48 protein-coding genes, 1 pseudogene and 1 riboswitch (2 of these 50 only partly in view) are annotated in these 56,879 nt (G+C 73.0%); of the genes and pseudogenes, 22 read left to right on the forward strand and 27 right to left on the reverse strand.

Annotation, left to right across the window (positions count from 1 at the left end):
• The 3 genes in view from ACIHCX_RS09965 to ACIHCX_RS09975 are tightly spaced (at most 29 nt apart) and all read left to right on the forward strand, a layout consistent with a single transcriptional unit that may run on beyond the window.
• Positions 1-1,347, forward strand: partial view of an MmgE/PrpD family protein gene (locus ACIHCX_RS09965; RefSeq protein WP_400028363.1) — the 3' portion only. Its footprint begins 162 nt before the window's first position; the window shows 1,347 of its 1,509 coding nt (coding positions 163-1,509); the start codon falls outside the window, past its left edge; it ends in the stop codon at positions 1,345-1,347.
• Positions 1,348-1,358: 11 nt separating this feature from the next.
• Positions 1,359-2,264 carry a methylisocitrate lyase gene (gene prpB / locus ACIHCX_RS09970; RefSeq protein ID WP_400028675.1) on the forward strand — a complete coding sequence of 302 codons (906 nt, stop codon included), beginning with the start codon at positions 1,359-1,361 and terminating at the stop codon, positions 2,262-2,264.
• A gap of 29 nt (positions 2,265-2,293) precedes the next feature.
• A complete protein-coding gene (locus ACIHCX_RS09975) occupies positions 2,294-3,430 on the forward strand; it encodes a bifunctional 2-methylcitrate synthase/citrate synthase (protein ID WP_400028365.1) in 1,137 nt (378 codons plus the stop codon).
• A gap of 68 nt (positions 3,431-3,498) precedes the next feature.
• Here the strand turns inward: ACIHCX_RS09975 and metE are convergent, their stop codons facing one another.
• Positions 3,499-5,811: a 5-methyltetrahydropteroyltriglutamate--homocysteine S-methyltransferase gene (metE, locus tag ACIHCX_RS09980; RefSeq protein WP_400028367.1), complete on the reverse strand. Its 2,313-nt coding sequence runs from the start codon at positions 5,809-5,811 to the stop codon at positions 3,499-3,501.
• Positions 5,812-5,963: 152 nt separating this feature from the next.
• Positions 5,964-6,182: riboswitch (cobalamin riboswitch) on the reverse strand.
• A 203-nt stretch (positions 6,183-6,385) separates the two neighbouring features.
• Between metE and ACIHCX_RS09985 the strand changes: the two genes are divergently transcribed.
• Complete coding sequence (locus tag ACIHCX_RS09985; protein ID WP_400028370.1) at positions 6,386-8,449, forward strand: SpoIIE family protein phosphatase; 2,064 nt, start codon at positions 6,386-6,388, stop codon at positions 8,447-8,449.
• Positions 8,450-8,465: 16 nt separating this feature from the next.
• Here ACIHCX_RS09985 and ACIHCX_RS09990 read toward each other — a convergent pair whose 3' ends face one another.
• Entirely contained in the window at positions 8,466-9,446 is a 981-nt protein-coding gene (locus tag ACIHCX_RS09990) for an alpha/beta hydrolase (RefSeq protein WP_400028372.1), read from the reverse strand.
• A 343-nt stretch (positions 9,447-9,789) separates the two neighbouring features.
• On the opposite strand from ACIHCX_RS09990, the gene ACIHCX_RS09995 reads away from it, so the two are divergent.
• The 3 genes from ACIHCX_RS09995 (at position 9,790) to ACIHCX_RS10005 (ending at position 12,629) form a co-directional block, all read left to right on the forward strand.
• Positions 9,790-10,509 (forward strand): FAD binding domain-containing protein, encoded by a 720-nt coding sequence (locus ACIHCX_RS09995; protein WP_400028375.1) that lies wholly within the window; start codon positions 9,790-9,792, stop codon positions 10,507-10,509.
• 81 nt (positions 10,510-10,590) lie between these two features.
• Entirely contained in the window at positions 10,591-11,259 is a 669-nt protein-coding gene (locus ACIHCX_RS10000; RefSeq protein ID WP_400028377.1) for an ArsR/SmtB family transcription factor, read from the forward strand.
• A complete protein-coding gene (locus ACIHCX_RS10005; protein WP_400028379.1) occupies positions 11,256-12,629 on the forward strand; it encodes an MFS transporter in 1,374 nt (457 codons plus the stop codon). Before ACIHCX_RS10000 ends, ACIHCX_RS10005 begins: the two co-directional genes overlap by 4 nt.
• A gap of 96 nt (positions 12,630-12,725) precedes the next feature.
• Here ACIHCX_RS10005 and ACIHCX_RS10010 read toward each other — a convergent pair whose 3' ends face one another.
• The 9 genes from ACIHCX_RS10010 to ACIHCX_RS10050 all read right to left on the reverse strand — a co-directional run bounded on the left by ACIHCX_RS10010 (position 12,726) and on the right by ACIHCX_RS10050 (position 21,135).
• Positions 12,726-14,006: a MalY/PatB family protein gene (locus ACIHCX_RS10010; RefSeq protein ID WP_400028380.1), complete on the reverse strand. Its 1,281-nt coding sequence runs from the start codon at positions 14,004-14,006 to the stop codon at positions 12,726-12,728.
• Between the two features lie 110 nt (positions 14,007-14,116).
• On the reverse strand, positions 14,117-14,863 hold the full coding sequence (locus tag ACIHCX_RS10015) for an urease accessory protein UreD (RefSeq protein WP_400028382.1): 747 nt from the start codon (positions 14,861-14,863) through the stop codon (positions 14,117-14,119).
• Positions 14,860-15,588 carry an urease accessory protein UreG gene (ureG, locus tag ACIHCX_RS10020; protein WP_400028384.1) on the reverse strand — a complete coding sequence of 243 codons (729 nt, stop codon included), beginning with the start codon at positions 15,586-15,588 and terminating at the stop codon, positions 14,860-14,862. Before ureG ends, ACIHCX_RS10015 begins: the two co-directional genes overlap by 4 nt.
• On the reverse strand, positions 15,581-16,246 hold the full coding sequence (locus tag ACIHCX_RS10025) for an urease accessory protein UreF (protein WP_400028386.1): 666 nt from the start codon (positions 16,244-16,246) through the stop codon (positions 15,581-15,583). The genes ureG and ACIHCX_RS10025 overlap by 8 nt, the downstream gene beginning before the upstream one ends.
• Positions 16,246-17,949: an urease subunit alpha gene (locus tag ACIHCX_RS10030; RefSeq protein WP_400028388.1), complete on the reverse strand. Its 1,704-nt coding sequence runs from the start codon at positions 17,947-17,949 to the stop codon at positions 16,246-16,248. Before ACIHCX_RS10030 ends, ACIHCX_RS10025 begins: the two co-directional genes overlap by 1 nt.
• A 1-nt stretch (position 17,950) precedes the next feature.
• Complete coding sequence (gene ureB, locus ACIHCX_RS10035; RefSeq protein WP_400028390.1) at positions 17,951-18,271, reverse strand: urease subunit beta; 321 nt, start codon at positions 18,269-18,271, stop codon at positions 17,951-17,953.
• Complete coding sequence (locus ACIHCX_RS10040) at positions 18,268-18,570, reverse strand: urease subunit gamma (RefSeq protein WP_400028392.1); 303 nt, start codon at positions 18,568-18,570, stop codon at positions 18,268-18,270. The genes ureB and ACIHCX_RS10040 overlap by 4 nt, the downstream gene beginning before the upstream one ends.
• A gap of 193 nt (positions 18,571-18,763) precedes the next feature.
• On the reverse strand, positions 18,764-19,954 hold the full coding sequence (locus tag ACIHCX_RS10045) for an acyl-CoA dehydrogenase family protein (RefSeq protein WP_400028394.1): 1,191 nt from the start codon (positions 19,952-19,954) through the stop codon (positions 18,764-18,766).
• Positions 19,951-21,135 carry a CaiB/BaiF CoA transferase family protein gene (locus ACIHCX_RS10050; RefSeq protein WP_400028396.1) on the reverse strand — a complete coding sequence of 395 codons (1,185 nt, stop codon included), beginning with the start codon at positions 21,133-21,135 and terminating at the stop codon, positions 19,951-19,953. The genes ACIHCX_RS10045 and ACIHCX_RS10050 overlap by 4 nt, the downstream gene beginning before the upstream one ends.
• A gap of 140 nt (positions 21,136-21,275) precedes the next feature.
• Here ACIHCX_RS10050 and ACIHCX_RS10055 point away from each other — a divergent pair, with 140 nt between their 5' ends.
• The gene (locus ACIHCX_RS10055) at positions 21,276-22,739 is read left to right on the forward strand and encodes a PucR family transcriptional regulator (RefSeq protein ID WP_400028398.1); all 1,464 of its coding nucleotides are present in this window, start codon (positions 21,276-21,278) and stop codon (positions 22,737-22,739) included.
• Positions 22,740-22,902: 163 nt separating this feature from the next.
• A complete protein-coding gene (locus tag ACIHCX_RS10060; RefSeq protein WP_400028400.1) occupies positions 22,903-23,718 on the forward strand; it encodes an SAM-dependent methyltransferase in 816 nt (271 codons plus the stop codon).
• Positions 23,719-23,804: 86 nt separating this feature from the next.
• Here ACIHCX_RS10060 and polX read toward each other — a convergent pair whose 3' ends face one another.
• A complete protein-coding gene (polX, locus tag ACIHCX_RS10065) occupies positions 23,805-25,532 on the reverse strand; it encodes a DNA polymerase/3'-5' exonuclease PolX (protein ID WP_400028402.1) in 1,728 nt (575 codons plus the stop codon).
• 332 nt (positions 25,533-25,864) lie between these two features.
• Here polX and ACIHCX_RS10070 point away from each other — a divergent pair, with 332 nt between their 5' ends.
• Positions 25,865-26,509, forward strand: a complete 645-nt coding sequence (locus ACIHCX_RS10070; RefSeq protein WP_400028404.1) for a protein-L-isoaspartate(D-aspartate) O-methyltransferase — start codon at positions 25,865-25,867, stop codon at positions 26,507-26,509.
• A gap of 40 nt (positions 26,510-26,549) precedes the next feature.
• On the opposite strand, the gene ACIHCX_RS10075 is transcribed toward ACIHCX_RS10070, so the two are convergent.
• Positions 26,550-27,290: a PP2C family protein-serine/threonine phosphatase gene (locus tag ACIHCX_RS10075; protein WP_400028407.1), complete on the reverse strand. Its 741-nt coding sequence runs from the start codon at positions 27,288-27,290 to the stop codon at positions 26,550-26,552.
• Between the two features lie 251 nt (positions 27,291-27,541).
• Here ACIHCX_RS10075 and ACIHCX_RS10080 point away from each other — a divergent pair, with 251 nt between their 5' ends.
• On the forward strand, positions 27,542-28,660 hold the full coding sequence (locus ACIHCX_RS10080) for a hypothetical protein (RefSeq protein ID WP_400028409.1): 1,119 nt from the start codon (positions 27,542-27,544) through the stop codon (positions 28,658-28,660).
• A 53-nt stretch (positions 28,661-28,713) separates the two neighbouring features.
• Here ACIHCX_RS10080 and ACIHCX_RS10085 read toward each other — a convergent pair whose 3' ends face one another.
• Complete coding sequence (locus ACIHCX_RS10085) at positions 28,714-29,298, reverse strand: hypothetical protein (RefSeq protein ID WP_400028411.1); 585 nt, start codon at positions 29,296-29,298, stop codon at positions 28,714-28,716.
• Positions 29,299-29,580: 282 nt separating this feature from the next.
• Between ACIHCX_RS10085 and ACIHCX_RS10090 the strand changes: the two genes are divergently transcribed.
• Together ACIHCX_RS10090 and ACIHCX_RS10095 are read left to right on the forward strand one after the other, a co-directional pair.
• Positions 29,581-29,994, forward strand: a complete 414-nt coding sequence (locus ACIHCX_RS10090; RefSeq protein WP_400028413.1) for an Hsp20/alpha crystallin family protein — start codon at positions 29,581-29,583, stop codon at positions 29,992-29,994.
• 106 nt (positions 29,995-30,100) lie between these two features.
• The gene (locus ACIHCX_RS10095) at positions 30,101-30,997 is read left to right on the forward strand and encodes a universal stress protein (RefSeq protein WP_400028415.1); all 897 of its coding nucleotides are present in this window, start codon (positions 30,101-30,103) and stop codon (positions 30,995-30,997) included.
• Between the two features lie 49 nt (positions 30,998-31,046).
• Here the strand turns inward: ACIHCX_RS10095 and ACIHCX_RS10100 are convergent, their stop codons facing one another.
• The 6 genes and pseudogenes from ACIHCX_RS10100 to ACIHCX_RS10125 form a co-directional block, all read right to left on the reverse strand.
• Positions 31,047-31,436 (reverse strand): CBS domain-containing protein, encoded by a 390-nt coding sequence (locus ACIHCX_RS10100; protein ID WP_400028676.1) that lies wholly within the window; start codon positions 31,434-31,436, stop codon positions 31,047-31,049.
• Positions 31,437-31,547: 111 nt separating this feature from the next.
• Positions 31,548-31,679, reverse strand: a pseudogene (locus tag ACIHCX_RS10105) (CBS domain-containing protein); the annotation flags it as partial.
• Between the two features lie 73 nt (positions 31,680-31,752).
• Positions 31,753-32,208: a cyclic nucleotide-binding domain-containing protein gene (locus tag ACIHCX_RS10110; protein WP_400028417.1), complete on the reverse strand. Its 456-nt coding sequence runs from the start codon at positions 32,206-32,208 to the stop codon at positions 31,753-31,755.
• A 203-nt stretch (positions 32,209-32,411) separates the two neighbouring features.
• Positions 32,412-32,669, reverse strand: coding sequence for a DUF1876 domain-containing protein (locus ACIHCX_RS10115; protein ID WP_400028419.1), 258 nt, complete (start codon positions 32,667-32,669; stop codon positions 32,412-32,414).
• A gap of 201 nt (positions 32,670-32,870) precedes the next feature.
• Positions 32,871-35,180 carry a heavy metal translocating P-type ATPase gene (locus ACIHCX_RS10120; RefSeq protein ID WP_400028677.1) on the reverse strand — a complete coding sequence of 770 codons (2,310 nt, stop codon included), beginning with the start codon at positions 35,178-35,180 and terminating at the stop codon, positions 32,871-32,873.
• Positions 35,181-35,606: 426 nt separating this feature from the next.
• Positions 35,607-37,400, reverse strand: a complete 1,794-nt coding sequence (locus ACIHCX_RS10125; RefSeq protein WP_400028421.1) for a bifunctional metallophosphatase/5'-nucleotidase — start codon at positions 37,398-37,400, stop codon at positions 35,607-35,609.
• 488 nt (positions 37,401-37,888) lie between these two features.
• On the opposite strand from ACIHCX_RS10125, the gene ACIHCX_RS10130 reads away from it, so the two are divergent.
• Entirely contained in the window at positions 37,889-38,920 is a 1,032-nt protein-coding gene (locus ACIHCX_RS10130; RefSeq protein WP_400028423.1) for a cytochrome c oxidase assembly protein, read from the forward strand.
• Between the two features lie 54 nt (positions 38,921-38,974).
• On the opposite strand, the gene ACIHCX_RS10135 is transcribed toward ACIHCX_RS10130, so the two are convergent.
• The gene (locus tag ACIHCX_RS10135; protein WP_400028425.1) at positions 38,975-39,562 is read right to left on the reverse strand and encodes a TetR/AcrR family transcriptional regulator; all 588 of its coding nucleotides are present in this window, start codon (positions 39,560-39,562) and stop codon (positions 38,975-38,977) included.
• Positions 39,563-39,676: 114 nt separating this feature from the next.
• Between ACIHCX_RS10135 and ACIHCX_RS10140 the strand changes: the two genes are divergently transcribed.
• A complete protein-coding gene (locus ACIHCX_RS10140; RefSeq protein ID WP_400028678.1) occupies positions 39,677-40,795 on the forward strand; it encodes an FtsX-like permease family protein in 1,119 nt (372 codons plus the stop codon).
• Positions 40,792-41,472 (forward strand): ABC transporter ATP-binding protein, encoded by a 681-nt coding sequence (locus ACIHCX_RS10145; protein ID WP_400028427.1) that lies wholly within the window; start codon positions 40,792-40,794, stop codon positions 41,470-41,472. The genes ACIHCX_RS10140 and ACIHCX_RS10145 overlap by 4 nt, the downstream gene beginning before the upstream one ends.
• A gap of 168 nt (positions 41,473-41,640) precedes the next feature.
• Here ACIHCX_RS10145 and ACIHCX_RS10150 read toward each other — a convergent pair whose 3' ends face one another.
• From ACIHCX_RS10150 to rhaI, 6 genes are all read right to left on the reverse strand, one after another.
• Entirely contained in the window at positions 41,641-42,294 is a 654-nt protein-coding gene (locus tag ACIHCX_RS10150) for a lactate utilization protein C (RefSeq protein ID WP_400028429.1), read from the reverse strand.
• A complete protein-coding gene (locus ACIHCX_RS10155) occupies positions 42,291-43,793 on the reverse strand; it encodes a lactate utilization protein B (protein WP_400028431.1) in 1,503 nt (500 codons plus the stop codon). The genes ACIHCX_RS10150 and ACIHCX_RS10155 overlap by 4 nt, the downstream gene beginning before the upstream one ends.
• Positions 43,790-44,545, reverse strand: coding sequence for a (Fe-S)-binding protein (locus ACIHCX_RS10160; protein WP_400028433.1), 756 nt, complete (start codon positions 44,543-44,545; stop codon positions 43,790-43,792). The genes ACIHCX_RS10155 and ACIHCX_RS10160 overlap by 4 nt, the downstream gene beginning before the upstream one ends.
• Before the next feature lie 155 nt (positions 44,546-44,700).
• On the reverse strand, positions 44,701-46,155 hold the full coding sequence (locus ACIHCX_RS10165) for a rhamnulokinase family protein (protein WP_400028435.1): 1,455 nt from the start codon (positions 46,153-46,155) through the stop codon (positions 44,701-44,703).
• Positions 46,152-48,191, reverse strand: coding sequence for a bifunctional aldolase/short-chain dehydrogenase (locus tag ACIHCX_RS10170; RefSeq protein WP_400028438.1), 2,040 nt, complete (start codon positions 48,189-48,191; stop codon positions 46,152-46,154). Before ACIHCX_RS10170 ends, ACIHCX_RS10165 begins: the two co-directional genes overlap by 4 nt.
• A 325-nt stretch (positions 48,192-48,516) precedes the next feature.
• Positions 48,517-49,677, reverse strand: coding sequence for an L-rhamnose isomerase (gene rhaI / locus ACIHCX_RS10175; RefSeq protein WP_400028440.1), 1,161 nt, complete (start codon positions 49,675-49,677; stop codon positions 48,517-48,519).
• A gap of 291 nt (positions 49,678-49,968) precedes the next feature.
• Here rhaI and ACIHCX_RS10180 point away from each other — a divergent pair, with 291 nt between their 5' ends.
• From ACIHCX_RS10180 to ACIHCX_RS10205, 6 genes are all read left to right on the forward strand, one after another.
• A complete protein-coding gene (locus tag ACIHCX_RS10180; RefSeq protein ID WP_400028442.1) occupies positions 49,969-51,483 on the forward strand; it encodes a sugar ABC transporter ATP-binding protein in 1,515 nt (504 codons plus the stop codon).
• On the forward strand, positions 51,480-52,520 hold the full coding sequence (locus ACIHCX_RS10185) for an ABC transporter permease (protein WP_400028444.1): 1,041 nt from the start codon (positions 51,480-51,482) through the stop codon (positions 52,518-52,520). The genes ACIHCX_RS10180 and ACIHCX_RS10185 overlap by 4 nt, the downstream gene beginning before the upstream one ends.
• A complete protein-coding gene (locus ACIHCX_RS10190; RefSeq protein WP_400028446.1) occupies positions 52,513-53,556 on the forward strand; it encodes an ABC transporter permease in 1,044 nt (347 codons plus the stop codon). Before ACIHCX_RS10185 ends, ACIHCX_RS10190 begins: the two co-directional genes overlap by 8 nt.
• A gap of 12 nt (positions 53,557-53,568) precedes the next feature.
• Positions 53,569-54,654, forward strand: coding sequence for a rhamnose ABC transporter substrate-binding protein (rhaS, locus tag ACIHCX_RS10195; protein WP_400028448.1), 1,086 nt, complete (start codon positions 53,569-53,571; stop codon positions 54,652-54,654).
• Between the two features lie 147 nt (positions 54,655-54,801).
• Positions 54,802-55,842, forward strand: a complete 1,041-nt coding sequence (locus ACIHCX_RS10200) for a LacI family DNA-binding transcriptional regulator (protein ID WP_400028450.1) — start codon at positions 54,802-54,804, stop codon at positions 55,840-55,842.
• 108 nt (positions 55,843-55,950) lie between these two features.
• Positions 55,951-56,879: the 5' portion of an alpha/beta fold hydrolase gene (locus tag ACIHCX_RS10205; RefSeq protein WP_400028452.1), read on the forward strand. 373 nt of this gene lie beyond the right edge of the window; 929 of the gene's 1,302 nt are visible here — the first part of the coding sequence; its start codon is at positions 55,951-55,953; its stop codon lies off the right edge, out of view.

Here is a 56,879-nt window from a genome sequence, read left to right on the forward strand (position 1 = left end):
GTCGCGTCGCTGCTGCGCCGCCCGGTCGCCGTGGCGCGTGCCCAGGCGACCGCCCACCGCGCCACCACCCCCGGCGCCTCGGTCTTCGGCAGCCCTGCGCGGGTCTCCCCGGAATGGGCCGCCTGGGCCAACGGCACCGCCGTGCGCGAACTGGACTTCCACGACACCTATCTGGCCGCCGACTACTCCCACCCCGGCGACAACATTCCGCCGCTGCTCGCCGTCGCCCAGCACACCGGCCGCACCGGTGCCGACCTGCTGCGCGGCATCGTCGCCGCGTACGAGATCCACGTGGCCCTGGTCAAGGGCATCTGCCTGCACCAGCACCGCATCGACCACGTCGCCCACCTCAGCGCGGCCACCGCCTGCGGACTCGGCGCCCTGCTGCGACTGCCCACCGAGACGGTGTACCAGGCGGTCCAGCAGGCCGTGCACACCACCACCGCGACCCGCCAGTCCCGCAAGGGCGAGATCTCCAGCTGGAAGGCGTACGCACCCGCCTTCGCCGGCAAGGCGGCCATCGAGGCCGTCGACCGGGCGATGCGCGGCGAGACCTCCCCGTCCCCGATCTACGAGGGCGAGGACGGCTTCCTCGCCTGGATGCTCGACGGCCCGCAGGCCGACTACACCGTCCTGCTGCCCGAGCCCGGCGAGCCGCGCCGCGCGATCCTCGACACCTACACCAAGGAGCACTCCGCCGAGTACCAGGCCCAGGCGATCATCGACCTGGCGCGGCGGCTGCGTGAGAAGACCGGCCCGCTGGAGAAGGTGCGCTCCGTCGTCCTGCACACCAGCCACCACACCCACCACGTCATCGGCTCCGGCGCGAACGACCCGCAGAAGTACGACCCCGCGGCCAGCCGCGAGACCCTCGACCACTCGGTGCCGTACATCTTCGCCGTCGCCCTCCAGGACGGCACCTGGCACCACGAGCGCTCCTACGCCCCCGAACGGGCGCGCCACCCGGAGACCGTCGAGCTGTGGCGGAGGATCACCACGGTCGAGGACCCGGAGTGGACCCGCCGCTACCACGATCCCGACCCGGACCGCCGCGCCTTCGGCGGACGGGCGGTCATCACGCTGGAGGACGGTTCGGTCGTCGAGGACGAACTCGCGGTCGCCGACGCCCACCCGGCCGGGGCCCGCCCCTTCGACCGGCCCGCCTACGCGGAGAAGTTCCGCACGCTGTCCGAGGGCATCGTCACCGACGCCGGCCAGGACCGGTTCCTGGCCGCCGCCGATCACCTGCCCGAGCTGACCGCTCCCGACCTCGACGGGCTGTTCCCGGCCGTCGACACCGAGGCCGTCGCCGCCTGCGACGCCGCCCTGCCGAAGGGCCTGTTCTGATGTCCGGGCCGCTGCTGCACACCCGCACCACCCCCGCCGAGCGCCGCCGCGCCCTGCGCGACCGGCTGGCCACCGGCCGTCTGCTGACCATGCCCGGCGTGCTGAACCCGCTCTCCGCCCGGCTGGTCCAGGACACCGGCTTCGAGGCCGCCTACCTCTCCGGCGCCGTCCTCGCCGCCGACCTGGGGCTGCCCGACATCGGCCTGACCACGTCCACCGAGATCGCGGCCCGCGCCCAGCAGACGACCAGGGTCACCGACCTGCCCGTGCTGATCGACGCCGACACCGGCTTCGGCGAGCCGATGAACGCGGCCCGCACGGTGCAGCTCATGGAGGACGCGGGCCTGGCCGGACTGCACCTGGAGGACCAGGTCAACCCCAAGCGCTGCGGCCACCTCGACGGCAAGTCGGTGGTGCCGCGGGAGGAGATGACCCGGCGGATCCGGGCCGCCGTCGACGCCCGCCGCGACCCCGCCTTCCTGCTGATGGCCCGTACCGACGCCCGTGCCGTCGAGGGGCTGGCGGCGGCGATCGACCGGGCCAGGGCGTACGTCGACGCCGGCGCCGACGCGGTCTTCCCCGAAGCCCTCGCCGACGAGGCCGAGTTCGAGGCGTTCCGCAAGGCCGTCCCGGTCCCGCTGCTCGCCAACATGACCGAGTTCGGCAAGAGTCGCCTGCTCGACGCGCGCACGCTCCAGAACCTCGGCTACGACATCGCCCTCTACCCGGTCACCCTGCTCCGCCTGGCCATGGGCGCCGTCGAGGACGGACTGCGCACGCTGGCCGCCGAGGGCACCCAGGAGTCCCTGCTGCCGCGCATGCAGACCCGTTCCCGCCTGTACGAACTCCTCGGCTACGAGGAGTACGCGGCCTTCGACTCGGCCGTCTTCGACTTCACGCTCCCGCCCGGCGCCTGACCGGCCCCACCCACCGGAGGCATCCGCCCATGACCGCCACCGCACCCGAGATCCACCGCGGCCTCGCCGGAGTCGTCGTCGACACCACCGGCATCTCCACCGTCATCCAGGAGACCAACTCCCTCACCTACCGCGGCTATCCGGTCCAGGACCTGGCCGCCCGCCGCTCCTTCGAGGAGGTCGCCCACCTGCTGTGGCACGGCGAACTCCCCGACGCGGCCCAGCTGCGCGAGTTCCAGGCCCGCGAGCGCGCCCTGCGCCCCCTGGACCGCACCACCGCCGAACTGCTGGCCCGGCTGCCCGAGACCTGCCACCCGATGGACGTGCTGCGCACCGCCGTCAGCTTCTTCGGCGCCGAGGACCCGACGGAGGACGACGGCAGCCCGGCCGCCAACCGGGCCAAGTCCCTGACGCTGCTGGCGAAGCTGCCCACCGTGGTCGCCGCCGACCAGCGCCGCCGCCGCGGCCTCGACCCCATCGCCCCGGACCCCGAACTCGGGTACGCGGAGAACTTCTTCCACATGTGCTTCGGCGCCGTGCCCGACCCGGACGTGGTCCGCTGCTTCGAGATCTCCCTCGTGCTGTACGCCGAACACAGCTTCAACGCCTCGACGTTCACCGCCCGCGTGGTCACCTCCACCCTCTCCGACCTGTACAGCGCGGTCACTGCAGCGATCGGCGCGCTCAAGGGCCCGCTGCACGGGGGTGCCAACGAAGCGGTGATGCACATGCTGGAGGAGATCGGCGACCCGCAACGCGCCGGGCAGTGGCTGGACGAGGCGCTCGCCGCCCAGCGGAAGATCATGGGCTTCGGCCACCGCGTCTACAAGGAGGGCGACTCCCGGGTCCCGATCATGCAGGGCGCCCTGGACCGCCTGGTCGCCCGCGCCGCCGACCCCGAGGTGACCCGCCTGGCCACGCTGCACGCGGCCCTGCGGCACGCCATGCTCAGCCGCAAGGGCATCCACCCCAACCTGGACTACCCGGCCGGACTCGCCTACCACCTGATGGGCTTCGACACCCCCGCCTTCACACCCATCTTCGTGATGAGCCGGATCACCGGCTGGACCGCCCACATCACCGAACAGCTCGCCCACAACGCCCTCATCCGCCCGCTGGCCTCCTACGACGGCCCACGGCAGCGGCCGGTGCCCGGGGCCCGGTGACGGTCGGGACGAACGTCCGCTCCGGCCGGACGGGCCGGCCGGAGCGGACGTGATGCGCCCGGTGAGTCCTACGACACCTCACCGCGTACGGTGCGCGCCGCCGTGACCAGGTTCTCCAGGGACGCCCGGGTCTCCGGCCAACCGCGGGTCTTCAGACCGCAGTCGGGGTTGACCCACAGCCGTTCGGCGGGGATGGCCTCCAGGCCGGTGCGCAGGAGCGCGGCGGCCTCCTCGGCGCTCGGGACGCGCGGGGAGTGGATGTCGTACACACCCGGTCCGGCCTCGCGCGGATAGCCGTGCGCGGCGAGTTCGCGGGCGACCTGCATGTGGGAGCGGGCCGCCTCCAGGCTGATGACGTCGGCGTCGAGGTCGTCGATGGCCTGGACGATGTCGCCGAACTCCGCGTAGCACATGTGCGTGTGGATCTGGGTGTCCGGGCGCACACCGCCGGTGGTGAGCCGGAACGCCTCCGTGGCCCACGCCAGGTAGTCCGCGCGGTCGGCGGCGTGCAGCGGCAGGGTCTCGCGCAGCGCGGGCTCGTCCACCTGGATCACCGAAGTCCCCGCCGCCTCCAGGTCGTTCACCTCCTCGCGCAGAGCGAGCGCGACCTGGCGCGCGGTGTCGGCGAGGGGCTGGTCGTCGCGGACGAACGACCACGCGAGCATGGTGACCGGACCGGTGAGCATGCCCTTGACCGGGCGGTCCGTGAGGGACTGGGCGTAGCCCGTCCAGCGCACCGTCATCGGCTCGGGCCGTGAGATGTCGCCGGCCAGGACCGGCGGGCGGACGTACCGGGTGCCGTAGGACTGGACCCAGCCGTGCTGGGTGGCGAGGTAGCCGGTGAGCTGCTCGGCGAAGTACTGGACCATGTCGTTGCGCTCGGCCTCGCCGTGCACCAGGACGTCCAGCCCGGTCTTCTCCTGGAAGGCGACGACCTCCCGGATCTCGGCCTTGATGCGCTCCTCGTACTCGGGCGTGCCGATGCGCCCGGTGCGCAGGTCGGCGCGCGCGGTGCGCAGCTCACCGGTCTGCGGGAAGGAGCCGATCGTGGTGGTGGGCAGCAGCGGAAGCCCGAGGTGGGCGCGCTGGGCGGCGGCCCGTTCTGCGTACGGCTGCGAGCGGCGGGCGTCGGCGTCGGTGACGGCTGCGGCGCGGGCGCGGACCCGCGGGTCGTGGGTGATGGGGGAGTGCGCGCGGGAGGCCAGGTCGGCGCGGTTCGCGGCGAGTTCGGCGGCGATGGCGTCCGTGCCGTGGGTCAGGCCCCCTGCGAGGGTGACGATCTCGGCGGTCTTCTGCCGGGCGAAGGCCAGCCAGCGCCGGATCTGCGGTTCGATGTCGTGCTCCACGGCCGCGTCCAGGGGGACGTGCAGCAGGGAGCAGGAGGCCGACACATCGACCCGGTCGGCCAGACCCAGCAGGGTCCCGAGCGTGGCGAGGGACTTCTCCAGGTCGTTGACCCAGATGTTGCGACCGTTGACCACACCGGCGACCAGCCGCTTGCCCCAGAGCCCGCCGACGGCGGCCAGCGCGTCCAGGTTGGCGGCGGCGGACTCGGTGAAGTCGAGCGCGAGACCCTCGACCGGGGCCTTGGCGAGCACCGGCAGGGCGTCGCCCAGCCGGTCGAAGTAGGAGGCGACCAGCAGCTTCGGACGTTCGGTGAGGCCACCGAGGCTCTGGTAGGCGCGTGCGGCGGCCTCCAGTTCGGCCGGGGTGCGGTCCTGCACCAGGGCCGGCTCGTCGAGCTGTACCCACTCGGCGCCCGCCGCCCGGAGATCGGCCAGTGTCTCCGCGTACACCGGCAGTAGCCGGTCGAGGAGGGTGAGCGGATCGAAGTCGGCGGCCGCACCGGGCGCGGGCTTGGCCAGCAGCAGGTAGGTGACCGGGCCGACGAGGACCGGGCGGGCCGAGAGGCCCAGCGCGCGGGCCTCGGTCAGCTCCGCGATCTGCTGGGCGGAGTTCGCCGTGAACACGGTGTCCGGGCCCAACTCAGGGACCAGGTAGTGGTAGTTGGTGTCGAACCACTTGGTCATCTCCAGCGGTGCGACGTCCTGGGTGCCGCGTGCCATCGCGAAGTAGCCGTCCAGCGGGTCGGCGGCGACGGCGTCCCGGTGGCGGGCCGGGATCGCGCCCACCATCACGGTGGTGTCCAGCACGTGGTCGTAGTACGAGAAGTCCCCGGTGGGGACCTCGTCGATGCCGACCGCGGCCAGTTCCCGCCAGTTGGCGCGGCGCAGTTCGGCGGCCGTGGCGCGCAGGGCGTCGGCGCTGACGCGGCCCTTCCAGTAGCCCTCGACGGCCTTCTTGAGTTCCCGGCCCTGTCCCTGACGGGGGTAGCCGTACACGGTGGCCCGTGCTGCCGCGGCTGCGGACTCGGTGGTCACGGAGCTCTCCTTCGCGAGACGATTCCCTGGGATCCCGGGGACGGGACGAGGACGCGAAGGGGTGACGGACCGGACGGCTCCGGCCTGCGGCCGTCCGTGCGGTACCTGCGCCGACCCGCCCTCGAGGTCACCGGGATGTCCGCGCACGAGTGGTTCGCACGCGGGCAGATGGCAGGTCTTCGGACTCGCGGGCACGTCTTCGTCGTACGAGACACCTACTGGCCGTCGCTTCCCAGGCCCTCCTCGGACCCAGTGCGTATGACGGCGGTCGTTCCCGCTCACCGCTGCGGGGCAGTCCCGGATTCCCACCGGGTTCCCTCTTGCGACGCCCCCTCTGGCGGACGGGGCGAACCAGCTGCACGGCCCAGCCTAGGGGGCTCTCCCGGTCGCGGCGGATGATGTCCACCATGCGGATGGCGGGCTGAGACGGGCCGGAGCCGACTGAGGCGGTCCGCCGGGTGGTTCACCGTCGTCGGCCGGGGCGGGTGCCGCGGACCTGCCGACCGGGCCCGGGCGCGAGACCATGGTGGAAGCAGCGGTCTCGGCCGCGGCGAGGCGAGAGGAGGCGTCGACGGTGGAGCCTGCCGAAGCCTTCACGGGAGGCGGCGGAGACGAGTCCGCGGCCGCGTCCGGTGGCCTGCTGGACTCGCTGAGCGTGTCGGCGGTGGTGCTGGACGCGCGGGGGCGCGTGGTCTTCTGGAGCCCGCAGGCCCAGCAGGTGTTCGGCTACAGCGCCCAGGAGGCCCTGGGCCGGTACGCGGCGCGGCTGATGGTCGACGAACGGCACCGGGGCCTCGTCACCGCGCTGTTCACCCGGGTGATGACGGAGGGCACGGGGTGGGCCGGCGCCTTCCCCGTCCGCCACAAGGACGGCAGCTCCCGCCTGGTCGAGTTCCGCAACATGCGGCTGGAGGGGGAGCACGGGGTCTACTACGCGCTGGGCATCGCCGCCGACCAGGCCGTCCTGCGGAGTATGGAACGCGACCTCGCGCTCTCCGCCCGGCTGGTCTCGCAGTCCCCGATCGGGCTGGGCATCGTGGACACCGACCTGCGGTATCTCGTGGTCAACCCCACGCTGGAGCGCATGAACGGCCGGTCCGCCGAGCAGCATGTCGGGCGGACCGTCCGTGAGGTGCTGGACTTCATGGATGCCGTCTGGGTCGAGACCGCGATGCGCCGCGTACTGGACAGCGGCGACCCGCTGCTGAACCAGCGCATCCTCGCCCCCACCCCCTCCGACCCCGGCCGCGAGCACGCGTGGTCGGTCTCGTACTACCGCCTGGAGGACAGGGCCGGACGGGCGCTCGGCGTCGCGACCGAACTCATCGACGTCACCCCGCAGCACCGCGCCTCCGCCGAGGCCGCCGCCGCGCGGCAGCGCCTCGCCCTGATCGCCGACGCCTCGGCGCGCATCGGGACGACCCTCGATCCGACCACCACCGCCGACGAACTCGCCCGCGTCTGCGTGCCGGAGCTCGCGGACCTCGCCGTGGTCGATCTCCTGGACGCGGCGCTCAAGGGCGGCGACCGCGACTGGGTGCCCGACGGCCCGCTGGCCATGCGCACCCTGGCCGTCGTCGCCCAGCCGACCCTGGCCGCCTCCCTCCCCGCCGGGTACGTCGCCCGGTTCGCGCCGCATCACATGAGCACCCGCTGCGTCACCACCGGCCGCCCGGTCTTCGCCTCCCGCGTCGCCGACGGGGACCTCACCCACCTCGCCCCGCCTCACGCCGCCGACGCCCTCGCCGAGGTCGGGGCCCATTCCTGCCTGGCCGTCCCGCTCGTCGCCCACGGCCGCCTCCTGGGGGCGCTGGGCCTCGCCCGGGGCCACCGCAGTCCGGTGCCGTTCGGCGAGGACGACGCCACCCTGGCCCTCGACCTGGCCTCCCGCGCGGCCGTCAGCATCGACCACGCCCGCTGGTACCAGAACCAGCGCCGGGCCGCCGAGAACTTCCAGCGCAGCCTCCTGCCCCGGAAACCGGCGAAGCGGCCGGGCCTGGACATCGCCTGCCGCTACCAGCCCGCCTCGACCATCTGCGGGATCGGCGGCGACTGGTACGACGCGATCGCGCTGTCCGACGACCGGACCGCCCTGGTCATCGGCGACGTCATGGGCAGCGGCAGCGGCGCCGCGGCGACCATGGGCCAGCTGCGTACGGCGACCCGCACCCTGGCCGCGCTCGACCTCGACCCGGCCGCGGTCCTGTGGCACCTCGACCGCATCACCGGTGAGCTGGAGCAACGGTTCGCCACCTGCACGTACGCCGTGTACGACCCGCGCCGTGCCTGCTGCCACGTCGCCACGGCCGGCCATCTGCCGCCGGTGCTCATCCCCGCCGGGGGTGCCCCGCGGTTGCTCGACCTCCCGACCGGAGCACCCCTCGGCGTGGGAAGCGTCCCCTTCGAGACCACCCGGCTGCGGATCGGGCCCGGGGACGGGCTGCTGCTCTACACCGACGGCCTGGTCGAGACCCGCAGGCGCTCACTCGACGAGCAACTGGCCACCCTGCTGGGGCTGCTCGCGAGACCGCCGGGGCCCCTGGAGGAGACCTGCGACCATCTCCTCGACGCCCTGCGCAGCCCGGACGAACCCGACGACGTGGCCCTGCTCCTCACCCGGGCCGGCCGGTCCGGGTGAGGAGTCAGTGACCTGATCAGCCCGTTCCGGCGGTGTCAGCCGTTCCGAGGGCGTCGCGCAGGAACTGGACGGCCTGGTCGGTGGCCGCCCGGGCGGCCTTGGACCGGCTGAGCGAGTTGAGCATCATGAAGTCGTGCACCGTGCCGTCGTAGCGCACCGTGGTGACCGGGACGCCGGCCGCGCGGAGCTTGGCGGCGTAGGCCTCGCCCTCGTCGCGCAGCACGTCGGCCTCGTCCACGACCAGCAGGGCGGGGGGCAGGTCGGCGAGTTGCTCGGGGGTGGCCCGGTTGGGGGACGCGGTGATCTCCGCGCGCTGCCGCGGGTCGGTGGTGTAGGCGTCCCAGAACCACTCCATCAGCTTTCGGCTGAGGTAGTAGCCGCTGGCGAACTGGTCGTAGGAGTCGGTGTCCATCGCCGCGTCCGTGACCGGGTAGTACATCGACTGGTGCACGAACCTGACGTCGCCGCGCTCCTTGGCCATGAGGGCGAGCGCCGTGGCCATGTTCCCGCCGACCGACTCTCCGGCCACCGCCATGCGCCGGGCGTCCAGCCCTATGGACGCTCCTTCGCGCGTGATCCACTGCGCGGTGGCGTACCCCTGTTCGATGGCCACGGGATAGCGTGCCTCCGGCGAGGGCGTGTACTCGACGAAGGCCACGGCGGCACGGGCGCCGACCGCCAGCTCCCGCACCAGCCGGTCGTGGGTGCCGGCGTTGCCCAGCACCCAGCCGCCGCCGTGCATGTACACCACGACGGGCAGTGCTCCGGTGGCGCCCTGCGGCCTGACGATGCGCACGCGTACGTCGCCCACGGCGGCCGGTACGGTGATCCACTCCTCGTCGACCGGCGGTTTGTCGACCGGCGCGGCCTGAAGGTCGTCAAGGACCCTGCGTGCCTGGGAGGGTTCCATCTCGTACAGGAAGGGGTGCTTCGAGGTCGCGTCGGCGAGTTCCTGCGCCGGGCGCTCCAGGACGATTGACTCGGGCTGAGCAGCCATGGCAATGCTCCTTGGCGATGCGGAGAGACGCATGCGGAGTCGCGCATGCCGGTCCCGCAGGGTGCCCGGCCGACGAGCGCCGTGCCACTGAACGCCTGGGCCCCGGGAAAGGAGTCCTTGTCCACGGTTCAAGGCCCTCGTTCAAGCCCTGCGAGCCGATGTGCCCATCGTAAGCGCACAGCGTGCGGCCATCGAGTTCGCGCGCGGCCGCCGGCGCACACCGTGCCCGTGTGAGCCCTGTGCGCGCCCCCGCCCGGGCGGGAAGACTGCCTGCCGACGGGCAGGGGAGCGCGGCACTGCCCACCGCCCTCGTCCGACGTCTGAGGAAGGCAGGTCGGTCCCTGTGCTGCTACGTCTGCCCACGTCCGTGTCCGAAGCGCGGGAGTGTCTGGCTGAGGGGGCCGTGCCGATCGGCGGCGCGACCCTCGTCTGGGCCACCTGGCAGCGCGACGGGTTCCCCGAACTGGCCATGTCCCTGCGCGAATTGCCGGAGGCCAACGTCGTGGGGCGGCGGACCCTCGGCGGCGCCGTGGTCCTGCACCGCATCGACGACCGGGTGCCCGACGTGCTGCGCCTGGCGGCCGCCACGGTGGGCACCGGGGCCGTGCGGCGGACGGCGACGGTCGGCGGCAACCTCGTCGGCAGCACGCTGCGCTGCCTGCTGCCCGCCGCACTCGTCCTGGACGCCCGGGCGACGGTGCTGGAGCCGGAAGGCGTCCGTGAGGCGGACCTGTCCGAGGTCGTGGCCAAGCGGCCCGTCCTGCTCAGCCTCCGCTGGCGCGAGCCGATCGCCTGCGCCTACCGCAAACTCCCCGGCGAGCCGGGCGGACCGCCGCCCCTCGTGGTCGCCTCGGCCCTGCATGCCGACGACCACGGCGACCGTCTGCGGGTCGCCGTCCGCGACGGCTACGACGTGCTGGGCGGAAGTGTCCTGCGCGCCCCGGGCGTGGCGGAGACCCTGAGCGGGCTGCGCGGGACGGCCCTCGGCGAACTGCCCGCCGCCGCGTGGGAAGTCGTCCGCTCACAGGTGACCGGCCTCCTGGGCGGCCACGCCACGCACTGAGATCCCGGCGACGGAAAACCGCAAAGAGTTCTTCGCGAAGAACTCTTTGCGAAGAACTCTTTGTGGTCTACTGTGCGTGGCATGACCGGAACAGGAACGGGCCCGGAGAGGTCGCGCGTCGAAGCGGACGAGGTGGTACTGGACGCCAAGGGGCTGCGGGCCCTGGCGCATCCGGTGCGGGTGCAGGTGGTCGGGCTGCTGCGCAAGTACGGCCCGTCGACCGCCACCCGGCTGGCGGAGCGTCTTGGCGTCAACTCCGGGACGGCCAGCTACCATCTGCGCCAGCTCGGCGCGGCCGGCTTCGTCGAGGAGGACACCGGACGCGGCAACGCGCGCGAGCGCTGGTGGCGTTCGGTGCACCGGACGACATGGTTCAGCGACCCGGACCTGGCCGAGCGCGAGCCCGAGGCCGCACTGGCGTACCGTCAGTCCATCGCGGCCATCTACACCCTCCGTACCCAGCAGACGCTGAACGAGCTTCCGGCGATGCCCCGTCAGTGGCGGGACAGTTTCGACATGAGCGACTGGGCCCTGCGCCTCACCCCGGAGGAAACCGCCTCCCTGCAGCGGGAGTTGACAGACGTCATCATGCGCTACCGGCGAGACGCGCCGGAGGAGGCGGCAGACGCCCCCGAGGGAGCCGCACGGGTCGCCGTGATCAGGTATCTGCTGCCCGAACCGGACGTGCCCGCCGCGTCGTCCGAGCCCGCTTCCGGCCCCCGGACGGCGGAAGGCGAGCAGACGTCATGAGCGGCAGCGCCGCGGACGGCGACGGCATACCCGGCAAGCGGTCCCTGCGGCCGCTCGCCGGGGTGCTGGCGGCGATGGCCGTCTCGCTCACCGGCACCCGGGTCTCCGCCGTGGCACTGCCCTGGTTCGTGCTCGTCACGACGGGCAGCGCCACCCAGACCGGACTCGCCGCCTTCTGCGAGATGACCCCCTACGTGGTGGTCAAGGTGTTCACCGGACCGCTGGTGGACCGGATCGGTCCGCGCACCGTGTCCTGGACCACCGATCTGGCGAGCGCGGCCGCGGCCGCCGCGGTTCCCCTGCTCCACGCCCTGGACGCGCTCTCCTTCCCGCTCCTGCTGGCCCTGGTCGCGCTGATCGGCGCGGCCCGGGGCCCCGGCGACCTGGCCAAGACGGTGATGGTCCCGGAGGCGGCCGACCGCGGCCGGGTGCCGCTGGAGCGGGCCACCGGCCTGTCCGGTGTGGTCGAACGGCTCGCCTCCACCCTGGGCATGGCGGCCGGCGGCGCGCTCGTGGGGCTGCTCGGTCCCCTCACGGGACTCGTCGTCAACGCGGGCTGCTTCGCTCTCGGATCGGTGATCATCGGGCTGTCGCTGCCGGGCGGCATGGGACGCGCCGCCGAGGAGCAGCCGGCGCAGGCGACCGGGGCGATCGGGGCGACCGAGGCGACCGAGGCGGCCGAGCCGGGCTACTGGCGGCGGTTCGGGGAGGGTTTCACCTTCCTGCGCGGCGAGTTGCTGCTGCTGAGCGTCATCGTCATGGTCGGGATCACCAATCTGCTGGACGCCGGCTTCAACTCGGTGCTCATACCCGTCTGGGCGAAGGAGTCGGGCCACGGGCCGGGGGTGATCGGCCTGGTGGGCAGCGTCATGGGGGGCGCGGCCGTCTGCGGGAGCCTGATCGCCTCGGTGGCCGCGCAGCGGCTGCGGCGCCGGCTGGTGTTCTTCACCGGGTTCCTGCTGGCGGGCGCGCCGAGGTTCCTGGTCCTCGCCTTCGACGCGCCGGTGGGGGCGGTGCTGGCCGTGTTCGCCCTCAGTGGATTCGGCGCGGGCTTCGTCAACCCGGTGCTGGGAGCCGTCCAGTTCGAACGGATCCCGCGCCGGATACTGGGCCGGGTCAACGCGCTCAGCAACTCCCTGGGATACGCCGGCATCCCCCTCGGCGGACTGATCGCCGGGGCGGCGGTGGCCTCCGCCGGACTCGTACCGGTCCTGCTCGTCGGCGGGTCCGTGTACTTCCTCACCACGAATCTGACCGGACTGAGGCCGGAATGGCGGGAGATGGACCGCGCCCGCCCGGACGGGCGCCGCGTCCCGGAGCACAGCCCCGGCGCGGACGCGAAGCCGACCGGTACGCGCTCCGGGCCCTGACGCCCGGACAGGTCGGGGACCGCACGTCCGGACGGGTCGAGGGCCGCGCGGCCGGCCGGCTCGACGCGTCCGCGCGGGGGACCGTCCCGGGCCGGGTCAGGGCCGGGGCGCTCGCTCGTGGTCGGCCAGCGCGCGGCCCATGCGCGTGAGCGCCTCACGCAGGATCGCCGGTGAGGTCGCGAAGTTGAGGCGTACGCAGCCCGCGCCGCCGCTGCCGAAGACATGTCCGGAGCTGAGGGCGACGCGGGCCTCGTCCAGGAACAGCCGCGCCGGTCCGGCGAGGTCGCTCACCACGCCGGGTCCCTCGGTGGGACGGTCGTCGTGCAGCCCGAGGCCGGTGCAGTCCAGCCAGGCGAGGTAGGTGCCCTGCGGCGGGACGTACCCCACGTCCGGGAGGTGCTCCTTCACCAGTTCGCCCAGCAGGCTCCGGTTGGCGTCGAGCCCGAGCAGCAGCTCGTCGAGCCAGTCGGCCGCGTCGCGGAACGCCGCCGTGTGGGCGAGGATGCCCAGATGGCTGGGGCCGTGGCCGACCTCCTCGGGCATCCGGCGCAGGTCGTCCGCGGCCTCGGTGCCGGCGACGGCGACGGCGGCCTTGAGACCGGCCAGGTTCCACGCCTTCGACGCGGAGGTCAGGGCGAACCCGTTCTCCGCGCCGGGAACGCTGAGGAAGGGCGTGAAGACGGCGCCCGGCAGCACCAGTGGGGCGTGGATCTCGTCGGAGACCACCCGGACACCGTGTCTGCGGGCGAGCCCGGCGACCGCCTCGAGTTCCGCGCGGGTGTGGACGACACCGGTCGGGTTGTGCGGGTTGCTCATCAGGAACGCCGCGCGGCGGCCGTGGCGCCGTGCGCGTACGAAGGCGTCCTCGAGGCCGGCGAGGTCGATCCGCAGGTCGGGGCCGAGGCGGGCCTCGACGACCTCCCGGCCGTCGTGCGCGACGAACGCGTAGAACGGGGGGTAGACGGGGGAGCAGACGACGACCGCGTCGCCGGGTCCCGTGACGAGGCGGAGGACCTCGACGACGCCCAGCATCACGTCCGGTACGAGCGCCGTGTTCTCCACGCGCAGGCCGTCCCACCCCCAGCGCGCGGCGGCGAAGGCGGCGAGGGCCTCGGCGTAGGCGGTGCCGTGGGGGTATCCGGTGTCTCCCAGCGCGACGGCCCGGTGCAGCGCGTCCGCGACGGCGGGTGCCAGGGGGACGTCCATCTCCGCCACCCACAGCGGCAGCACGTCCTCGGAGTGTGTGCGCCACTTCAGGCTGGAGCGCTGCCGCAACTGCTCCAGGGACAGCTGGACGAGTGGATCGGTGCGGCCGCCGTCGCCGGGGTCGGTGAGGTCGCCGGGGTCGGCGGGTGCCTGGTGGGTGGACTCGCTCATGCGTGCTCCCCTCGCCCGGAGGGCCGGGCCTCGGCCGTGCGTGTTCGTCTCGCTGGACGGTACCCCGGTCCCCACGTGCCGGTCAGGAGGGCGCCGGCCGCCGGCCGGTGTCAGGGCTCGCGCCAGCTCTCCCAGACGGCCGCCAGCTCCGCCTCGATCGCCGGCGCCACCGTGTCCAGCAGCCGCACCTGCGCCCCCGGCCCCGCCAGCTCCATGCGGTACGGGTGGTGCGGTTCCGGGGGACGGGAGCCGAGGCGGGTGACCGAGCCGATGACGCGGTGGGGGCCCAGGATGCCCGGGAGTTCGCGCAGGTCCGGCTCCGTCAGGTCCAGGTCCTCGACCAGCAGGTCGTGACCGTCGAGGGTGGCCCGGGTGGTCGCCCGCAGGCTGCCGCCCCGCTCGCCGGAACGCCCCAGGACCAGGGTGTCCCGCCACAGCATCCGCGCCCCGGCCGCCAGCGCGACGTCCATCGAGCGTTCCACCCGGGCGCCGTCGCTGACCACCAACGGCTTGGCGTCCCAGACCAGTTCGCCGTCCTCCGCGATGTCGACCCGGGCCCGCCACCGCGAGGTGCCGCCGCGGTGGTCGTAGGCGACCAGGCCGGACGGCTCGACCAGTTCCAGGCGGGCCCCGGGACCGACCGAGACGTGCAGTCGCAGGTCGTCGCCCGCGAGCAGGCCGGCCCGCGTGCCGACCAGGGCGATCCGCACCCGGTCGGGGGCGGGCAGCAGGGGGCGGGGGGCGAGGAAGGCGCCGGGGCGCAATGCGCGGACGAGCAGGCGGCCGGTTGCCTGCCGCTCCACGGCGACGACCGTCGGGTCGGACGGCTCGCCGCCGGCCGCCGTGCACCCGGTCACGAGTCGTGGCTGTGGCTGTGCGGTGCCATCGGTCCCGGGTCGGTGGGCACATGGGTGCCGGCGCGGTGACGTGCGAGCAACGAGCGTACCCAGTCGGCGAGTTCGGCGATCGAGGCCGGGTCCTTCCGGGACAGCGCGAGGACCGGCAGGCCGTCGCGGGCGCTGCGGGCGTCGGCGACCATGGCGTCCACGTCGACCTCGACGTGCGGCGCCAGATCGGTCTTGTTGACGATCAGCAGATCGGCGCCGGTGATACCGGGGCCGCCCTTGCGCGCGACGTCGCCGCCGCCCGCGACGTCGATGCAGAACAGCTGGGCGTCGGCCAGGGCCGGGCTGAAGGTGGCGGTGAGGTTGTCGCCGCCGCTCTCGACGAGCACCAGGTCGAGCGGCCCGAACGCCTCCTCCAGGTCCTCCACCGCGTCGAGGTTGGCGCTCACGTCGTCGCGGATCGCGGTGTGCGGGCAGGCGCCCGTCTCCACCGCGCGGATGCGCTCCGTCGGCAGCACCCCGGCCGAGCGCAGGAAACGGGCGTCCTCGTCGGTGTAGATGTCGTTGGTGACGACGGCCATGGCGAGTTCGCCGGCCAGCTCGCGGCACAGGGTGGCCAGGATCGAGCTCTTGCCGGTGCCGACGGGGCCCGCGACCCCGAGTCGGAGGGCGCGCGGGGTGCCGGACGGACGGTGGGAGTGCTGGTCGGACTGCTGGTCGGACTGCTGGTCAGGCAAGGAAGAGTCTCCGTTCTCGTCGTGCGTGTTCGAGCGCCCACTGTTCGGTGAGCGGCGGGGTACGGGCGGGCAGTCCGCCCGGGTCCCGTACCGAGAGGGCCTCGCTCACCGCGGCCGTGGCGTCCGGCCCGGCGGCGAGGATCCAGGCGACCGTGTCGAGGGGGTCGCCGGGCAGCAGCTTGAGGGCCGCCGAGGTGATCGTCTGGAGTTCGTCGTAGACCACGCCGTACGCCAGTTCCTCCTCGGTGACCGCCATGACGGCTCCGAGGGCGCCGAGCGCGACCGGCCGCAGCGGGCGGGGACGGAGCGCGGACAGGGCGGTGACCGCCGGGTGGTCCGGGGCCAGCCGCCGCGCGAGGCGGTGCACCCCGCGGCCGAGCGCCGCCGACGCCTCCCGCAGCGGTGCCGCGGGGGTGCGGGCGGCGAGGGCCCGCTGTACGGGGGCGTAGTCCACCGGGTCCGCCCGGGCGGCCCGCAGGGCGAGGACGGCCGAGGCCGCCTCGGTGACGGCCGCGGTGCGCAGCCGGGCCCGCAGCAGTGCGGGAACGTCGTCGCGGGTGAGGCCCGCCGCGACGGCCGGCTCCAGTCCGGCGCTGTAGGTGTACGCGCCGACCGGGAGCCGTCCGTCGCCCAGCAGCAGGGGTGCCAGGCCCGGCATCAGAACATCGTGTACCGCTGGGCGAGCGGCAGTTCGGTGGCGGGGGAGGGCTCGACGAGCTCGCCGTCGATCCGGATGGCGAACGTCTCCGGGTCGACGTCGATGTCCGGCAGCGCCGTGTTGTTCGGCAGGTCCGCCTTGGTGAGGTGGCGGGTGGGCCGCACGGCGACCAACTCCCGTGCCAGGCCGAGGCGTTCGGCGAGTCCGTCCTCCAGGGCCGCCGGGGCGACGAAGCTGACCGACAGATGCGGCGCGGCGCCGGCCGCGGCGGTGGGGCGGAGCAGGACGGGCTGGGTGGTGGGGATCGCGGCATTGGCGTCCCCGAGCGGCGCGTACACCACCATGCCGCCCTTGAGTACGGCGGCGGGGCGGATGCCGAAGAAGGCGGGGTCCCACAGCACCAGGTCGGCGAGCTTGCCCGGTTCGACGGATCCCACCACGTGGTCGATGCCGTGGGCGACGGCCGGGCAGATCGTGTACTTGGCGACGTACCGGCGGGCGCGTTCGTTGTCGGCGGGCAGTTCGCCGCCGCGGTCCCCGAAGCGCTGCTTCATGGTGTGGGCGACCTGCCAGGTGCGGCAGACGACCTCACCGATGCGCCCCATGGCCTGGGCGTCGGAGGAGGTGATGGACAGGGCGCCGATGTCGTGCAGGACGTCCTCGGCGGCGATCGTGGTGGCCCGGATGCGGGACTCCGCGAAGGCGAGGTCCTCCGGCACGCGCGGGTTCAGGTGGTGGCACACCATCAGCATGTCGAGGTGCTCGGCGACGGTGTTGACGGTGTGCGGAAGCGTCGGGTTGGTGGACGCCGGAAGGATGTGGGGGTGGGAGGCGACGGTGATGATGTCGGGGGCGTGGCCGCCGCCCGCGCCCTCCGCGTGGAAGACGTGGATACCGCGTCCGGCGATGGCGTCGAGGGTCCCTTCGACATAGCCGGCCTCGTTGAGGCTGTCGGCGTGCAGGGCGACCTGGAGGCCGTGGGCGTCGGCGGCCTTCAGCGCGGCGTCGATGGCGGCGGGGGTCGCGCCCCAGTCCTCGTGGACCTTGTAGCCGCCCGCGCCGCCGAGCGCCGCCTCGCGCAGGCCGTCCTCGCCGACGGTCGAACCCTTGCCGAACAGCAGGACGTTGAGCGGGATCCGGTCCAGCGAGCGGTGCATCATCGCGAGGTTCCACGGACCGGGGGTGACCGTGGTGGCCTTGGAGCCCTCGGTGGCGCCGGTGCCGCCGCCGATGACGGTGGTGGTGCCGGTGGCCAGGGCCTCGTGCAGGGTCTCGGGCATCAGGAAGTGGACGTGGGTGTCGACGGCGCCGGCGGTGAGGATGCGGCCCTCGCCGGAGACCACGTCGGTGCCGGGCCCGATTACCAGGTCGGGGTGGACGCCGTCGCTGATGTCGGGGTTGCCGGAGCGGCCGAGCGCCACGATCCTGCCCGCCCGGACCCCGACGTCCGCCTTGACGACGCCCCAGTGGTCGAGGACGACGGCATTGGTGATGACGAGGTCGAGGGCGCCGTCGGCGCGTGAGGTGGTGGCCTGGCCCATGGACTCGCGCAGGGACTTGCCGCCGCCGAACACGGACTCGTCGCCGCCGAAGCAGCGGTCCTCCTCGACCTCGATCCACAGGTCGGTGTCGGCGAGGCGGACGCGGTCGCCGGTGGTGGGCCCGTAGAGCGACGCGTAGGCCGCGCGGGTCAGTTCTGCCATGTCACATGTCGTCCGTTCGTGCGGTCCGGGTCCCGGGCACGACGATGCCGGGCACCTCCCGGCGGCCGCCCAGTTCGACGAGGGTGACCTCGGCGCCGACTCCCGGCTCGAAGCGCAGGGACGTGCCGGACGGAATGTCGAGCCGGAATCCTTCGGTAAGGGACCGGTCAAAAGAAAGTGAGGGATTCGCGTCGGGGAAATGCAGATGCGATCCGATCTGAATGGGGCGGTCGCCCTCATTCAGCACGGTCACCTGAAGCCGAGCGCGGTTCTCATTCATGTGCAGTACGCCGGAACCGGTCCGGATCTCGCCGGGGATCACGGGATCGGCGAGGTGATCGTGACGAGCTTGCGCCCGTCCGGGAAGGTCGCCTCGACCTGGACGTCGTGCAGCATCTCGGGGATGCCTTCGAGCACGTCAGTGCGGGTGAGGACGTTTCGTCCCCCGGTCATCAGGTCGCTGACGGAGGCGCCCTCGCGGGCCCGCTCCAGCACCCAGCAGGACAGGAGCGCGACGGCCTCCGGGTAATTGAGGAGCACGCCGCGCTCCCGCCGGTCGCGGGCGACCATTCCGGCAACGCTCAGCAGCAATTTCTCCGTATCGGACGGAGTCAGAAGCATGGGAATCCTCCGTAGCGGGCAGTCGCCCGAATTCCGGAATCACTCCGGTCGTGCTCCTCTTATAAGCCTCCCGCTGCCGCCGTGGCAACTTTCACCGCACCGCGATAAGTCCCTTTCTCTCCTTATGGCCCGTCTTATACGGGCAAAGCAGACAAATTTTGGTCATGGAGGGGCGGGTCGTGGGACCCCGCGGTCACCGGAACGAGGGCTCTCCGGTGACCGCCTGGCCGACGACGAGCGTGTGCATCTCGACGGTGCCCTCGTAGGTCAGCACGGACTCCAGGTTGTTCATGTGCCGGATGACGGGGTATTCCAGGGAGATGCCGTTCGCTCCGAGGACCGTGCGGGCGGTGCGGCAGATGTCCAGTGCCTCGCGGACGTTGTTGAGCTTGCCGAGGCTCACCTGCTCGGGCCGCAGCGTGCCGGCGTCCTTGCGCCGCCCCAGGTGGAGCGCCAGGAGCACGCCCTTGGTGTACTCGAGGTACATGTCGGCCAGCTTCTGCTGGGTCAGCTGGAACGCCCCGATCGGCTTGCCGAACTGGGTCCGCTCCACGGCGTAGGACTGCGCGGCGTGCAGCGACGACCGGGCCGCGCCCATCGCTCCCCACACGATGCCGAAGCGGGCCTCGTTGAGGCAGCTGAGCGGGCCCTTGAGGCCGCGGACCTCGGGGAGCACGGCGTCCGCGGGAAGGCGTACCCCGTCCAGGACCAGCTCGCTGGTGACCGAGGCGCGCAGGGACAGCTTGTGCTTGATCTCCGGGGCCGAGAACCCCGGCGTGTCGGTGGGCACCACGAAGCCGCGCACCTCCTCGTCGGTCCGGGCCCAGACCACGGCCACGTCGGCCACGCTGCCGTTGGTGATCCACATCTTGCGGCCGTCGAGGATCCAGTCGCCGCCGTCGCGCCGCGCCCGGGTGCGCATGCTGCCGGGGTCGGAGCCGACGTCGGGCTCGGTGAGGCCGAAGCAGCCGATCGCCTCACCGGCGGCCATGGACGGCAGCCACTGCCGCTTCTGCTCCTCGCTGCCCCACTTCCAGATGGCGAACATCGCCAGCGAGCCCTGCACGGAGACCAGCGAGCGGACGCCGGAGTCGGAGGCCTCCAGTTCGAGGCAGGCCACGCCGTACTCGGTGGCCGACATGCCGGCGCAGCCGTAGCCCTCCAGATGCATGCCGAGCACGCCCAGCGCGCCGAGTTCCTTGGCGAGGCCGCGGATGTCGGGAATGGTGCCCTGCTCGAACCAGTCCGCCACGAAGGGGTCGACGCGCTGGCCGCAGAGCTGGCGTACCGAGGCGGCCACCGCCTTCTCCTCCGGGGTGAGCAGGTCGTGCAGGCCCGCGGGGTCGCGGGGGTCGAGCGGGGGCAGCTTGGCCGGTGCGTTCATGCGGTCTTCTCCTGTGCCGGATCGGTGGGTGGGGCGGTGAGCCAGCGGCGTACGTCGTCGCTGTGCTCGCCGAGTCGGGGCGGCGGCCGGTAGCCGGTGACCGGGGTGGCCGAGTACGTGACGGGGTGCCGGATCTGAGGGGGCGACGACGGGCCGACGTGGACGGTCGGTTCGAGGCCGAGCGACTCGGCCAGGGCGATGCCGTCGGCGACGGTGCCGACCTTTCCGGCCGGAACGCCGACCGCGGTGAACCGCCCGATCCAGACCTCGACCGTGTCGCGCGCGAGACGCTCCTCGAGCGCCCCGACGAGTGCGCGGCGGTGGCGCACCCGGGCCGGATTGGTCGCGAAGCGCTCGTCGTCGGCCAGGCCCGGCGCGTCCAGCACCTCGGCCAGCCGGCGGAACTGCCCGTCGTTCCCGCACGCCATGGCCAGCAGGCCGTCCGCGCAGCGCAGCGTCTCGTACGGGGCGATGGACGGGTGCGCGTTCCCCATACGGCCCGGGGCGCGACCGGTGGCCAGATACGCCGAGGCCTGGTTCGCCAGCGAACCCAGCAGGCTGGACAGGAGGTTGACCTCCACCCGCTGACCCCGCCCGCTGTGCTCGCGGGCCCGCAGCGCCGCCAGGATGCCGATCGTCGCGTCCTTGGCGGTCAGTACGTCCACCAGGGCCACGCCGACCTTCTGCGGGTCGCCGTCGGGGTCGCCGGTGATGCTCATCAGACCGCCCAGCGCCTGGACGAGGAAGTCGTAGCCCGCCAGGGCCGCGCCGCCGTGCCGGCCGAAACCGGTCACCGAGCAGTACACGACGCCCGGGTTGGTGCGGCGGACGGAGTCGTAGTCGAGCCCGCGGGCGGCCAGGGCGCCGTCCTTGAAGTTCTCCACCAGGACGTCGGCCCGCCCGGCCAGTGTCCTGGCCAGCCGCAGGTCCTCGGGGTCGGACAGGTCGAGGGTCACGGACCGCTTCGAGCGGTTGGCGCACTCGAAGTAACTGCTGGAGTGGTCGGTCCACGGCGGACCCCAGGCGCGGGTGTCGTCGCCGGAGCCCGGGCGCTCCACCTTGATGACGGTGGCCCCCAGGTCGGCCAGCGTCACCGAGGCCAGCGGGCCCGCCAGGACGCGGCTGAAGTCGGCGACGAGCAGGCCGTCGAGCGGCAGGGCCGCGGGCGGATCGACGGGCATGACCTAATCTCCGTTCGCTCGGGACGCCACGACCGTACGGAGCGGGCACGGATCCCTCATTGGATAAAATGCACCATGCAGGATCAGGATTGGACGGATCGCACAGGAGCGCTCGTGACGGTTCCCGCGCAGGAGCGCAGGTGACGGCCCCGACGGTGGCCTCCCTGTGCCGGGTCCTCGGTGCGGATCTCGCGCCGGCCGGGGGATTCGCCGCCCCGGCGCGGGAGGTGTCCGCCGTGCACATCAGCGAACTGCTCGACCCGACCGGCTATCTGAACGGGGGAGAGCTGCTGCTGACGACGGGCCTGTCCCTTCCCCGGAACAAGCTCGGCTGCGAACGGTACGTCGGCCGCCTGGTGGAGGCGGAGCTGACCGCGCTGGCCCTCGGCCTCGGCCCGGTGCACGCCGAGGTCCCGGCGCCGCTCCTGGCGGCCTGCCGCAAGCTGGGGCTGTGCCTGCTCACCGTCCCGCCGCCCACGCCGTTCCTGCGCATCACCAAGGCCTACTGGGCCGCCGTCTCCCGCACGGCCGAGCAGCACCTCAAGGACGTCCTGGCGACACAGCGGGCGCTCGTCGACGCGGCCGCGTCCGCCGACCCGGTCGCCGCGGTCCTGCGCACCCTCGCCCGGTCCCTCGACGCCTGGGCGGCGGTCTGCACCCCGGCGGGCGAGGTCGACCAGGCCTTCCCCGCCGGAGCCGCCGAGCAGGCCGAGTGGGTGCGGGCGGAGATCGTCCGGCTGGAAGGTGCCGGAGCGCACTCCGCCGCCTCGTTCGCCACCGGGTCGGGAGCGGTGCTCGTGTTCCCGCTGGCCGGGCGCGAGCGCGCCGCCGGCTTCCTCGCGGTCGGCACCTCGGCACCGCTGGACCCCACGCGGCGCAGGGCCGTGCTGACGGCGTCGGCGTTGCTGAGCCTGGACGCGGTCCGCGGCGCGCGCGCCGAGTCCGTGGCCGACGAAGGGGAGCGCTGCGTCGGGCTCCTGGTCGACTTCGGGCACCCGGACGCCGCACGGAGGCTCGCGGGCGCCGTGCGGGCACCGAGCCCGCCGGACCACGTGCGCCTGCTGGTGGTGCGGGGCCGGGCGAGCGACATCCTCACGGGAGTTGTGCGCCGCTGGTGCCCGGAGGCGATCGGCGTCCGGACGGACGAGCGGGCGGCCTGGTTCCTGGTCCCCGCGGACCATCTCCCGACCGCGCGCCTGGAGGACGCAGTACGGCGGGCGGACGCCGACGCCGCGGCCGTCCTGACGGAGGTGGTCCCCCTCGAGCGGGCAGCGGCCGTCCGCGCGGTCGCCGCCGCGACGCTGGCGGACCTCGCCCCGGGGACCCTGCTGCTCGCCCGCCCGCCCGCGGGACCCTACGGCGCGGATCCGGCGGCGCGGCTCGCCGCCGCCTGCGACCGGCTGACCGAGGTGCTGCGCCAGGCCCTCGTCGGCTACCTGCGCCACCACGGCCAGTGGGAGGCGGCCTCCCGCGCGCTCGGCGTCCACCGCAACACGCTCCGCCACCGTGTCGCGCGCTGCCAGGCGCTGCTCGGCGTGGATCTCACCGACCCGGACGTCACCGCGGAACTGTGGCTGCTGCTGCGCCGCCGGGGGATGGCGTAGCGGGTAGCGGCGTGCCGGGCGCGGCCACGGAGGGGAGTGCGGCGCCGAGGCCGGCCTCTTCCGGGAAAACCACCGGCGGAAACGCGAACTGGCGTGCACAGAACGGCTTTCGGAACGTAGTTTGGCGTCGGACATCCCGCGCGACGGAGAACGGACGGTACCCATGACCCACCCCGCGACGAGCCCCGACCCGGCGGCGCACCAGAAGATCGACACGACGGTGCCGCACTCGGCTCGGATCTGGAACTACTGGCTGGGTGGCAAGGACAACTACGCCGTCGACGAGGAGGCCGGCGACGCCTACACCGCCGTCTTCCCCGGCATCGTCACCATCGCCCGCAGCAGCCGCGGCTTCCTGCGCCGCAACATCACCCACCTGGTCGCCGAGGCGGGCATCCGGCAGTTCCTGGACATCGGCACCGGCCTGCCGACGGCCGACAACACCCACGAGGTCGCCCAGCGCATCGCCCCCGAGTCCCGGATCGTCTACGTCGACAACGACCCGATGGTGCTGGCCCACGCCCGCGCCCTGCTCTACTCCACCCCGGAGGGGGCGACCTCCTACGTCGACGCCAACGTGCTGGACCCGGAGCGCATCCTGGCGGCCGCCGCCGACACGCTGGACTTCGACCGTCCCATCGCCCTCATCCTCAGCAACATCCTCGGTCACATCGCCGACTACGACCAGGCACGCTCCATCGTCTCCCGGCTGATGGACGCGCTGCCGTCCGGCAGCTACCTCTCCATCAACGACGGCTCCCTGGGCACCGACCCGGACTTCGAAGCGGCCCAGGAGGCGTACAACAAGAGCGGTGCCGTTCCCTACACCCTGCGCACCGTCGACCAGTTGACGGCGTTCTTCGAGGGGCTGGAGCTCGTGGAGCCCGGGGTCGTCTCGGTTCCGCACTGGCGTCCGGACCCCGAGGCCCCCGCCGTCGAGGCCGTCGCCGAGCACGGGGGCCTCGCGCGCAAGGCGTGACATCCGTACGCGCCGTCCCGCGGCCGTGACCGTGGCACCGCACCAGCGGTCCGGTCACGGCCGCGGACGGTTGGGCCCGGGGCGCCTCAGGCGGCCCGCTCCTTGCGCAGGAAGCGGCGCAGTCGCCGCAGCGGCCAGGTGTTGATCACGTCGTCCGGGGTCAGCCACCCGCGCTGTGCCGTGCCGATCCCGTAGCGCAGGTAGGCGAGGTGGAGGAGGGAGTGGGCGTCGGAGTCGACGGCGAACTTCGCCCCGTGGCTCCTGGCGCGCAGGATGTCCTCGTCGCTCAGGTCGAGACGGTCCGGCTGGGCGTTGATCTCCAGGGCCGTGCCGGTGCGGGCGCAGGCGGCGAACACCTCGTCGAGGTCGGCGTCGATGCCCGGCCGCCTGCCGATCAGACGGGTGGTGGGATGGCCGATGACATGGACGCGGGGGTTCTCGCAGGCGCGCACGAGCCGCCGGGTCATCGCCTTGCGGTCGAGCCCGAAGTGGGAGTGCACCGAGGCCACGCAGAGGTCGAAACCCGCGAGGAACTCGTCGGGCCAGTCCACGTCCCCGTCCGGGCCGATGTTGAGCTCGGTGCCGTGCAGCACCCGCATTCCGCGGTGTCGGCCGTCCAGCGCGCGCACCTGCTCGCGCTGGGCGAGGGCCTTCTCCTCGGTCATGCGCTGCATGGCGAGGTCGGGCGCGTGGTCGGTGACCGCGTAGTACGCGTAGCCCCGGTCGGCGGCCGCGGCGACCATCTCCTCCAGCGGGGCGAGACCGTCGGTGAGGTCGGTGTGGGTGTGCAGGTCACCCTTGACGTCGTCCTCCGTGACCACCTCGGGCAGCTCGCCGCGCAGGCCGGCCTCGATCTCGCCCCGGTCCTCGCGCAGCGTGGGCGGGATCCACGGCAGGCCGAGCCTCGCGTACACCTCGTCCTCCGAGCGGGAGGCGACCCGTTCGCCGCTCTCGGCGTCGAACAGGCCGTACTCGGAGAGCTTCAACCCCAGGTGGACGGCGATCGTCCGAGTGCGGATGTTGTGCGCCTTGGAGCCGGTGAAGTACTGGAGCGCGGCGCCCCAGGAGTCCGGGCGCACCACGCGCAGGTCGACCTGGAGGCCCGTGTCGGTGCGGATCGAGGTCTTCTTCGCGCCGTGCACGACGACCTCGCCGGTCGAGGGCAGCTCGGTGAGCGCGTCCATGAAGGGCGCCGAACGGTCGGCGGCGACGAGGACGTCGATGTCCCCGATGGTCTCCCTCATGCGGCGCAGCGATCCCGCGAACGCGCACTGCGCGCACCCGGTGATCCGGGAGAGCTCGGCGACGACGTCCTCGGCGGACTCCATGGCGGTGCCCAGCGGGATCCGCTCCCCGGCCTGCCGCATGAGGGCGATGCCGTGCAGGATGTTCTCCTCGGTCTTCTTTCCGAAGCCCTTCAGGTCGCGCAGCTTCTCCGCCCTGATCGCGTCGGCCAGCTCGGCCACCGAGGAGATGTGCAGGTCCTCGTAGAGGGTCATCGCCTTCCTGGGCCCGAGGGTGGGGATGGTGATCAACTGCCGTACGCCCGCCGGAATCGTGGCCCGCGTCTCCTCCACCACCGTGACGTTGCCGGTGCGGACGTACTCGACGACCTTCTCCGCGATCGACCTGCCCACGCCCGGGATCTCCTTCAGACCCGCGACATCGAGGCGGGAGACGTCGGCGGGGTGGCCGCCGATCGGGCGGGCGGCCTTCTCGTAGGCGCGCGCCTTGAACGCGTCGCCTCCGGTGATGGCGATGAGGTCCGCGTACTCCTGAAGGAGTGCCTCGACCTCCTCGTTGGCCCGAACCACGCCTCCAGTCTAGTGCCGCGACAGGCAACGTTTGCCCCGTCGCGACGCCCGGCACGCTCCCCCAAGCTCTTCGAGCAGGGGGGACCCCCACTCGCCGCACCGGCCGAAAGCCCGAGTACATCCAGTACGAGGACTTCCGGCCGGCACTCCCCCAAGCTCTTCGAGCAGGGGGGACCCCCAGAGCACGCACCGGACGCCGCTCCTTGACGGGCAAACGTTGCCCGCCGCGGCACTAGGAACCGACCGGTCCGGCGGGCCAGGTGGGACGATGGCTGCGAGGGCGCCAGCGCGACGGCACGCTCGCCCTCCGACCGCGCAGGGGAAGCAGTGCGATGTCCGAAGCCGCCCATCCGGCCGAGGCTCTCGTCCGGGCCGTTCGCGCCGCCGGTGTCCGCGACGAACGGCTGCTCGGGGCCGTACGCGCCATGCCCCGGGCGGCGTTCGTGCCCACCGGTCACCGCGCCGACGCCCACCGCGACATCCCCCTTCCGATCGGCCACGGACAGGTGACCACCCAGCCCTCGCTCTCCGCCATGATGATCGACGGCCTCGCGCTGAGCGGGGACGAGCACGTCCTGGAGATCGGTACCGGACTCGGCTTCCAGACCGCGCTGCTCGCCGCCCTGGCCGCCGACGTCGTGACCGTCGAGCTGCGGCCGGACCTCGCGGAGCAGGCGCGGCGCAACCTGGCCGGCCAGGGCCTGCGGAACGTCGAGCTGCGGATCGGGGACGGCAGCGGCGGAGTGCCGGAGCGTGCTCCCTACGACGCGGTCGTCGTGTCCGCCGCCTTCCCGGAGGTTCCCGCGCCGCTGGTCGCGCAACTGCGGCCGGGCGGCCGCCTCGTGCAGCCCGTCGGGCCCGGCGGCAGGGAGCAGGTCGTGTCCTTCCTGCGCACCGCGAGGGGACTGGAGCCGCGGCGGATGCTCACGCCCGCGTGCTTCGTGCGCCTGCGGGGGCGGTACGGCTTCGACTCCTGAGTCCTTCCGACACCCTTCGGGGACGGGGCCCGCGGGGCGGTCACCGGTCCACGATCCGCACCACCGCGAGCGTGATGTTGTCGGGTCCGCCGGCCGCGATGGCGGCCTTCCACAGTTCGAAGGCCGCCCGGCCGTCGTCGAACTCCCGCAGCAGCTCGACCAGGACGTCGTTCGGCACCGGGTCGGTCAGGCCGTCGGTGCAGATCAGGTACCGGTCGCCCGGGGCCAGGGGACAGGCCGTCACATGCGGGGTGACGGCGTGGTACGTCCGGGCGCCGCCGAGGGCCTGGGTCAGCAGCGACGTCGTGCGCTGCCCCGGCGGGGTCGGCGGGTTGTCGTCCACGCTCACCTGGAGCAGCCCGTCCCGCGGCGCGGCGAAGATCCGGCTGTCGCCCACGTTGAACGCCAGCAGCGACCCGGGCAGCACGACGGCGCCCGCGACGGTGGTGCCCATCGTGGCCGGACCGTCGCCTTCCGCGGCCGTGTACACCCGTCGGTTGCAGGCGTGCAGCACCTCGCGGACGTCGTCCTCGTCGCTCAGGGCGGGCCCGGCCAGAGCGAGCTGCCGGACCACCAGGGCACTGGCCACGTGGCCGCCGGGCTGGCCGCCGATCCCGTCGGCCACCGCGACGACGAGGGGCGTACCGAGGGGGAACACCAGCGTCTGCGGGTTCTCGGTCACCGTGGCGCACAGGGTCCAGGGTCCGGCGACCAGGCTGTCCTCGTTGTGGTCGCGGATCAGTCCCGGATGGCTCAGCGCACTCACAGCGACGTACGTCATCACAGGCCACCGCCTTCCCCTGCCCGTCCGGGCGGATCGCGCGCCGACTCCATTGTCCTGTGGCCCGCCGGGCCGTGCAGCCCGAGCCGCCGGAGCCGTCCTCGAGCGCACCGGGCGTGGGGACGGCAGGCGGGTCGGATCGGTGCGAGACTGAGGGCGTGGGTGACTGGCGGGCCGGCCGGGAGTCCGCCAGGAGGCCGTCGCGGGCGGCTTCGGGTGGGCGCGGGACGGCAGGGCAGTCGGGAGCGACCATGAGGCTTTCCTTTCTCGAACCTCTGTACAAGCAGTCCGGTCCGTTCGCGTCGGTGTATCTGGACACCTCCCGCGACAGCGCCGTCGCCGATCCCGACGCGGCCATAGCACTGCGGTGGCGCCGCCTGCGGGACGCCCTGACGTCCGAGGGGGCGGACGGGGGCACCATCGCCGCGGTGGCGGACCTGTTGGGCAGCGACACGGAGGTACCCGGCACTCACGGGCAGGCGGTGTTCACCGCGCACGGCCACGCGGCCCTGCTGGACGAGCTGCCGGCCCCGCCGACGCGGGACACGGCCCACTTCGGAACGCTGCCGGACACCATGCCGCTGATCGTCCAGCACGCACCAGGGATCCCGTACCTGGCGGTGCGCGTCCGCTACGGCGGACGTCACTCCACCGAGGCGACCGGCACCGTACGCGTGGACGCCGAGGCCGGCAGCTGGCCCCTGACCAAGGTCGCACCCGGGCGCCGCCTGCACGAGGAGGTCCCGGCGACCGACTGGCCCCGGGCGGCTCAGGTGATCGGTCAGGAACTGGAGGGCCACGCACGGCGCATCGACTGCGAGGCCGTGGTCGTGGCAGGAGACGTCTGGGCCCGCGGCATCCTCGTCAACCGGCTCCCCCAGTCCCTGCGCGGACATGTCACCACGGTGGAGGACACGGGGGAGGCGGTGCCGGGCCGGGCCGTGCTGGAGCAGCGGCTCGAGAGCCTCTTCAGCGGACGCATGGCCGCACACGACCGGGGGCTGCTGGACGTCTTCCTGGCCCAGCGGGCACACGGCGGAGCGACGGCCGAAGGACTGTCCGCCGCGGTGTCGGCGCTGCAACGGGGCCGGGTCAGGGCGCTGTTCCTCAACAACCACCCCGAGTCGCCCCTGCGCCTGTGGGTCGGCCCGGAACCCGGACAACTCGCCCTCACCGAAGGGGAGTTGCGCTCCTACGGGGTTCAGGACATGCGCGCGGAACGCGCCGACGCGGCGCTGACCCGGGCCCTGGTCGGCACGCGGGCGGAACTGGTCCTGGTGCCCCAGCGGGAGGTGCGGCTGCACGAGGGCGTGGGCGTCCTGCTCCGCTATCCGCTGCCCCGGAACGGCCAGGGCGCACCGGTGACATGACCGCCGTGATCCTCAATGGCCGGGCAGCGCTGGGGACGTGACGGCCGTGGTCCTCATCGGGCCGCGCGGCCCCACTGCGGTCCGACCTTGCGCCATTCCGCCTCCCAGGCGCGGGCGCGGCGCCGGTCGAGTGCGGCGCGGGCCGCGCACCATCCGCCGCCGGCCGCCCCCGCGAGGGCGAGCGACACCATCGCGCCCGTGGCGGCCGCCTGCGCCGCGGCCTCGGACGGGGTCAGGGGCGGGGGTGTGACCCGGTGGTGCGGATCGGTCCAGACCACGATCCGGTCGCCCGTCGCGAGGGTGGACGCGACCGCAGTCCGGTCCTCGTGCCGGGTGCCGTCCGGTGCCGTCCAGCGGACGGTCCCCATGACCCGGTCGCCCGGCGACGCCACGGCGACGCCGCCGTGCGGCCGCTCGGTGCGGACCAGCACGGCGGTGGCCGTGTGCCGCTCCACCTGCTGCCGGGCGAGGCCGTCCGCCGTCGCCTGTCCGACGACCACCCCCGTCAGCGGAGCGCCCACCACGACGACGGCCCAGGTGGCCAGCAGGACCCAGCCCTCGATCACGTCCTCGCGCCGGCGCATCGGGTTGCGCCGCCACCGCCACAGCGGGCGCCGGACGGATGTGTTCGCCCTCATGGCTGCTCCCTCCGGTCCTGCGACCGCCCCCGGGTCCCCTGCGCGCCCCCGGCCCGCCGAGCAGACGGTCGCCCGAACGACTGCCTCCACTTTCAGCCTGACATCCTCGTGGCCGTCCCGCCCGGGGCCGCCCGACCAGGGGCACACCGGCCGTCCGTCCCCCCCCGGGGTGGGACCTCGGGCCCACCGCGCCCGCCACCCGCCGGGCCGGTCGGCCCACCTCCGCCGCGGCCCGGACGCGCGAGACTGGACTACGGGACAAGACGAAGGGAGGCGGGTGACATGAGCGGCGTGATCGAGCGGCTGCCCGGCTGGCCGACGTTGCCCGACCTGTTCGGATGGGTGGAGGCAGGGGGCCCGAACGCCCCGGCACTGCACGGCATCCGGATCGAGGAGCACATGAGCGACGGCTCGTACGTGCTGCGGGCCGAACTCCCCGGCATCGACCCGGCGAAGGACGTCGAGATCACCGTCGAGGAGAACATGCTGACCCTGCGGGCCGAGCGCATCGAGGAGAGCACGCAGAAGCACCGCACGGAGTTCCTCTACGGCACGTTCGCCCGCTCGGTCCGGCTTCCGGCCGGTGCCCGCGGCGACGAGGCGAACGCGGAGTACAAGGACGGAGTCCTGACCATCACGGTCCCGGTCCCGGAGGAGAAGACGGGTACCAGGACCATCCCGGTGCGGCACGCCTGAGCAGGGGCGCTGCGCCGCACCCGGGTGCGCGGCCGGTGTGGCGCCGGCCGCGCACCCGCCGGGGCACGAGCGAGGGGACAGCGAGGGGACGAGGAAGGTGACCGTCATGCTGAGACCTGTCGTGGCCGGCCTGGACGGTTCGCGGGAGAGCCTCGCCGCGGCCCACTGGGCGGCCAGGGAAGCCCTCAGGCGAGGGCTGCCGCTCCGGCTGGTGCACGCCTGGGAAGGCCTGCCCGACACCGCCCAGGGAGCGGACCTGCCCGAGATACGCGTGCCGCAGTCCCGCGCGCGGAGGATGCTGCGGGACACCGTCGACCAGCTCACCGCGTCGTACCCGCGGCTGGAGCTGTCCGGCGAGCAGGTGCGCCGCCAGCCGGGTCCCGCACTGCTCGACGAGGCGCAGAACGCCGAACTGCTGGTCATCGGCAGCCAGGGGCTCGGCGCGGTCGGAGGCTTCGTCCTCGGCTCGGTGGCCATGGCGACCGCGCTGCACGCCGAGCGGCCCGTCGTCCTCGTACGAGCTGGGGAGACCGCGCAGAGCGAACACCTGCCGGACGCCTTCGGACGTCCGACGACCCTGACCGCACTCCGCGACGTGGCAGTCGCCGTCGACACCGACGGCCCCTGCGACGACGTCCTGGACTTCGCCTTCCGCACCGCCGAACTGCGCAGGGCGCCCCTGCGGGTGGTGCACGCCTGGCACGTGCCGCTGAGCCACGGGCTGCCGGACGCGCGGACCCGCGGATCGCTCAGGCAGGAGGCGGAACGGGAAGTCACCGCGCTGCTGGAGCCCTGGCGGCGGAAGTTCCCCGCCGTGTACGTGGCCGAGACCCTGCACGAGGGGCGTCCGGCCCATGTTCTGCCGCGCGCCGTGAGCGGGTCGGCCCTGCTGGTGGTGGGCCGCCGCAGGAGGCACCCCGGAGTCGGCGCGCACGCGGGTCCGGTCGCGCACGCCCTCGTCCACCACGTCACCCGGCCGGTCGTGCTCGTACCGCACGACTGACCCGCACGACCGACGCGGCCTTGACGCGGGCGCGTTGAGGCCGTCGAGGTCAGCGCGGTTCGGCCGGCGTCGCGCCGCTCGTGAGGTCGCAGTCGACGTCGACGACGCCCTCGACGGCCCGTACCAGGCGGGCGGCCACGGGCACCAGCGAGGTGTCCCGGATGCGGCCGGTGAGGGTGACCACGCCGTCGCGAACACTGACCCGGACGGGTTCGGGCGGGGCGGGGAAGAGGGAGGAGACGATCTCCCGGCGGATCTCCTCGGCGAGTTCGTCGTCCGGCCGCAGGAAGACCTTCAGCAGGTCGCCCCGGCTGACCATGCCCTCCAGCATTCCCTCACTGTTGACGACGGGCAGCCGCTTGACCCGGCGCTGGGCCATGATGCGCGCGGCCTCGGCGAGCGTGGCGTCGGGGTGCACGGTGACCGCGGGGGAGGTCATCAGCTCCCCGGCCGTCACGGCGCCCGCCTTGGCCAGGTCGGGCAGCCGGCGCAGCTGGGTGAACCGGTCGGGGTCGCTGTCGCGGAACTCCTCCTTGGGCAGCAGGTCGGCCTCGGACACGACCCCGATCACGCGCCCTTCGCCCTCGAGCACCGGAACGGCGCTGACCTTCCACTGCGCCATGAGACCGATCATCTCCTTGAACGGGGCGTCGCGGCCGACGGCCACGACCGTCTGCGTCATGACGTCGCTCACGGTGTGCGGGCTGCCGTGCACGGTCTCCTCCTCGGAACGTGGGTGCGGTCGCGGGTGGGGTTCACCGGCCCCCGCTGCCGTAGGGGGCGTACAGGTCGAGCAGCCGGATACGGGCCGCGTGCAGCCGGTGGGCGACCACACCGCCGACCCAGACGGCGACGGCGCGGCCGAACTCGGGATCCTCGCCGCACAGCTTGCGCACCGCCTCGGCGTCGAACTCGTAGGCCCGCACCGGGCTCGTGGCCTCGGCGCCCAGCTGCCACACGTAGGGCGGGAAGTGCCAGGACCAGCCGACCAGTTCGCCGTGGCCCAGCGACTCGATGACGGCGGCGCTGCGGCCCGGGACGTGCAGGTCGAGGGCGACGGTGCCGGTCCGGATGATCCAGAACCGGTCGGCGTGCCGGCCCTCGTGGAACAGACGGGCACCCATGTCGAAGGAGGACTCGTGGGCGCACCGCATGAGCCGCGCACGGTGCTCGGCCGGAAGGGCCGCGGCCCGGGTGGTGGTGGAGGTCATCGCTCCGGCTCCTCTCGTTCCTGCCGCCCTGCTCGGTCGGCGAGTTCGTCGTGCGGCACCGCGGCCTCGCGCCCGGTGGGTCCGGCGATCTGTGTCCAGCCTCTTCCCGCACGGCCCGCGCCGCCACGGGCCGCTCGGGCCCGCCAGGGGGCCCTTCGGCCCCAAAAGGCGCCCGCCTGTCCGTCGCGCCGCGCGGGCGTCCGTCAGGCGGGCGCGGGTCCGGCCAGTTCGACGATGTCGTCGGAGGCCACGTCGTGCAGCCGGATGGAGAGGTCCTCCAGGGCCCTGCTGACGGCGAGTTCGTCCCCGATCTCGGGAATCGGACGGTCGATCGGGTTGCGTCGGGCCACGCCCCGGCCGGTGACGATCGACGTGTCGCGGGTGGTGAGGACGGCACGTGCGTGGGTGTCGTCGCCGTCCTCGGTGATGTAGATCTGCACGGTCCACTGCTTGGCTTCCATCGTGACCACTTCCGTGCGCGTTCCGTACGGGGCTTTCCCGCCCCGTACGAGGCCCGGTACGGAGGCCCCGTACGAGGCTTTCCCGCCACTTCTCACCTTGCGCGCACGCCCGCGCCCGCGCCAGAGCCGAAAGGCCCACCCCGGCCGGCCGACCGCCGTCCGCCGCCCGACAGCCGGGGTGGGGAGGGTCACGGGGCGGGATCACGGGGCGAGTGAGAAGTAGTTCTCCTCCTCTTGAGCGAAGTGCAGGCGCAGCACGGTGTGCAGGCCGTAGAGGCAGGCGAGCAGGTCCTCGGACTGCTCGGGCGTGAGGGCGCCCTCGGCGTCGGCCAGCGAGAGGTGCGTGGCGATGCGCCGGGAGAGCCGTTCGATCTCGGCGTGCGCGCGGCTCATGGTGGCGGTCGCCTCGGGTCCGCCGAGCAGGGGCGTCAGGGCCGGGTAGAGCTGGTGCTCCTCGGCGTACTCGTGGGGCAGCAGCCGTTCGGTCAGCAGCCGGTGCACCTCACGCACCGACGTCAGGGCGTCCGGGCCGGTACGTGCGGTGAGCCGGGCCGCGGCCGCGCGCACCGCCTCCACGACGTCCCGCAGATCGTCGTGCTCGGCGGCGAAGCGGCGGATGAGCGCCTCGGTGGCGGGTTCGAGCGCCGGCCGGCCCGCCCGGTCCATGCGCAGGGCGCGCAGCGCGTTGAGGATCACCACGACGTCGATCCCCTCCTGGAGCAGGGCGCCCACCGCGGGCGGCAGCAGCCCGAAGGCGGCCGCGGCCATGGCGGCCAGCGACATCAGCATGCCCCCGAGGGCGCTCTGCACGGCGATGCGCCGTGCCCGCGCCGCGACCGCCGCCGCGTCGGCCAGCCGGTCCAGGCGGTCGGTGGTCAGGACGATGCCGGCGGCCTCGGAGGAGGCGGTGGCTCCGCGCGCCCCCATCGCCACACCGACGTCCGCGGCGGCGAGCGCCGGTGCGTCGTTGACACCGTCCCCCACCATCACGGTGACCGCGCGCTTCTGCTCGGCGCGGACCGCGGCCACCTTGCCGGCCGGGGAGAGTTCGGCGTGCACGCCGTCGAGCCCGAGGACGGCGGCGACCTCACGGGCGGGCTCGGGCCGGTCCCCGGTGAGCATGACGATCCGCTCGATGCCCGCCGTGCGCAGCCGGCGCAGCGTCCGGGAGGCGTCGTGCCGCACCGGATCGCGCAGGAGCACGGCACCGACGGGCCGGCCCTCGACCGTGAGCCAGGCCACCGCGGCGCCGTCCAGCATCGCCCGGTTCTCCACCGCCCGGGCCCACCCGGGGGTCGTCGCGCCGGCGGGCAGCCGGCCGATGGTGGCCCCGCGCCCGCCGACGACGCCGGAGATCCCCCGGCCGGCCTCCTCCGACACCTCCAGCGCCACGCCCGGGTCCAGCCCGCGCTCGCGCGCCGCGTCGACGATGGCCCGTGCCAGGACGTGCGGCGCGTACTGGTCGAGGGTCGCCGCCAGGTGCAGTACGTCGGCCGGTTTCCAGCCGGGCGCCGCGGTCACGTCGACCACGCGCGGCCGGCCGCCGGTGAGCGTTCCGGTCTTGTCGAGCAGCAGCGTACGGGCCCGGCCCAGGTTCTCCAGGGCGCCGCCGTCACGGACCACCACGCCGAGCCGGGAGGCACGGGACAGGCCGGAGACGATCGCGACCGGGGCGGCGAGCAGCAGGGGGCACGGCGTGGCCACTACGAGGACCGCCACCGCCCGCACCGCGGACCCGCTGAGCAGCCAGGCCAGCGCGGCGGTCGCCACGGACAGCGGCAGGAACCAGGCCGCGTAGCGGTCGGCCAGCCGGACGACGGGTGCCGACTCGGCGCCCGCCTGCCGGGCCAGCCGTACGATCTCGGCGTACGTGCTGTCCTGCTCGGTCGCCGCGGCCCGCATCTCGAAGGCGGCACCGGCATTGACCACACCGCTGCGCACCTCCTGCCCCCGCGCCCGCTCGACGGGTGCGGCCTCGCCGGTGAGCACCGACTCGTCCAGCACGGCCAGGGCGTCCACCACCCTGCCGTCCACGGGGACGACCTCGCCCGGACCCACCACCAGCAGGTCGCCGACGCCGACTTCGGCGAGCGGCACCGTGCGGACCGCGCTCCCGGTGCGGCGGCGGGCCGTGCGGGGCGCGTGCTCCAGCAGGGCGACCAGGTCGTGGGAGGCGCGTCGCTCGGCCGCGGCCTCCAGGGTGCGGCCGGTGGCGAGCATCAGGGCGATCAGCGCGCCGGCGAGGAACTCGCCGACCGCCAGGGTGCCGCCGAGCGCCAGTACCGCGATCAGGTCCACGCCCGTACGCCCCTGACGGAGCGCGGCCACCACCCAGCCCAGCGCGGGCACGACGGCGGCGACGGTGCCGAGCCCCCAGCACACGTCGGCCAGGCCGGGGTCCCCGGACAGCCAGGCGACGCCCCCGGCGACCAGGGCCGCTGCGGTGACAGCCAGGAGCACCGGCTGGAACTCGGCGGTGGTCGGGGTCAGTGCCCTGGCCAGGTGGCGCAGCGACCTCCTCGCGGTGCCGCGGCTCCCGGCCGAAGCGCTCACGACAGCCGCCGCGTACGGCTCGGCAGCGGGGCGGGGCGGCGGGGGAGCGCCGTGGCCGCCCGCGCGGTGCGGTGGGCGGGTCCGGCGACGGCTCCCGTCATGGCGTACCTCCTGTCGCGGGCGCAGGCCGGACGCCACGTCCCGGCCGCGCGGTCCCGTACGTCGGACCCTCCCAGTCTCCGCCCGGCCGGGAGCCGCGGGCCAGGGCCGAACGGCACTGTCCGGGGCCCGCGGACTCTGCCGCGCCGAGCGCCGGGACCCGTCGGGCGGGCACATCGGGCGGATGCCCCCGCCGAGGCCCGCCGATCGGCCGGCACCCGCCCGCGGACACGCGTGAGGGCGGGCCCTCAGGGCCCGCCCTCGTCCGATCGGTCGGCTCGTCGTCTACTTGACGACGGTGACCCGGTCGGCTGCGGTCGGCGTGTACGGCGCGGCGGCCGAGGTGGTCGCCGTCAGGTAGTCGACCAGGGCGGCCAGGTCGTCGCTGCCGACGAGCTGGTCGGTGCCCTTGGCGAACTCGGTGAAGCCGTCACCGCCGTCGGCCAGGAAGGAGTTCATGGCGACGCGGTAGGTGGCGTTGGGGTCGACCGGCTTGCCGTCCACCCTGATGGAGTCCGCGACGACGCGGTCGGCGCCCGTCTTGGTCAGGTCCAGGGTGTAGGTGAGGCTGCTGGAGATCTGGAGGTACTTGGGGGCGGCGGCGTTGCTGCCGCTGACCTGCTGCTGCAGCACGGTGACCAGCTGCGCGCCGGTCAGGTTCTTGAGGTTGACCGTGTTGCTGAACGGCTGCACCGCGAAGCCCTCACCGAAGGTCACCACGCCGTCGCCCTCGTTGCCTGAGGCGGAGTAGACCAGGTCGGCACGGATGCCGCCGGGGTTCATCAGCGCGACGACGGCGCGGCTGTCCAGGGACTTGGCGTGCGCCAGCTGCGCGTCCGCGATCAGGTCGCCCAGCGGAGACTCGACGGCGCCGTTGCGGGTGATGTCGCCGGTGATGTAGCCGATCGGCGTGTTGGCGACCGGCGCGGCCAGCTTCTGCCAGTAGTCGAGCAGCTGCGTCAGGTCGGCGGCCTTGGTCTGGGTCCGGTCGACGACGCGGTTGGAGCCCTTGACCGTGGCGCGGACGATGTCCTTGGTGCGCGGGTCGTACTTCATGTTCAGCTCGGTGAAGAGCCGGCCGTAGGAGGCGGCGCTGGTCACCAGGCGGGGGTGGCCCGCGGGGTCCGGGATGGAGCAGACGTACGCGTTGTGGGTGTGGCCGGTGACGAGGGCGTCGACCTCCGGCGCGACCTTCTTGGCGATGTCCACGATCGGACCGCTCAGGCCGGTGCTGCCGCCCGCGTCGCAGTCGTAGTTGTACGCCGAGGAAGCCGGGTATCCGCCCTCGTGGACGAGCGCGACGATCGCGTGGATGCCCTGCTGCTGGAGTTCCTTGGTGTACTTGTTGATCGTCTCGGCCTCGTCGAGGAACTTCAGTCCCTTGACGCCCTCGGCCGTGACGACGTCCGGGGTGCCCTTGAGGGTGACGCCGATGAAACCGACCTTCGCGCCCTTGACGTTCTGCACGACATACGGCTTGAGGAGCGGCTTGCCGGTCTTCTCGTCGATCACGTTGGCCGACAGGATCGGGTAGTCGGCACCCTTGAACTTGCGCCCCTTGTCGTAGCAGCCGTCGACCGGGTGGCAGCCGCCGTTCTGGAGGCGGAGCAGCTCGTCCTTGCCCTCGTCGAACTCGTGGTTGCCCACGCCCGTGACGTCCAGGCCGAGCTTGTTCATCGCCTCGATGGTCGGCTCGTCGTGGAAGAGGCCGGACAGCAGCGGGCTGGCGCCGACGATGTCGCCGGCGGCGACGGTCAGCGACCGGTCGTGGCCCTTGCGCGCGGTGCGCAGGCTGCTCGCCAGGTACTCCACACCACCGGCGTCGATGTTCTTCGTGGTGCCGTCGGACGCCAGCTCGGTGACCTGCCCGGAGGATCCGGCGGGCGGCTCCAGGTTGCCGTGGAAGTCGTTGATGGCGAGGAGCTGGAGGTCCTTGAGCGGAGCCGAGTCGGCGTCGGGGCCGGCCTGCGCGGGGTTGGCCGCGGCGAGCGCACCGGCGGTGGCGAGAGCCGCGGCCGTGGCGAGCGCCGCGACGACGACTCTTCGCGGAGCCGGGCGACGGGAATGGGTCGGCGACATGATGCCTTCCTGGGGTGACTGGATCTGGGGGCAGCAGGCCGCAGCCTAGGGTCAACGCGCGTAGTTGTCAGGAACTTTGCGGTTACGGAGAGGTTTCCATCTGGCGGCCTCTCGCTGTTCAGGGGGATTTTGACCGGTTCGTGTGGGCGGCCGGAGTGGCCGTTGGGCAGTCGGAGAGCGGTCGGAGGGGGTCGAGGAGCGGTCGAAGGGCGGTCGCCGAGGTAAGCGGACGGTGAGGAATCCGTGTGAATGCGTCACGTCCGGTACACGATGACACCTTCGGGTACGGCTCGCCCGGCCTCCGGTACGCTCCCGGGGCCCCCGGCTCCCGGGTGGTCCGGCCCGTTGAGCAGCCCTTTGCCCGGCGTGGTGCCGTGGTGGCGCGACGCGCCGGACACCCTCACCCCACCGCCCCGCGCGCGGTCACCGGCGGCTACCGTCCGCAGGGGGCACGAACCGGCTTGTCCCCTGTGGGTGGATAGAGAGCGATGCGCATGATTCCTGAGGCGATGGCCGAACTGTCGGCCGGGCAGCTTCCCGAGCCGACCCTCGGTCGTCTGTTGTCCTCCTGGCAGCTGGACGTCCCGGCGCTGGTCGTGGTGGCCGTCCTGGGCGGGCTGTACGGCTGGGGCGTGCTGCGGCTGCGGCGGCGTGGCGGGAACTGGTCGCCCGCCCGCACCGCCGTCTTCGCGCTGCTCGGACTGGGCACGCTGGTGGTGGCCACGATGTCGTCGCTGGCCGTGTACGACCACGTCCTGTTCTGGCCGGCCGCCGTGCAGAACATCCTGCTCGACCTGGTCGCGCCCCTCGGTCTGGCCCTCGGCGACCCGCTGCGGCTCGCGGTGGAGGCGCTGCCGGAGGGCGGCGCGGAGCGGGTACGGCGGGCGATGACCGGACGGCTGGTGCGCGTGCTCACCTTTCCTCTGGTCAGTACGGCATTCGTGCTCGCCACCGAGCTCGTCGTGTACTTCACGCCGTACTTCGCGACCGCGCTGCGCGTCGGCTGGCTGCACGAGCTGATGTACCTGCATCTGCTCGCCGCCGGCTGCCTGTTCGTCGTCCCCATGCTCACCCACGAGCAGGCGCTGCCGTCCTGGTGCACTCATCCGGTGCGGGCCGCGCTGGTGTTCCTGGACGGCATCGTCGACGCGGTGCCGGGAATCGTGGTGATGACCCACGGGACGCTGATCGCGGGGGCCTGGTACCAGGAGCACGCGCCCACCTGGGCGACCGACGTCCACCGCGACCAGCAGATCGGCGGCGGCGCGATGCTCAGCATCGCCGAACTGGTCGCGCTCCCCTTCATCCTGGCGATCCTGGTGCAGTGGGCGCGCGCCGAACGCGTCCAGAACGCCGCCCTCGACCGCCGTCTCGACCAGGAACTCGTCCGCGTCGCCGCGCCGTCCCCGCCGGGCGGCGAACCGGCCCCGGAGTCCGCGCCCGCGCTCGTCCGCCCCTGGTGGGAGACCGAGCAGAACGAGGTGGCCGACCGGATCCGGCGCCAGCACGGCACCGGCTGATCCCGTTCCACCCGCCGTGGAGTCCGGCCCCGGTCCTCTGTGGAGGCCCGGGGCCTACGTCTCGGCCAGGGCGGCCACGGCGCCCGTGGCCAGCAGGACCGCGCGTCGGGTCACCGCGTCGAAGTCGTCGCCGGACTCCAGTGCCGTCGTCGCCGCGTTCACCAGGCCCTGCAACAGGCGCGCCGTGCGGTGCGGCGTGTCGTCACCCAGCTCCACCAGTGTGGTGATCAGGGGTTCGAGGATCCGTGCGTGCGCCTCGGCCGCCCCCTCTCTGAGGAGGGCCGCGTCACGGTCGCCGGCCAGGGCCTGGGCGATACGGTGCTCCCCGTCCCGTACCAGGATCAGCTGCGCCCGCACATAGGCCGCCACGCCTTCGACGGGCGACGGCGCCTCGGCCATCTCCTCCCGGATGCGGACCGTCCAGCGGGGCGTCGCCTCGCGTACGACCTCTGTCAGCAGCTCACCGCGGTCGGCGAAGTACTTGTAGACGCTGTTGCGGGCCAGACCCGTACGTGTCGCCACCGCCGCGAAGGTGACCGCCGAGGCGTCGCCCTCCTGCAGCAGCTCCCGCGCGGCGACGATCAGAGCCCTGCGCTGCTGGGCCCGGTGGTCGGCGACGGAGGCGGCACGGATCTTGGGCACGCAGGCCAGTGTAGAAGCTCCGCGGAGGGCACGGGCACCCCACTTGGGGACGCCATGTCGCCATCTTCTATCTTGGGGACACTCTGTCCCTAAGATTGCCTGGAAGGCATGCCCGTGTACCTGGCTCTGCTCGAACTGAAGGCGGCCCGCGGCCGCTTTCTCCTGATGGGCGGTGTCGTGGCCCTGGTCGCCGCGCTCGTCGGTGTCGTCACCGGTTTCACCACCGGACTCGGCGACGACACGATCTCCGCGCTGCGCAGGCTCCCCGCCACCCACCTCGCCTTCGCCCGTGGCGCCGACTCCGATCAGTTCGCCCGCAGTCTCGTCGGCCGTGCCGACCTGGACGGCTGGCGCGCCCGCAAGGACCTCGACGCCACCCCGCTGGGCGTCTCCATCGCCCGGGGCACCACGCACCGCAAGGTCGAGGTCGACTTCGCCGCCTTCGGCGTCGAACCCGGCTCGTTCCTCGACCCCGGTGCCACCTCCGGCGCCGCCCTCTCGGCCGGCTCCCCCTCCGGCATCGTCGTGTCGCAGCAACTGGTCAAGGACGGCGTGCGCATCGGCGACACCCTCGACGTCGACCGCCTCGGCATCGCCCTGAAGGTCACCGGGACCACGGGCCGCTCCTCCTACGGCCACGTGCCCGTCGCCTATCTGCCCGTCGAGACCTGGCAGCGGATCCGGTTCGCCACGCCCGGTGCCCGGAACTCCACCGCCGAACCACCGCGGCAGTACAGCGCCGTCGCGGTGAAGGCCCGCCCGGACGCGGACGTGGCCGCCGCGGACCGGGCGCTGGGCACCCGCACGCTGACGGTGGCGGACGCCTACGCCGCCGCGCCCGGCTACACGGGCGAGCGCGTGACCATGACCTCCATCCAGGCGTTCCTGTACGCCATCGCCCCGCTCGTCGTCGGCGCCTTCTTCGCCGTCTGGACCGTGCAGCGGCGGCCCGAACTGGCGCTGCTGCGCGCGATGGGCGCCTCCCGGCTCCGGCTGCTGGGCCACACCCTCACCCAGGCCGCGGTCGTCGTCGGCGCGGGCACGGCGATCGGGGCGGCTCTCGCCGCCGGTCTGGGGATGCTGGTGGGCACCGAGGTGCCGTTCAGCCTTCCCGGTGCCTCCCTCACCGCCACCATGGCCACCGTCGTGCTCGTCGGGCTCGCCGGTGCCGCCGTGACGCTCCGCAAGGTGACCACCGTCGACCCGATGACCATGCTGGGAGCCGGCCGATGAGCCTCGAACTGCGCGATGTCACCGTGACCTTGGGCCGCGGCGAGTCCCGTACGACCGCCCTGCGCGACCTGACCGCCGACTTCGCGCCCGCGGCCCTGACCGCGCTGGTCGGCCCGTCCGGGTCGGGCAAGTCGACCCTGCTCGCGGTCGCCGGGGCGCTGCTGCGGCCCGACTCGGGGCAGGTGCTGCTGGGCGGCGGCGACATGGCGCGGCTGTCCTCGGCCGAACAGGCCCGCCTGCGCCGCGACCGCATCGGCTACGTGTTCCAGAGCGGCAACCTGCTCAGCGGCCTCACCGCGCTCGAACAGATGCTTGCCGCCGCGTCCGTCGCCGGGCGCTCACGGCGTGCCGTCCGGACACGCGCCGAGGAACTGCTCGCGGAAGTCGGCCTGGCACACCGGCTGCGGCACCGTGCCGACGAACTGTCCGGCGGGGAGCGGCAGCGCATCGCGATTGCCCGCGCCCTGCTGCTCGAACCGGAACTGCTGCTCGTCGACGAACCCACGGCCGCGGTCGACCGGGAACGAGCGGCCGGCATCGTCGGCCTGCTCGCCGAGACGACGCACCGGTACGGCTGTGTCACGGTGGTCGCCACCCACGACCCGCTGGTGGTGGAGGCGGCGGACCGCACCGTCGACATGGCCGCCCTGCACGCGGGCTCCCGGAAAGCAGTCTGAAAAGCCGCCGCCCCACCACGTCACCGGGCCTCCGGGAACCGGGTCACCGACTCGGCTCCCGCAGGCCCGGGAGCGCGGGTTCTCCGCACGGGACCGTGATCCTCGGGGACTCCGGTCGGGGGAGGCGGGGCGCAGGCTGCGGGGCGGACGGAGCGCCGCCCGACGACGTCACTCCCCGCTCACCAGCACCACCTCCAGGGTGCGCGGCCCGTGCACGCCCTCCACCCGGTCCAGTTCGATGTCACTGGTGGCGGAGGGGCCGGAGATCCAGGTCAGCGGGCGGGTCGGGTCGAGGCGGTCCAGAGCCTGCGGCACGGAGGAGACGACCTGTTCCGGGACGTGCACCACGCAGATGTGGTGGTCGGGGACGAGCGTGATCCGGCGACGGCCCTGGTCGGGCGAGCCGTCCAGGACGAGGGAGCCGGTCTCGGCGACCGCGACCGCGCAGCCGGTGACGACGCTGTCGACCCGGTCGAGCTCGTGCGGGGTGCTGTCCGGCCGGTCCGCGACCCGGGCGACCCCGGCCTCGACGGCGGCGAGCCAGCCCGGTTCCAGGGCGGGCGGCACCAGGACGGTCTTCGAGCCCCGTGCGCCGAGCAGGTGCGCGATCAGCCGGGGCAGCCCCTCGGCCTCGCGGCGGTGCACGATCGCCCGATAGTCGGCCAGGTTCTCGGCGAGCAGGTCCACCGTCTCCTCGGCGCTCCGGTCGCCGTGCCGGCGCAGATAGTCGCGGGAGACGGCCTGTTCGTACGGCCGGTCGTCCGGCGGTACGTCCGCCAGGGCGCGCCGTACCCGGCCCAGGATCCGGTCCCTGCTGCTCACGTCGCGTCCTTTCCGCCGGGTGTGCCGTGCGTGCGCTGCCACCAGTCGCGGAAGGGCTCCGTCGGCACCGGGGGAAGATCGCGGCTCCCGCTCCAGGCCCGCCCGGGCCCGGGCAGGGTGCGGGGGTGGAAGCGGCGGGTGCGGGAGGCGAGCCGCTGGCCGCCGAGCAGGGCGCCGGGACGGGTCAGGGCCCAGCGAGCCGCGCGCATGGCCGCGCGCTCGGCGGCGTGCCCCTTGGCCGGCCTGAGGAGCACCTTGTTGCCCGCCCGGGTCGCCGGGCCGCCCTCGACGACGCGCTCGCGCAGATGGACCAGCACCTCGGGGATGTTGATGGCGACCGGGCACACCTCGTAGCAGGCGCCGCACAGCGAGGACGCGTACGGCAGGGAGGCGTCGATCTCGCTCGCCGTGCCGCGCAGTTGGGGGCTGAGGATGGCGCCGATCGGACCGGGGTAGACCGAGCCGTAGGCGTGCCCGCCGGCCCGCTCGTAGACCGGGCAGACGTTCAGGCACGCCGAGCAGCGGATGCAGCGCAGGGCCTGGCGGCCGACCTCGTCGGCGAGGGTGTCGGTGCGGCCGTTGTCGAGGAGCACCAGGTGGAAGGTCTCGGGCCCGTCGCCGTCGGTGGTGCCGGTCCACATGGACGTGTACGGGTTCATCCGCTCGGCCGTCGAGGAGCGGGGGAGCGTCTGGAGGAAGACTTCCAGGTCGCGCCAGGTGGGCACGATCTTCTCGATGCCGACGACCGAGATCAGCGTCTCGGGCAGGGTCAGGCACATCCGCCCGTTGCCCTCGGACTCCACCACGACCAGCGTGCCGGTCTCGGCGACGACGAAGTTGGCGCCGGAGACGGCGACCCTGGCGCGCAGGAACTTCTCCCGCAGGTGCAGGCGCGCGGCCTCCGCGAGTTCGGCGGGCGTGTCGCTGAGGCCCTCGGGGGCCGGGCGCCCCCACCGGTCCATCTCGGACCGGAAGATGTCCCGGATCTCGCCGCGGTTGCGGTGGATCGCGGGCACGAGGATGTGCGAGGGCCGGTCGTGGCCCAACTGCACGATCAGCTCGGCGAGATCGGTCTCGTAGGCCCGGATGCCCTCGGCCTGGAGGGCCTCGTTGAGGCCGATCTCCTGGGTGGCCATCGACTTGACCTTGACGACCTCGCTCTCGCCGGTGGCCTTGACCAGGTCGGCCACGATCCGGTTGGCCTCGTCGGCGTCGACGGCCCAGTGGACGGTGCCGCCCGCGGCCGTCACCGCCTCCTCCACCTGCACCAGATACCGGTCCAGATGGCGCAGGGTGTGGTCCTTGATCTGCCGGCCCGCCTCCCGCAGCTCCGCCCAGTCCGGCAGCTCCGCGACGGCCGCGGCCCGCTTGGCGCGGATGGTGTGCGTGGCGTGCCGCAGGTTGCCGCGCAGGGTGGTGTCGCGCACGGCCTCGTGCGCGGCCCGGGGGAAGGACGGGAAGGCCGGGGAGCCGGGCATCCCGAGGAACGTCGTGCTCATGCGGCGGTCTCCTCCTCCGTGCCGGCCAGGATCTCCGCGATGTGGACGGGCCGCATGCGCGTCCCGAGGCGGGCCATCGTGCCGCCGATGTGCATCAGACACGAGTTGTCGCCCGCGCACAGCACCTCCGCGCCCGTCGACTCGGCGTTGCGTACCTTGTCGGCGCCCATCGCCGCCGAGACGTCGGGGTTCTTCACCGCGAAGGTGCCGCCGAAGCCGCAGCACTCCTCGGCCCCGGGCAGCTCCACCAGCTCCAGCCCCTTCACCGCCCGCAGCAGCCGCAGCGGACGCTCCCCCAGGCCGAGGCTCCGCAGCCCGTGGCAGGTCGGGTGGTAGGTCACCGTGTGCGGGTAGTACGCGCCCACGTCCGTCACCCCCAGCACGTCCACCAGGAACTCCGTCAGTTCGTACGTCCTGGGCACCACCGGGGCCAGGACGGCCGCGAGTCCGTTCCCGCGCCCCTCGGCCCGTGCCCGCGCGCCCATGCGCGGATACAGCTCCCGCACCATCGCACCGCAGGAACCGGACGGGGTCACGATCGCCTCGTAGTCCCGGAAGACCTCGGAGAAACGCCGGGCCAGCGGCTCGGCGTCGTGCCGGTACCCGGTGTTGTAGTGCGCCTGCCCGCAGCAGGTCTGGGCCATGGGGAAGTCCACCTCCACGCCCAGCCTGGTCAGGAGTTTCACCACCGCGCGCCCGGTGTCCGGATAGAGCGTGTCGTTGACGCAGGTCAGGAACAGAGCGACACGCATCGCGGCTCCTCGTCGCAGGTCGTCGGACGGGCGATGGGGGGGCACCGCCCACACGCGCTCAGCGTAGTGGGGGAGCCGTCGGACGAGGGCCTGACGGGAGACCTCGGGTTCCGGCGTGGCGAAGTCCGCGGGCTCCGGGCCGGCGACGCGGCGGCTCACGAGGTGACGGCGGTGAGCCGGGCCTCGGCCGCGCGCCAGGCCGCCGCGTCACCCCCCGGCTCGTACCGCACGAGCGGCTGCGTCCGGGCGAGCAGGGACCGCATCGCGGCCCGGTCGCCGACGAGTCCGTGCGCCCGGGCCTGCACCAGGACGTTGCCGAGGGCCGCCGCCTCGGCCGGCCCGGCGACCACGGGCAGCCCGCAGGCGTCGGCGGTCAGCCGGCACAGCAGGGCGTTGCGGGCGCCCCCGCCCACGAGGTGCACGACGTCGACGGGGTGGTCGGCGAGCCGCCGCGCCTCGGCGACCGCCCGGCGGTGGGCGAGGGCGAGGGAGTCGAGGACGCAGCGGGTGATCTCGGCGGGGGAGCCGGGCACCGGCTGGCCCAAGGCCGCGCAGGCCGCCGCGATCCGCTCCGGCATCCGGCCCGGCGCGAGGAAGGCGGTGTCGCCCGCGTCCACGACCGACCGGAGCGCGGGCACCTCGGCCGCCTCCCGCAGCAGCTCGCCCAGGTCGGGGTCGCCCCAGGCCCGCAGGCACTCCTGGAGCAGCCACAGCCCCATGATGTTGCGCAGGTAGCGGACCGTGCCGTCGAGCCCCAGCTCGTTGGTGAAATTGGCGGCGCGACCGTCCTCGGTGAGCACCGGCGCGTCCAGCTCCAGGCCGGCCAGCGACCAGGTGCCCGTACAGATGTACGCGAAGCGTTCCCCGACGGCGGGCACGGCGGCCACCGCGGACGCCGTGTCGTGCGAGGCGACGGTCGTCACCGGCACGGGCCCGCGCAGCCCGGTCTCCTCCAGCACCTCAGGCCGCAGCACGCCCGCCGGATCCCCGGGCCGGCGCAACGGCGCGAACAGGTCCAGGTCGATACCCAGCCGGGCCGCGACCTCGTACGACCAGTCGTGCGTGCGCGGGTCGACGAGCTGGGTGGTCGAGGCGTTGGTGAGCTCGGTGCCCTGCTCACCCGTGAGCCAGTACACCAGCAGGTCGGGAACCAGCAACAGGCGTCGTGCGGTGGCGAGTTGGGGAGAGGAACGGGACGCCGTCAACTGGTACAGGGTGTTGAAGGGTGCGTACTGGGTACCGGTCGCCGCGTACAGCTCGGCGGCCGGCATCGTCGCCCAGACCTTCCGCGCCACGCCCTCGGTGCGCGCGTCGCGGTAATGGACGGGACTGCCGAGCAGGGCGCCGTCCGCGTCGAGCAGGCCGTAGTCCACGGCCCAGCCGTCGATGCCGACGGAGTCCACCCGGCCCGCCGCCCGCAGTCCGTCCAGCACCCCGGCGTACAGGGCGAGCACGTCCCAGCGCAGCCCCTCGGGAAGCCGCACCGGCCGGTTGGGGAAGCGGTGCGCCTCGGTCAGCTCCAACCGGTCGCGGCCGACCCGGCCCACCATGACCCGGCCGCCGGACGCGCCGAGGTCGACGGCGGCGTACGCCTTCACCTCAGGGCTCATCGCAGGAAGGCGGCCGCGACGCCGGCGTCGACGGGGACGTGCAGTCCCGTGGTGTGGGTCAGCTCCCCGCCGGTCAGCGCGAAGACGGCGTTCGCGACGTGCTCGGGCAGCACCTCCCGCTTGAGCAGCGTCCGTTGGGCGTAGAACTCGCCGAGCTTCTCCTCCGGAACGCCGTACACGGCGGCCCGCTGCGCGCCCCAGCCACCCGCGAAGATTCCGGAGCCGCGTACGACCCCGTCCGGGTTGATCCCGTTGACCCGGATCCCGTGCTCACCCAACTCGGCCGCCAGCAGCCGCACCTGATGCGCCTGGTCGGCCTTGGCGGCCGAGTAGGCGATGTTGTGGGGGCCGGCGAACACGGCGTTCTTGGAAGCGATGTAGACGATGTCACCGCCCAGCCCCTGGGCGATCATCACCCGCGCGGCCTCCCGCGAGACCAGGAACGACCCGCGCGCCATGATGTCGTGCTGGCGGTCCCAGTCCTCGGCCGAGGTCTCCAGCAACGGCTTGGACACCGAGACACCGGCGTTGTTGACGACCAGGTCCACCCCGCCGAAGGCGAGCAGCGCCGCCTCGAAGGCACCCGCGATCTGCTCCTCGTCCGTCACGTCCACCGTCACGGCGACCGCCTTGTCCGGCCCGCCCAGCTCCTCGGCGACGGCGGCGGCACCGCGAGCGTTCAGATCGGCGACCACGACGCACGCGCCCTCGTCGACGAGCCGCCGCGCGATCGCCCTGCCGATGCCGCTGCCCGCGCCGGTGACCAGTGCGACGCGTGTCGCGAGGGGTTTCGGCGCGGGCATCCGCCGGAGCTTGGCCTCCTCCAGTGCCCAGTACTCGATACGGAACTTCTCCGACTCCTCGATCGGCGCGTACGTCGACACGGCCTCCGCTCCCCGCATGGCGTTGACGGCGTTGACGTAGAACTCGCCGGCCACCCGGGCCGTCTGCTTGTCCTTGCCGAAGGAGAACATGCCGACGCCCGGCACGAGCACGATCGCCGGATCCGCGCCGCGCATCGCGGGGGAGCCGGGCAGAGCGTGCCGGACGTAGTAGGCGGTGTACTCCTCGCGGTACTCGGCATGCAACTGCTTCAGCCGGGCGATCGCCTGCTCCAGGGGAGCCGTCGGCGGCAGGTCGAGCACCAGCGGCCGGACCTTGGTCCGCAGGAAGTGGTCGGGGCAGGAGGTGCCGAGCGCGGCGAGGTGCGGATGCCGGGCACGGGAGAGGAAGTCGAGCACGACGTGCCCATCGCTGAAGTGCCCGACCTGCGTCCTGTCCCGCGAGGCGAGCGCGCGCACATGGGGCGCCAGGGCAGCGGCCCGCTCCTTCCGCTCGCCCTCGGGCAGCGCCTCGTACCCGTCGACGACCGCCCCGAACGGCTCGGGCTTCCCGCGTGCGGCGAGGAAGTCCTCGGCGGTGCGGACGATGTGCAGCGAGTTGCGTTCGCACTCCTCGGAGCTCGCGCCCCACGCGGTGATCCCGTGCCCGCCGAGCACGCAGCCGATCGCCCGCGGATGCGCTTTTCTGACCGCCGCGATGTCCAGCCCCAGCTGGAACCCGGGCCGCCGCCACGGCACCCACACCACCCGGTCCCCGAAGCACTCGGCGGTCAGCTTCTCCCCGTCGGCGGCACAGGCGAGCGCGATACCGGCGTCGGGGTGCAGGTGGTCCACGTGCGGGGCGTCGACCAGCCCGTGCATGGCCGTGTCGATGGAGGGCGCCGCCCCTCCCGTGCCGTGCAGGCAGTAGTCGAACGCGGCGACCATCTCGTCCTCGCGCTCGACACCGGGGTAGACGCCGGCGAGCGCCCGCAGCCGGTCGAGCCGCAGCACGGCGAGGCCGGCCTCGGTGAGCGTCCCGAGGTCGCCGCCCGACCCCTTCACCCACATCAGCTCGACGTCACCGCCGGTGACGGGATCGGTGCCGGTGCCCTTCGCGGACGCGTTGCCGCCCGCGTAGTTGGTGTTACGGGGGTCGGCACCGAGCCGATGGGACCGGGAGAGAAGGGCGGAGGCTTCAGGGTGGAGTGACATGGGTTCCCTTCAGGAGCGGGGAGTGCGAGAAGGCGTACTCGGCGGACGATTCCCGGGACTTTCGCAACAGGCCGTGGCCCCCAACAGGCCCTAGGGCCTGTTGCGAAAGTCCCGCCTGCCCCGCGACGCCATGCACGCTCCCCCAAGCTCTTCGAGCAGGGGGGACCCCCACTTGCCGCACCGGGCCCTGACCCAAGTACGTCCAGTACGAGGGCCAGGGCCCGGCACTCCCCCAAGCTCTCCGAGCAGGGGGGACCCCCAGAGCACGCACCTGACGCCGCGAGGCCCGCCCTCCGGGCGGACGACGGGACTTTCGCAACAGGCCCTAGGCCCCCCACCCGGCCTGCCGGCCCCCCGTACGGTCGGCAACGATCTGCTCCGCCCACCCCGACCGGCGATACGCCGCAAGAGGCTCGGGGTCCAACCCCGTCTCCTCCCGCACCTCGCGCAGCAACGGACGCACGTCGGTGTCGTACGCGTCCATCAGCACGGCGTTGGCCTCGAGCACATCCCCGGAGCCCTGTGCGGCGGACAACGCGTTCCGGTCCACCAGCAGTGCCTTGGCCGTCGCCTCCTGAACGTTCATCACGGAACGGATGATCGCCGGAATCTTCGCCTCGACGTTGTGGCACTGGTCGAGCATGAACGCGACCCCGGACGTGAGCCCGCCCCCGCGCACCACCTCGTACATGATCCGGAACAGCTGGAAGGGATCGGCCGCGCCCACCATCAGGTCGTCGTCGGCGTAGAACCGGGAGTTGAAGTCGAACCCGCCGAGCCGTTCCTCCCGCAGCAGGGAGGCGACGATGAACTCGATGTTCGTGCCCGGGGCGTGGTGTCCGGTGTCCACGACGACCTGCGCCTTCGGTCCCAGCTTCAGGCAGTGCGCGTACGCCGTTCCCCAGTCCGGGACGTCCGTGGCGTAGAAGGCCGGCTCGAAGAGCTTGTACTCCAGCAGCATCCGCTGCCCCTCGCCGAGCCGTTCGTACACCTCGGCCAGCCCCTGAGCCAGCCGGTCCTGCCGCCCCCGCACGTCGTCCTGGCCGGGATAGTTCGTGCCGTCGGCGAACCAGAGCTTCAGGTCTCTCGACCCGGTGGCGTCCATGATGTCGACGCACTCCAGCAGGTGGTCGACCGCCTTGCGTCGCACCGCCGCGTCCGGATGGCAGATGCTGCCGAGCCTGTAGTCGTCGTCCTGGAAGGTGTTGGAGTTGATCGCGCCCAGCTTCAGACCGCGGTCCGCGGCGTGCCGGGCGAGCGCCGCGTAGTCGTCGACCCGGTCCCACGGAATGTGCAGGGCGACGGCCGGCGCGACGCCGGTGACGGCGTGCACCTGGGCCGCGTCGTCCACCTTCTCCCACGGTGTCCGCGGTACGCCCGCCTGCGCGAAGACCTTGAAGCGGGTCCCCGAGTTCCCGTACGCCCACGACGGCGTCTCGACGGCCTGGGTCTTGAGGGCGGCCTTCACCGCGGCGAGCTCGGTCACTGCAGGGCTCCTGTGACGTCGGGTCGAAAGTCTGCTGACAGGCCTTGGCAGGTCTCTGAACAGCCTCCTATGAAACGATTCAGGAATGGAAGCTATGAGTCGTCGGCGGGGGTGTCAACCCTTCCGGCGTGGGCAGTCCTCCGTTATTCCTTCGGACCCTTCGGCGCTGGGATGTTTTCGATCCGCACCCATTGACGTGACATCGGCTCCTTGCCTAACGTCCCGGCATCCAGGTTGAAACCTTTCACGGCGTGGGGCGGCCCTTCCGTCGGCGTCGTCGAGGAGCTCCCCATGACTCACCCGTCCGTCGCGGGCCCGGCCCCGGTGCTGGCGCTCAGGGACGTCTCGAAGTCCTTCGGTGCGGTGCGTGCCCTCAGGAACGTGTCCCTGGAGCTGCTTCCGGGAGAGGTACACGCACTCGCCGGGGAGAACGGCGCCGGCAAGTCGACCCTCATCAAGACCCTCGCCGGGGTGCACCGGCCCGACACCGGCCAGGTGCTGCTCGACGGCGAGCCCGTCGTCTTCCACGGCCCCGGCGACGCCCGCGACGCCGGCATCGCCGTGATCTACCAGGAACCGACACTCTTCCCCGACCTGTCGATCGCCGAGAACATCTTCATGAGCCGCAGGCCGCGACGGGCCCTGGGCCGCATCGACCACAAGGCCACCCGCGAGGCCACTCGCGCCCTGATGGGGCGTCTCGGTGTCGACCTCGACCCCGACCGTCCCGCACGTGGACTGTCCATCGCCGACCAGCAGATCGTCGAGATCGCCAAGGCGCTCTCCTTCGACGCCCGCGTCCTGATCATGGACGAGCCGACCGCGGCCCTGACCGGCAGTGAGGTCGCCCGCCTCTTCGACGTCGTGCGCGCCCTGCGTGACCAGGGCGCCGCCGTGCTGTTCATCTCGCACCGACTGGAGGAGATCTTCGAGATCTGCCGGCGGGTGACGACCCTGCGCGACGGCGCCTGGATCGCCGACGAGCCGCTGGACGGCATGACCGAGGACGACCTCGTGCGGCGCATGGTCGGCCGCGACCTCGACGAGCTCTACCCCAAGCAGGAGGTGACACCGGGCGACGTGGCGCTCAGCGTGCGCCGGCTGACCCGCGAGGGTGTCTTCACCGACATCTCCTTCGACGTGCGGCGCGGTGAGATCGTGGGCCTCGCCGGACTGGTCGGCGCCGGGCGCACGGAGGTCGCACGCGCCGTCTTCGGCATCGACCGCTGGGACGCCGGTGAGGTCGAGGTCGACGGACACCGGCTCACCAGGGGAGCCCCGTCCACCGCGATGGCCGCCGGGCTCGCCCTGGTCCCCGAGGACCGGCGCGCCCAGGGCTTGGTGATGAACATGTCCATCGAGCGCAACATCGGCCTGACTGGACTACGGGCGACCGTGAAGGCCGGTCTGGTGGACCGGGGCGCGGAACGCAGCCGCTCCCTGGACTGGGCGGTCAGGCTCAGGGTCAAGTACGCCCGGATCGCCGACGCCGCCTCCACGCTCTCCGGCGGCAACCAGCAGAAGGTCGTCCTCGCCAAGTGGCTGGCCACCGGCCCCAGGGTGCTCATCGTCGACGAGCCGACCCGCGGCATCGACGTCGGCACCAAGGCCGAGGTGCACCGGCTGCTCGGTGAACTGGCCGCCGACGGGGTGGCCGTCCTGATGATCTCCTCCGACCTGCCCGAGATCCTCGGCATGGCCGACCGTGTGCTCGTGATGCACGAGGGCCGGCTGACCGCCGAGATCCCCCGCTCCGATGCCACCGAGGAATCCGTGATGGCCGCAGCCACGGGGAGGGCCGCGTGACCGCGACCGCCCCCAACCCCGCCTCCGCCGCCGAGGTGGACCGGTCCGGTGGCACCCGGCTGGTCGACCGGGTGTTCAGGATGCGTGAACTCGCCATCCTGGTCGTCTTCCTGGCGCTGATCGCGGTCGGCCGGGCGGGCAACAGCTCCTTCCTGTCCGAGCAGGGCGTCAAGGACCTGCTGCTGAACGCGACCATCCTGGTGCTGGTCGCCACCGGCCAGTCCCTGGTCGTCATCACCCGCAACGTCGACCTGTCGGTCGGCTCCACGCTCGGTATCAGCGCCTTCGCCGCCGGTACCTGTCTGCGGGGCGGCGGCGACCCCGTGGTGGCCGTCGTCCTGGCGGTGCTCCTCGGTGTCGGCCTCGGCCTGCTGAACGGACTCCTCGTCAGCCTCGGTCAGGTGCCCGCGCTCGTCGTCACCCTCGGCACGCTCTACATCATCCGCGGCGTCGACTCCGTCTGGGTGGGCTCCCGCCAGATCACCGCGGCCGACCTGCCCGGCGGTTTCGTCGACTTCGGCTCCGGCGGGATCCGGGCGGTGCCGTACCTGGCGCTGATCGCCCTCGCCGTCGTGGTGGCGACGGCGTACTACCTCAAGCACTACGGCAGCGGCCGCGAGCTGTACGCGCTCGGCTCCAACCCGGAGGCGGCCCGGCTCGCCGGCATCCCGGTGCGCAGGCGCATCCTGGCCGCCTACACCTTCTGCGGCGGCCTCGCCGGTCTCGCCGGGGCGATGTACCTGGCCCGGTTCGGCAACGTCGACTCCGGCACCGGCAGCGGATACGAACTCACCGTAGTCAGCGCGGTCGTGGTCGGCGGCGTGGTCTTCACCGGCGGCTCCGGCAGCGTGTACGGAGCGGCCCTCGGCGCCCTGCTGCTGACGTCCGTCAACAGCGTGCTGCCCGCCCTCGGCGTCAGCTCCGTCTGGGTGCTGGCGATCAACGGCGTCCTGCTCCTGCTCGCCATCGCGGTCGACCGCGTCGTCGCGCTGCGCGTGGCCTCGGCCCTGAAGAAGAGGAACGTCCGCCATGGCTGACCTCACCCTCTCCCGTGCCGTGCGCTGGGACACCGTCGTCGGTGCCCTGCTCGTCGTCGTCCTGCTGTTCTCCTTCGGCTTCGTGGACGGCTTCGGCAACGCCCTCAACGTGTCGTTCCTGATCGGCAACACCCTGCCGATCGCGCTGATCGCCCTGCCGATGACCCTCCTCGTGGTCTGCGGTGAGATCGACCTGTCCGTGGCCTCCACCGCCGGTCTGTCCGGCGCGGTGATGGGCGCCCTGTGGAACCAGGGCATGGCGATCGAGACGATCATCCCGCTGTGCCTGCTCCTCGGCGCGGTGTGCGGCCTGGTCAACGGTCTGCTGGTGACCAGGCTCGGGCTGCCCTCCCTCGCGGTGACGATCGGCACCCTCGCCGCCTACCGGGGCATCGCACAGATCGTGCTGGGTTCCGACGCGGTGACCGACTTCCCCACCCCGTACCTGGACTTCGCGGCCGGACGCGTCGGGGACACCTTCCTGCCGCAGGCCTTCCTGCCGTTCCTGCTCCTGCTGGCGATCGCCCTGGTCACCCTGCACGCCACCCCCTTCGGGCGATCGCTGTTCGCGATCGGCGCCGGTGAGGAGGCGGCCCGGTTCGCCGGCATCCGGGTCAGGCGCAACAAGCTGGTCCTGTTCGTCGCCACCGGCCTCATGTCCGCCCTGACCGGCGTCTTCTGGGCCCTGCACTACGCCAGCGCCCGCTACGACAACGCCACCGGGCTCGAACTGTCCGTCGTCGCGGCAGTGTTGCTCGGCGGCATCGACTTCGACGGCGGGAAGGGCACACTCGGCGGCGCCGTCGCCGGTGTCTTCCTGCTGGGCGCGTCGCAGAACGTGATGAGCCTGCTGAACGTCTCCGCACAGTCGCAGATCGTCGTCACCGGCGTCCTGCTCGTCGTCTCCGTCCTCGGCCCGCGGGTCGCACACCAGGTCTCCGTGGCCAGGGGCGGGCGCCGAGCCTCCGCGGCGCCCGAGTCCAAGGCGCCCACACCGACTTCGTCAACCGCTCCGCCCACCCCGCCACCCTCGTAAAGGACGTTCACCATGCGCAAGCCGACGATCCGCCGCACCTGCGCGGCCCTCGCCGCCGCGACCTCCCTCGTCCTCGCCGCCACCGCCTGCGGCGGCACCACCAAGAACGACGTCGGCAAGGACGGCGGAGTGGCCGCCTCCCCGGCCGGCAAGGCCGACCCGAACGCTCCCACCAAGAAGGGCCTGACCGTCGGCTTCCTGCCCAAACAGGTCAACAACCCCTACTTCACCTCCGCCGACAACGGCGGCAGGAAAGCCCTGGAGGAACTGGGCGAGACGTACAAGGAGGTCGGACCGTCCAGCGCCACCGACACCTCCGGCCAGGTCTCCTACGTCAACACCCTCACCCAGCAGCAGGTCGACGCGATGGCCGTGTCCGCGCAGGACCCGGGCGCCCTGTGCACCGCGCTGAAGCAGGCCATGAAGAACGGCATCAAGGTCGTCACCTACGACTCCGACACCAAGCCCGAGTGCCGCAACGCCTTCGTCTCACAGGCGTCCGCCGAGGACCTCGGCCGCACCGAGGTGCAGCTGCTCGCGCAGCAGATCGGCTACAAGGGCGAGATCGCGGTCCTGTCCGCCGCGCAGACCGCGACGAACCAGAACACCTGGATCGACTACATGAAGCAGGAGCTGAAGGGCCCCAAGTACAAGGACGTCAAGCTGGTCAAGGTCGCCTACGGCAACGACGACGCGCAGGCGTCCTTCCAGCAGACCCAGGGCCTGCTCCAGCAGTACCCGAACCTGAAGGGGATCATCTCCCCGACCACCGTCGGCATCAAGGCCGCCGCCCAGTACCTGTCCGGCTCCAAGTACAAGGGCAAGGTCAGGCTGACCGGCCTCGGCACCCCCAACGACATGCGCAAGTACGTCAAGAACGGCACCGTCGAGGCCTTCGAGCTGTGGGACCCGGCCAAGCTCGGCGAGCTGGCCGCGTACACCGCGGTCGCCCTCTCCTCCGGGCAGATCACCGGCAAGGAGGGAGAGACCTTCGAGGCCGGCGCCATGGGGTCGTACACCATCGGCAAGGACGGTCTGATCAACCTCGGCAAGCCGACCGTCTTCAACGCCGGGAACATCGACCAGTTCGACTTCTAGTGCCGCGGCGGGGCAAACGTTGCCTGTCGCGGCACTAGGGCCTGCCGCAGGCCCTGGCCCCCCTCTGACCGGCTCGGACGTGCGGTGCCATGACGGTACTGTGAAGGCTCACCCGCCGCTCCTCGCATCCCTGGAGGTTTCCGCCCGATGGCCCCATCGGTGGGTATCAAGGACGTCGCACGCGCCGCCGGTGTCTCCGTGGGCACGGTCTCGAACGTCATCAACCGTCCGGAGACCGTCGCCACCGAGACCCGGGTCCGCGTGCAGTCCGCGATCGACCGGCTCGGCTACGTCCGCAGCGAGTCCGCGCGCCAACTGCGTGCGGGCCGCAGCCGGATCATGGGGCTGCTCGTCCTCGACATGGGCAACCCCTTCTTCGTGGACGTCGCCCGGGGCGCCGAGCGAGCGGCCCGCGCGGCCGGGCTCGGCGTGATGGTCTGCAACAGCGCGCAGAGTCCCGGGGAGGAGGCCGAGTACCTGGCCCTCTTCGCCGAACAGCGGGTGCGCGGCGTCCTGCTCACCCCGGCCGAGGCCACCGGCCGCAACATCGCCGCCTTCCGCCGCCACGGCATCCCCTTCGTCCTGGTCGACCGGGTCGCCGAGGGCGCCACCGAGTGCTCGGTCTCCGTGGACGACGTGGCGGGCGGCGCACTGGCGGTACGGCACCTGGTGGACGCGGGGCACCGCTCCCTCGCGTACGTCAGCGGGCCGTCCGGCCTGAACCAGGTGCGCGACCGCCGTACCGGCGCCCTGAACGCGCTCGCCGAGGCCGGTCTCGGCCCCGACGCGCTGCGCGAGTTGCCCACCGAGCGCCTCGACGTGGCCGCCGGACGGGACGCCGGCGCCCGCCTCCTGGGCCTCGCCGACCGGCCCACGGCCGTCTTCTGCGCCAACGACCTGCTCGCCCTCGGCGTGCTGCAGGCCATGTACGCGGCCGGGGTCCGTGTCCCCGACGACCTCGCCATCGTCGGCTACGACGACATCGAGTTCGCCGCCGCCGCGGCCGTGCCGCTCACCTCGGTCCGTCAGCCCGCGGTCACCATGGGCGCCCTGGCGGCGGAACTGCTGCTGGAGGAGACCGAGGCGCCGGGGGCACCGGCGGTGCACGAGCACCGCCGGGTGGTGCTCCAGCCGGAGCTGGTGGTACGCAGCTCCAGCCTGCCCGGGCGCCCGGCGGCCACCTACTGACGCGTCCACCGCGCACACGACACGAATTCCTGGTCCCCGCGCTCAGACGACGGAGGAACATGTGCTGAACTGGGACGCGGCCGTAAACCCTCCGTCCCGGGAGCACCCTTGACCGTCAGCTACCGCCACCCCGGCGTCGTCCTCACCGACCGCACCTTCACCGTGCCGCTCGACCACGACGACCCGGCAGGGGAGACGATCGAGCTCTACGCACGTGAGGCCGTCGCGCGGGACAAGGCCGACAGGGACCTCCCGTGGCTGGTCTACCTCCAGGGCGGTCCGGGCTTCGGGGCGAACCGTTTCATCGGACGGCAGGCCTGGCTCGGCCGGGCCCTGGAGGACTACCGGGTCCTGCTCCTCGACCAGCGCGGCACCGGCCACTCCACGCCCGCCAACCGCCAGACCCTGCCGCTGCGCGGCGGCGCCGCCGCACAGGCCGACTACCTCACGCACTTCCGCGCCGACTCGATCGTCCGCGACTGCGAGGCGATCCGTCCCGAGCTGACCGGCGGCGCGCCCTGGACCGTCCTCGGGCAGAGCTTCGGCGGCTTCTGCGCCGTGAACTACCTGTCCACGCACCCCGAGGGCCTGGCCGCCGCCCTGATCACCGGCGGACTGCCCGCGCTCGACGCCCACGCCGACGACGTCTACCGGGCCGCCTACCCGCGCATCGAGCGCAAGGTCGCCGCCCACTACGCCCGCTACCCGCAGGACGTCGACCGCGCCCGCCGCATCGCCGACCACCTGCTCACCCACGACGTGGTGCTCCCGAACGGCCACCGGCTGACCGTCGAGGCGTTCCAGTCGCTCGGCATCATGCTCGGCAGTGGCGACGGCAGCCACCGCCTCCACTTCCTCCTCGAACACGCCTTCGTCCGCACCCCGAACGGCCCGGAACTGTCCGACGCCTTCCAGGAGGAGGTGCAGGGCCTGCTGTCGTACGCGGGCCACCCGCTGTACGCCCTCGTCCACGAGGCGATCTACGGCCAGGACACCCGCCCCACCGCCTGGTCGGCCGAGCGGGTCCGCGCGGAGTT

It is taken from the genome of Streptomyces sp. NPDC052043 (genome assembly GCF_044548235.1).
GTDB lineage: Bacteria > Actinomycetota > Actinomycetes > Streptomycetales > Streptomycetaceae > Streptomyces.

Bases quoted from the DNA above. Each gene is read 5' to 3' on its own strand.
- ACIHCX_RS09975 (WP_400028365.1), top strand. From the start codon at position 2,294: ATGACCGCCACCGCACCCGAGATCCACCGCGGCCTCGCCGGAGTCGTC.
- ACIHCX_RS09990 (WP_400028372.1), bottom strand. From the start codon at position 9,446: ATGGCTGCTCAGCCCGAGTCAATCGTCCTGGAGCGCCCGGCGCAGGAA.
- ACIHCX_RS10000 (WP_400028377.1), top strand. From the start codon at position 10,591: ATGACCGGAACAGGAACGGGCCCGGAGAGGTCGCGCGTCGAAGCGGAC.
- ACIHCX_RS10005 (WP_400028379.1), top strand. From the start codon at position 11,256: ATGAGCGGCAGCGCCGCGGACGGCGACGGCATACCCGGCAAGCGGTCC.
- ACIHCX_RS10010 (WP_400028380.1), bottom strand. From the start codon at position 14,006: ATGAGCGAGTCCACCCACCAGGCACCCGCCGACCCCGGCGACCTCACC.
- ACIHCX_RS10025 (WP_400028386.1), bottom strand. From the start codon at position 16,246: ATGCCGGGCCTGGCACCCCTGCTGCTGGGCGACGGACGGCTCCCGGTC.
- ACIHCX_RS10030 (WP_400028388.1), bottom strand. From the start codon at position 17,949: ATGGCAGAACTGACCCGCGCGGCCTACGCGTCGCTCTACGGGCCCACC.
- ACIHCX_RS10040 (WP_400028392.1), bottom strand. From the start codon at position 18,570: ATGCTTCTGACTCCGTCCGATACGGAGAAATTGCTGCTGAGCGTTGCC.
- ACIHCX_RS10045 (WP_400028394.1), bottom strand. From the start codon at position 19,954: ATGAACGCACCGGCCAAGCTGCCCCCGCTCGACCCCCGCGACCCCGCG.
- ACIHCX_RS10050 (WP_400028396.1), bottom strand. From the start codon at position 21,135: ATGCCCGTCGATCCGCCCGCGGCCCTGCCGCTCGACGGCCTGCTCGTC.
- ACIHCX_RS10060 (WP_400028400.1), top strand. From the start codon at position 22,903: ATGACCCACCCCGCGACGAGCCCCGACCCGGCGGCGCACCAGAAGATC.
- ACIHCX_RS10070 (WP_400028404.1), top strand. From the start codon at position 25,865: ATGTCCGAAGCCGCCCATCCGGCCGAGGCTCTCGTCCGGGCCGTTCGC.
- ACIHCX_RS10075 (WP_400028407.1), bottom strand. From the start codon at position 27,290: ATGACGTACGTCGCTGTGAGTGCGCTGAGCCATCCGGGACTGATCCGC.
- ACIHCX_RS10080 (WP_400028409.1), top strand. From the start codon at position 27,542: ATGAGGCTTTCCTTTCTCGAACCTCTGTACAAGCAGTCCGGTCCGTTC.
- ACIHCX_RS10085 (WP_400028411.1), bottom strand. From the start codon at position 29,298: ATGAGGGCGAACACATCCGTCCGGCGCCCGCTGTGGCGGTGGCGGCGC.
- ACIHCX_RS10090 (WP_400028413.1), top strand. From the start codon at position 29,581: ATGAGCGGCGTGATCGAGCGGCTGCCCGGCTGGCCGACGTTGCCCGAC.
- ACIHCX_RS10095 (WP_400028415.1), top strand. From the start codon at position 30,101: ATGCTGAGACCTGTCGTGGCCGGCCTGGACGGTTCGCGGGAGAGCCTC.
- ACIHCX_RS10100 (WP_400028676.1), bottom strand. From the start codon at position 31,436: ATGACCTCCCCCGCGGTCACCGTGCACCCCGACGCCACGCTCGCCGAG.
- ACIHCX_RS10110 (WP_400028417.1), bottom strand. From the start codon at position 32,208: ATGACCTCCACCACCACCCGGGCCGCGGCCCTTCCGGCCGAGCACCGT.
- ACIHCX_RS10115 (WP_400028419.1), bottom strand. From the start codon at position 32,669: ATGGAAGCCAAGCAGTGGACCGTGCAGATCTACATCACCGAGGACGGC.
- ACIHCX_RS10125 (WP_400028421.1), bottom strand. From the start codon at position 37,400: ATGTCGCCGACCCATTCCCGTCGCCCGGCTCCGCGAAGAGTCGTCGTC.
- ACIHCX_RS10130 (WP_400028423.1), top strand. From the start codon at position 37,889: ATGCGCATGATTCCTGAGGCGATGGCCGAACTGTCGGCCGGGCAGCTT.
- ACIHCX_RS10145 (WP_400028427.1), top strand. From the start codon at position 40,792: ATGAGCCTCGAACTGCGCGATGTCACCGTGACCTTGGGCCGCGGCGAG.
- ACIHCX_RS10155 (WP_400028431.1), bottom strand. From the start codon at position 43,793: ATGAGCACGACGTTCCTCGGGATGCCCGGCTCCCCGGCCTTCCCGTCC.
- ACIHCX_RS10160 (WP_400028433.1), bottom strand. From the start codon at position 44,545: ATGCGTGTCGCTCTGTTCCTGACCTGCGTCAACGACACGCTCTATCCG.
- ACIHCX_RS10165 (WP_400028435.1), bottom strand. From the start codon at position 46,155: ATGAGCCCTGAGGTGAAGGCGTACGCCGCCGTCGACCTCGGCGCGTCC.
- ACIHCX_RS10170 (WP_400028438.1), bottom strand. From the start codon at position 48,191: ATGTCACTCCACCCTGAAGCCTCCGCCCTTCTCTCCCGGTCCCATCGG.
- ACIHCX_RS10180 (WP_400028442.1), top strand. From the start codon at position 49,969: ATGACTCACCCGTCCGTCGCGGGCCCGGCCCCGGTGCTGGCGCTCAGG.
- ACIHCX_RS10190 (WP_400028446.1), top strand. From the start codon at position 52,513: ATGGCTGACCTCACCCTCTCCCGTGCCGTGCGCTGGGACACCGTCGTC.
- rhaS (WP_400028448.1), top strand. From the start codon at position 53,569: ATGCGCAAGCCGACGATCCGCCGCACCTGCGCGGCCCTCGCCGCCGCG.
- ACIHCX_RS10200 (WP_400028450.1), top strand. From the start codon at position 54,802: ATGGCCCCATCGGTGGGTATCAAGGACGTCGCACGCGCCGCCGGTGTC.